We start from the raw sequence: 57,671 nt of genomic DNA on the forward strand, positions 1-57,671 counted from the left end.
TGAAAAGCGTTGCGTAGTGGTATCACTATCAATAATTTGTCCAAATTGATTAACTGTATTTTCAATTAGCAAATAATTTGAACTTCGTTTTCCATAGCTAATTTCGGAGTCAAAAACTGGATATAATCCAGAATATGTGAACCCAGCTTTAAATTTCCCTACGTCTTCTGCTGGATCGTATTCATAACCCAATTGTGTTTCAGCAGTACCTAATTTATTTTGAGAAAATAATGAAACTCCTGGTTTTAGTGCATAATTATCGACATCCATATTAATTGGAGCCCAACTATGAAAATTGAATAAATGACCCAACTTTGAATAGGTTTTCGAAATAAAATGTACTTGTTCCGATCCTAAAAAAGAAAGAACTGTATCTTCTTGCTGTGCAACATGCTCTGCCAACTCAAATTTTGCAGGTGTTATTTGATCAAATTGCGTTCCAAGTCCATCAGCCAATTTCAGCTGAGACAAGCCATATCCATCTGAATCATAATTGCTAAAAAGTAAATTTTCATCCTTTACTAAAGGATAATCCGCTCCAAAACGAACAGATGTAATTTGTGAAATTGTTTGATCCGCTATGTTGAAACAGTATATATTATCAATGCCTGTAAACGATCCAGTGAAGTAAAGTTTTTCGGAAGAATATGATGGGTTTCTAATATCATGGAAAGATGGAGAACTGAGGTTTTCAAAATTTCCATTGGACAAATTAAGTGCGCCAAGTTGCTTTCCTTTATTTGAAAGACTTATATAATAAAGCGTTCGCCCATTGTCATTCCAACAAGGAGTAAAAAAACATTGATTATCGGGGGTGGAATAACTCGCAATTTTTTCTCCACTTTGTAAGTCATAGGTTGATAGAAAATAGTTGTTATTTCGGTCAGCTTCAACTGCTGCAAAACTTTTTTCATCTGGAGATATTACTGGGCTAAAAATCTTGTTATCAAACTTAAAACTTCTCTTTTTCAAGGTTTCTGTATTGACAACAACAACAACAGACTCATCCGCATGAGACCATCTGGGATCAGGTCGCTTTTCGGACCATATTAGTAAATTTCCTACAGCCGAAAAAGATTCTTGAAAAATTATACCGGGAGTATAAATAGTATTCTCTATCCCATCTTTTATTTGCACAATTCTATCAATATCATCCCTACTCTCTTTTACAGCAACTACACTCCCATCTGCTAAAGTTGATGAATATTTATAGTTTGTAAAAAAAAGACTACCATGAGTAATTTTTGTCTGATCTGTTAACATCAAATTATCAACTTCATCTTGCCAATCCTGCCGATACTCTTCAAATACAGACTGATACAGTTGATTTTTATTTTTTCCAGAGTACCGCTTTAAAACCTTATCAAATGGGGTAATTGACAACGGTTTTTGAGCAATCTCACTCAATACATCGGACCAAATTTTTGCACCGTACTTTTCGCGAATTGCTCCTACAAACCAATATCCAAATCGATAGCGATTGGGCACAAAATCACGATACGAGCCATGGTATGCTTTATCATAGGAGTATAGTCCTTTCTCAATCGTCTGTGCTTTATTTTCCATTAAGAAAGATGGTAATCTTCCCCGTCCCGTTTTAGACAGAGCTGTTTCTGTAACCACAGCATCTCCTTCTATAAACCAAAATGGAAGATAGGCAGCCACAACCGCCGCTGCGGCCTGTTCTCCGAATAACACGGGCAACAAATCCGGAAGTTCAGATTGAATTTTGTCCATTTGAACTACATGCCTAAATTCATGTGTTGCCAATTGTTCCAACCAATCCTGAGCATATATACGCTGATGTGGTGTTGTAAAAAGTTCCACTCTTTTTGGAGACCATGCAACTAATCCATTCGATTTCACAGTATGAGTATGTAATATAACGGATATTTTTTGGGGAGGATGATTCAAACTTCGATATCCGTAAGTATACACTTTTTCAAAAACATAGGCTACTTGTTGCGCCTTGCTTTCATAATCTTCCGGATATATTAATTGAAAATGATCGGTATTGATTTGTCGCCATCTTACATTGGCAGGATCTTGACCCGTTGAAAAATACTGAGCATTTGCATGAATCGAGAGTACAAAAACAAACAAGGTAATCGAAAATAGCCACTTCATATCAATTCAAATTCACGCAATTAATAAAGTCGTTACATTTTTTTGAAGATGAAATATAAACAAAAAAACCGGGACAAACTTCCCGGTAATGAATTTTAATATGTTTTAATCTTAGTGCTAAATTACAGCTACTTCTTCCCTATTTAATACTCCTTGGTAAAGAGACGCAAATGAAGAGTGTATCCAGATTAATGCAGGAAATATACCGACAATCAATAAGATAAAACCTGCCACCCCAATGAAAAATGAAATGATTGCCATAAAAAATATGTTCCATCCAATGCCTCTGGTCATTTTCCAACTCTTCTCCAATGCCTGGACCGGATCCATATTTTTATCCATCACCAGGTAGGAAACAAAAGCCAGTCGGCACGCTAGTATGATTCCAGGTACGATGAAAAATAGAAACCCCATTACAATCAAAGTAACTTTTAATAGGTTGGCTAATATCACATTCAAATAATTATTAAAACCTGCCACCAATTTTTTCAGATCTATTTCCTTATCTCTTACAGCATCCAGGTAAATGAGCTTAGAACTATACTGAAAAACGGGTACCAGTAACAATGCATACGCAATCGCAAAAATTACCAGAAATGCAAAACCTATAGACCATTCGAAATCATGGCTATCATACCGATTTTGCATAGAAGGACCAGATACGATTCCAACAACAATTACGACGATCAATAAATAGAGGAAATATTTTTTCATGACTTCCCAACCATTACTGAAACTTCCTCCTATGGTTGGAGATAATGTGGTGTAATTTATTAGTTCCATGACTTATCGTTTTATTGATTACTGAAACAAACTTACGAGGCTCTATATTAATATCCTTCCTACCAAAGTAGTGAATTGAAAAAATACGACTTAGGTAGGAAAGCTTGTAATCAATATCCTACTTTGGTAGTGTGTCGGATTGCACGCTTTTTCTTAATTTGGCTTTTGAAATGAGATTTACCTTGTTTGTTATAACTTTTGCAGTCTCTGTTGGATTGTCAACATTGGGAATTATGAGTGCTTATCGATTGAAAAAACAAAGCAATCCATACGCATCTTCACTATTCTACATGGATACATTTTTAACAGCATTTGGATTTTATGGTATATGGGGTTATCTAATTTTCCGGTTCCTCTTTGAAAATATTGAAATTGCGGAGTATCTTTTCCCAAACTTATTGGGAATTTTTCCAATCCTAGGTATGCCACTACTAATTGTTGCATGGTATTTATTACTTCAATTTTGTCTTGAGCTAATTGGGATGAAAATATCTCCTCGGGCTGCGATTATCTATTTCTTTTTTCTGCTTATAAGCTTTTTTATTTTAGGTATCCATTTTAAAAATCAAATAACCGCTCAAGCAGCAATTGATCTCATTTTAATGTTTCGTTTGATCATCATTTTTAATTTGAGTTTCCTTTTATTGGGAGGAATCTTCTTACTTCTGAAAAGGAGAAAAGCAACAACTGATCAATCACTTTTAGTTATTTGGAACAGTCTTTTTATTCCATGCCTACTCCTGTCAATTTCTTTATTCATGATCTCTTCGCACTGGTTTGTGGTTGTTTTATTTATTCTTTTCTATTTTAGTTCCATTGCGATTCTTCCAACATTTCTCTTATTCAAATCAACAGAAAATTTTATCGTGGTTAGCGATTTTGAAAGCTTTTGTTTGAAATACGAAATCTCAAAAAGAGAGGTTGAAATCATTCAGGAAATACGAAAGGGAAAGACCAATAAAGAAATTGCTGAATCACTCTTTATCACTTTACAAACGGTAAAGGACCATACTCATCGAATTTATACAAAAACCAATGTATCAAACAGGGTGCAACTGACCAACCTAGTAAATGAGTCTGTAAAATCAAGTTCCTAATCTATTCTTTTAAACTTTATAATAATACTCTCTAAGTTCAGTTAAGAATATTAAATTTGAGGTTCAAAATTACTTTACCTTGGAAGTACATTTATACCAAACATATTCGCTGCTGGTTATTTTAGCTGCTGCTATTGTTGCATTATTGGTTACTTACTTAGTTTACCTTCGGAACGACGAAGATATTTTAAGCAAACCTCAAAAGCGATTTCTTGCCGTAATCCGGTTCTTGTCCTTTTTTCTGATTGCGTTATTGATAACCAAACCACTAATCAAGCGGATTAAGAATAAAAAAATCGATTCCATTTTTATTGTTGCCGTCGATAATTCTGAATCCATGATACCAAATAAAGAAAAGGTATCTCAATTATTAAAGGATGTAGAACAGGAAATAGCAGGAACAACACTGAAAATCTGGCAATTTGGAGAGCAAGCCTCCCCTTCTTCCGAATTACAATTTTCAGATAAACAATCAAACTATAGTGACATACTTAAAGAACTAATCAAGGACTATTTAAACAGTCAGATTCGTGGAGTTTTACTTTTGGGTGATGGTATTTTTAATGAGGGTGAAGACCCTTCTTTTGTTAGCAAATCTGTTCCTTTTCCAATCTTTACCGTTGGTATTGGTGACACCACCCTACATGTTGATTTGGCAATAAAAAATGTAATTACCAATAAGCAAGCCTTTTTGAATGATTACTTCCCAGTAGAACTTAACCTCGATTTTTCGATGGCAGCTGGTCAACAAGTTGAATTAACAATAGAAAATGAAACAAAGCAGGTTTATAAAAAAGCTATTTTAATCAGCTCCAATCAGCAATTTTACAGCGATCTTGTAAGTTTAAAGGCTGACAGGGAGGGAATTAATAATTTCCATGTTAAGCTGTCGACTATTGATAGTGAAAAGAATCAGGCTAATAATAACTTCGACTTTTCTGTTCAAGTAATTGCAGAAAAACAAAAGATATTGTTGCTGGGAAGTGGAGCGCATCCAGATATTGCAGCCCTACACCAATCACTACTATCCAACCAAAACTTTGATATCGAAATTATAACAGGAATAAAACCTTCGACAAATTTTGAAGATTTTGATTTAATTGTAGCACACCAACTTCCATCAAAAAACCGTGAATTCATTCCAATAACTGAAAAATTAATTAAAAGTAATCGCCCCGTTTTATTTGTTATTGGCCAGGAAAGTTCTATTCCCTATCTAAATTCTATTCAAAAGAATTTTCAAATTGAAGCAAAGCAAGGTCTGTATGAAAACCCAATCGCTTCAATAAATGAGCGTTTCAATTTATTTACGCTATCAACTGATTATAAGGCTACTTTTGCCAAATTTCCACCGCTTATTTCACCATTTGGAAACGTTACTGTTGGCGAAGATTTCCAAACGCTGGCGTTTCAAAATACACAAGGTATTGAAACTAAGAACCCTCTTATTTCTGTTGGATTGAAAAATGGAGTAAAACAAGGTTTCATCGCCGGTGAGGGAGTATGGCGATGGAGGCTTTATGACTATCTGCAGAACGGGTCTCATCAGTATTTTGATGATATCTTCTTAAAAATAGTGAATTACCTGATTATAAAGCCTGGTGACGATAATTTCAACATTCATTGTCCATCCATTTTTCTTGAGAATGAATCAGTTGTCATGCAAGCAGAATTATTTAATGCAAGCAATGAACTTATTAACGAGCCAGCGGTCAATATTGAATTGAATACTGCTGACAGTATCGATTATCATTTTGTGTTTGACAGGCAAAATCAACAATATCAGTTGAATGCTGGTCGTTTACCAATTGGGGATTATACTTATCAGGCAACTACGGAATTGGCTGGCGAAAAGCTTGTAGATACTGGTTATTTCAGGGTCAGTACTTCCCAACAAGAGCAGATGGAAACCAGGGCTAATTTTCAGATTTTAAATAAAATATCAGCAAATACGGGTGGGCAGTTCATTGATGCAAATAATTCTGAAAAACTTGATGAAGTTTTAAGGGAAATAAATAGTACAAAACATCAAATCGTAAAACAAGAAATATTTCAGGAGCTATTGGATATTAAATGGTTATTTTTGATTGTTTTAGTTTTATTTAGTGTGGAATGGTTTTTGAGAAAGTTTTGGGGTACTTACTAGCGTATTTTAATTTATGAATTCAAAGAATTACTCATATCATATTTTACTACTCTTATCATTGGTAGTAGTTATTCAATCCTGCACATCTTCATTTAAATCAGTGTATATTGAAACCGCCAGACCATCTGAGTCAATGTTACCCAACGACATCGTAAGTTTAACATTGATGAACAGAAGTATAACCAATGAATTTGAAAATTATCCAAAGGATAGCATCCAGAAATTTTTCTACAAACAGAAGTTTCAGCTTAGCTCCATCCTGCTTGACAGCATGGCTGCAGACACAACCCTAAAAGTGTTAGGCGAATTACTTTTTGAGTCTGGGAGGTACGACGTGGTTATTCCAGAAGAAAGAAACATTTACAGAGGACTTCGATTTTATAAGATTGGGCAAGATTTAAATTGGGATTATGTCGAGAATATTTGCGAACTCTACAACACGGATGCGCTTTTAGTTATGGAAAGATATTATAATAAAATATCTACAGAATTTGGCATCTCTGGTTTTTCGTATAATGGAGATGAGGTTCTAGAGGCTTCAATTGATTCGAAATATGATGCTGTTTTCAAAATATATGATCCGAGGAAAAAGGAAATAGTAAAGAAAATGGTCATCTCAGATACTATTTATTGGTACAATGATGGAACCACGCAGGCCGAGGTATTTGGCAATCTTCCCCCTATCAAAGAGGTGTTACTAAATACTGGCATCCAGGTTGCATTAGACATGGATGACAGACTTTCGCCTTCCTGGAGAAGCGAGCATCGTGGATATTTTTCCATTAACAATGAATCGTCTGAAATAATAAACTACATAAACGAAGGAGACTGGGAAAATGCCTATAACTATTGGTTAAACTTTACAGATGATGATAATAAAGGCATTAGAAGCAAAGCCGAATTCAATATGGCACTATCAAGTGAAATGCTTGGTGATATTGATGAAGCAATAGAGTGGGCAAAAAAATCATACTTCACGCAATATCGTAAACAAACAGAAGATTATCTCTCCAAACTATCGAAGAGAAAAGAATATTTACAAAAATTTGAGGAGCTGGAAAACTAACTTTTGTGATAGATAATTGGTGGCTTTTTCAAAGCTCTAACAATCAAGTATATTCCTGCTAAAACAAATGGAATGCTTAGCCATTGTCCCATATTTAGAGCCATTCCTGCTTCAAATGCTTCCTGATCTTCTTTGATAAATTCAATGAAAAATCGGGATGCAAATACCATCACAAAGAAAACTCCCAATATAAATCCCTGACGATTCCTCAATTCAGTTTTCCAATAGGTATAAAGCATTACACCAAATGTGACTAAATATGAAAGTGACTCATATATTTGAGTTGGATGTTTTGGAACAACTTCACCATTACGTTCAAAAATGAATCCCCATGGCAAATCAGTTTGAATTCCATAAATTTCTGAGTTCATCAAATTTCCAAAACGAATCAACGCAGCAACTAACGCAACAGTTACAACAACCCGATCCAATATCCAAACAACAGGTCTTTTTGACACTTTTTTGCTCCAAAAATAAATGGCGACAACAATTCCCATCGCACCACCATGACTAGCTAAGCCGCCATGCCAGACTTTGAGAATTTCACCTGGATGTTGTGAATAATAATCCCATCCATAAAATAGGACATGCCCCAATCGAGCACCGATAATGGTGGCTACAATTAAGTAAATGAACAGGCTTTCCAACCATTTCAAGTCAATATTTTCAAACTTGAACATCCATTCGCCCTGATAATATCCGGCTAAAAAACCAATTGCAAACAGTAAACCATACCATCTAACAGAAAATGGTCCTAGACTAAAAATTTCGGGATTAACATTCCAGTGAATAAAAGCCAATAAATCCATAAGCATATTTTAAACCTCCCCTTTTCCGTGGCAACTCTTGTATTTTTTGCCACTGCCACAAGGACATGGGTCATTACGTCCAACTTTCTTTTCAACTCTTACAGGCTGCAATTTTTGAGGTTCTTTTCGCTCACGTTGTCCTCCACTAACTTCAGGCATGTCCGATTTTTGAGTTGAATATTTACTCATATCGGTCCTTTTAGTCGTTTCAGCTTCACGAACCTGACTTGGATCTGAAATTGGTATATGACCTTTGATCAAGGTAGATACAACATCTTTATTTACTTTCTGAACCATTATTTTAAATAAGTTGAATGATTCAAACTTATAAATCAACAATGGATCTTTCTGCTCATAAGTAGCATTCTGAACGGATTGTTTCAAATCATCCATTTCACGTAATTGCTCTTTCCACGCATCATCAATAGTCATCAGCATGATCTGCTTCTGATATGATTTAACCAGCTCTTTTCCTTTATTATTATAGGCTTTTTCAAGATTGGTTATGATTTGGAAAACACGTTTCCCATCGGAAATCGGAACAACAATATTTTGATACAAATGAGATTTATGCTCAAACACATCTTTAACAACAGGGAAGGCTTGTTTTGAAATCGCTTCAACCTTACGGGTGTATGTTTCAATCATGAACTGATAAATCTGATCAATGATTTCTTCAGGTTTTAGTTTAATGAAATCTTCATAATGGACAGGTGATTCAATTGACATCAAACGCATCAATTCCAGATTGAAATCCTCGAACATATCACTTCCATAATATTCGTTCACCAGGTTTTCAAGTGAATCATACATCATGTTTAAGATGTCTACTTCAAGTCTTTCACCAAATAAGGCATGCTTACGTTTTTTATAGATCACCTCACGTTGTGAGTTCATCACATCATCATATTCCAGCAGTCGCTTCCTAATACCAAAGTTATTCTCTTCTACTTTTCGTTGAGCACGCTCAATCGATTTTGTAATCATAGAATGTTGAATCACTTCTCCTTCTTTCAGCCCCAAACGATCCATTACACCAGTAATACGATCAGAATTAAACAAGCGCATCAAGTCGTCTTCCAGCGAAACAAAGAACTGTGAGCTACCAGGGTCTCCCTGACGTCCTGCACGACCACGCAACTGTCTGTCAACTCGTCGGGAATCGTGACGTTCTGTTCCAATAATTGCTAAACCACCAGCTTTTTTAACTTCTTTGGTAAGCTTGATATCCGTACCGCGACCAGCCATGTTGGTGGCAATAGTAACCATTCCAGCTAAACCGGCATCAGCCACAATATCAGCTTCCCTGGCATGAAGTTTCGCATTCAATACATTGTGCTTAATACCACGAATCTTAAGCATTCGGCTTAACAATTCTGAAATTTCAACAGAAGTAGTACCTACCAATACAGGTCGGCCAGCTTCATGAAGTTCAACAATTTCCAGAATTACAGCATTATATTTTTCGCGTTTCGTTTTATAAACCAAATCATCTCTGTCTGCTCTAACAATTGGACGGTTTGTTGGGATAACAACAACTTCCAATTCATAGATATCCCAGAATTCTCCAGCTTCCGTTTCCGCAGTACCAGTCATACCGGCAAGCTTGTGATACATTCTAAAGTAATTCTGCAAAGTAACAGTTGCAAAAGTTTGCGTAGCAGCTTCCACTTTTACGCGTTCTTTGGCTTCAATAGCCTGATGCAAGCCATCTGAATAGCGACGCCCTTCCATGATGCGGCCGGTTTGTTCATCAACAATCTTTACTTTATTGTCCATCACCACATACTCCACATCTTTTTCAAACATGGCATAGGCTTTCAACAATTGGTTGATTGTATGAACGCGCTCAGACTTTACTGCATAATTTTGCAACAACTCATCTTTCTGTTCAAGGATTTCTTTTTGAGACAGGTTCTCACTATTTTCAATTTCAGCAATCATGGAACCAACATCCGGCAATACAAAGAATTCCGGATCATCCACATCATCAGAAATCAAATCGATACCTTTATCTGTAAGTTCTACTGAGTTTTGTTTCTCTTCGATAATAAAGAACAATGGGTCTGTAACCTTGTGCATGTTCTTATTATTATCCTGCATGTAGTAATTTTCGGTCTTAAGCATGGCTGCTTTAATACCTTCTTCACTCAGGAATTTAATAATTGCTTTGGTTTTTGGCATCCCTTTGTGGGCGCGAAGCAATTGGATAGCTCCTTCCTCTTTTTCTTCTTTAGTTGCATCAGCCTTTGTTAACAGTCTTTTGGCATCACTTAAACACTGAGTAACATAGTTCTTTTGAGCTGCAACTAGTTTTTCAACCTTTGGCTTTAATTCTTCAAACTTCTGGTTGTCCCCTTTCGGAACAGGACCTGAAATAATCAAAGGTGTACGAGCATCGTCAATTAATACCGAGTCAACCTCATCGACAATTGAATAGTGGTGCTTGCGTTGAACTAAATCTTTTGGATTAATAGCCATATTATCACGCAAGTAATCAAAACCAAATTCATTATTTGTACCATAGGTGATATCGGCATTATATGCTTTTCGACGTGAATCTGAGTTTGGCTGGTGTTTGTCGATACAATCAACACTCAATCCATGAAATTCAAAGATTGGTCCCATCCATTCGGAGTCACGTTTCGATAAGTAGTCGTTAACAGTAACCACATGCACACCACGTCCGGCGAGGGCATTTAAGAATACAGGAAGCGTTGCCACCAGCGTTTTACCTTCACCAGTTGCCATCTCGGAAATTTTCCCCTGATGAAGTACAATACCACCAATCAGCTGAACATCGTAGTGAACCATGTCCCAGGTAATTTCATTTCCCCCGGCTATCCACTTATTGTACCAGATGGCTTTATCTCCGTCAATTTCAATACTGGTTCTGCCAGCTGCCAAGTCACGATCAAAATCAGATGCCTGAACAACCACTTTTTCATTGTCAAAAAAGCGTTTTGCTGTCTCCTTAACCAAAGCAAAAGCAGTAGGCAATATTTCATTAAGAACAACTTCGATTTTTTCATTGATCAGCTCTTCTAATTTGTCAATTTCCTGGTAAATCTTCTCACTTTCCTGAATTTCAACTTCTTCAACCTGTTCTTTTAAAGCGATTATTCGATCCTCTTCAGGTTTGATTCGTTCCTTAATTACATCTTTCAATCGTTGAGATTCACTTCTCAACTCATCGTGAGTAAAATTGACAATTCTAGAATATTCTGTTTTGATTGATTCAACAATTGGAGCAATTTCTTTAATATCTCGATCAGACTTATTTCCTAGAAATTTTCCTAAAATCTTATTAACAAATGCCATTATCTGAGTATTTTCTTATTTTATTTAACTCGCACACAAAAGTAACTATATTGTAGAAGTATCTTCAAATGCGTACGTATTTTTTTCAATAATAATCATGCCATCAAGGATAAAACAAAAAATGCAGCCACAATTACAGGTTCAATGACAAATGAGCATGAATATTGCTTAAATTATCTGTTATCTATTAATTTTGGCCCATGAATTTCATGCAATGGAAAAAATAAACTCAACATGTTTTGTTTGTGGAAAAGAAGTTGATCCAAAAACAACATCAAAAAATTTAATGGTAAACTTGCCTATTTGCAAAGAATGCAAAGGTTCCGATAAGGAAAAAGTTAAAGTTGATGAACTATTGGAAGGAATGGCAGATGGATTTGTTTGCGGATGTATTTAAATAATACAAAAAGTAAAAAGTCGTTTCTGGGGGGGAAACGACTTTTTGATGCTGTTTAATTATTAAAATAACCAGTAAACGTTACTAGTTTAACAGGTGCTTGTAACTAGGATTTACCAAGTCTGGCAAATAAGAAGCAATTAAACCTAATGCAAAATCATCATCAACACTATTGGGAGTGATAATTTTTTGCTTTGCCAATTCTTCGGCATTGATTACACTGCTTGTAAATTCGTAAGGAACAGTACTCTGTGAGTAGCTAACATTGCGGGCTCCAAATCCATTTTTCCCTGAAACATATGCGACCTCAAAATGATCAGCTTTCACTAAATAGGTTCTGCCATGTTTTGTTTCGCATAATGTAATTACAATAGGAGATTCATTTGCATCGTATGATAAAACCCACGCTTTATCAGCTTTTACATCTAGATTCTGCACTGCTACCGGACTAATTTCGTATTCATCGAACACACGGTCGTCTGAAACCGCACTTGCTGTAAGAGTTACAACTGCTAATGCAAAAATTGCGATTCCCTGGATAATTCTTTTTTTCATGACTTAAGCTTTAATAGTTTACTTTTTCTGTTTTCTAATTGTTTTCTAAAATGGAGGCTTTAATTTCTTTTATACCATTCTAAATAAAGAACCTTGTTTTACCTAATAGACGATGATAATTACAAGAAATTACACCTCATAAACCCCAATAATGGGACTTATCGATGAACGACGAATTTCTTTGGGTAAACACAATAAATACGTCTACAAATACAAGTAAAAAAAATACAGAAAAGGGATGTCAATTTGTTTATCAGGTAATTAACCAGGAAGATTTAGACTTTTCAAATAATTTTCCAGACGATCCATTCCTTCTTTCAAATTCTCCAACGAGTTTGCGTATGAAAAACGAAGGAATCCCTCACCACCAGGTCCGAAGTCAATTCCGGGGGTCACTCCCACTTTTGCTTTTTTCAAAATATCAAAAGCAAGTTCATACGAATTATTTGAAAGATGTGTGGCATTCACAAATATATAGAACGCTCCTGTTGGTTCCTTACGGATGGTAAAACCAAGTTGTCGAAGTCGTGCAATAAGATATTTTCGTCTATCATTATAAATGCTTCGCATTTTTTCCACATCCTCAGTTGCACTATTAAGCGCGGCAATACCGGCACGCTGAGCCAATGAACTGGCACAAATAAAAAGGTTCTGCTGAAGTTTCTGCATTGGCCTTACATATTGCTTTGGAGCTATTACATACCCAAGACGCAAGCCCGTCATTGCATACAATTTTGAAAAGCCATTCAACACAAAAGCATCTTTATTAAACTCCAGTATAGAATGGGCAGTATCCTCATAAACTAACCCATGATATATTTCATCAGAAATAAGTTGAACAGGAAGTTCAGCAAGTGATTTTAATGTTTCTACAGTCAACAAATTCCCACTGGGATTCATTGGACTATTAATAATCAATGCTTTTGTTTTGTCTGTTATTTTATCAAAAATAGCCTCTGGATGAATCTGGAAACCATCTACTTCAGACACTGGAACTCGCACAATATTTGCACCAATGTAACGGATGAAATTTGGATAACATGCATATCCGGGATCAGAAATGATCACTTCATCACCGGCAGAACAAAGAACAGAAAGTGTGAGCAAAATTGCCGGACTGCTTCCTGAAGTTGCAATAACCTGATCGGGATCGACTTCAACTCCATACTTTGCTTTATACTGCAGACAAATTTGCTCCCGCAATTCAGGATCGCCAAGACTGTGTGTATAATGAGTTCGACCTTCCTTTAGCGCTTCCAAAGTTGCTTCGTGAATGCATTGGGGAACATCAAAATCTGGTTCTCCAACTTCCATATGAATAACATTGAAACCTGCCTTTTCCATTTCAGCAGCTTTTTCAAGCACTTCCATTACAATGAATGGAGAAATATCCTTCAGTCTTGATGAGGTCATTTGATTCTCGGTTTGATGTCGAATTTAATCAAGTTTAACGCATAAAACAAAGCAATATCTCAGTTTATTATTGTCAAAAAATCAAATCAAGTAAAAGAAAAAGTAAGCGAAAATCTAGTATGGGAAAAGTGGATTGTTTTGATTACTGATACTAAAACTTCCTCCTATTTTAACTTTATCGGAAACTTTGTATTGAAGAAACATGGAAGCTCCGCGAATACTCATATCCTTAATATTGGGGTTTAATGGTAAAGGATTAAATATTGAATTTGCAGAAAAACTATTACCACCAAGTATAAGCTTATCATTTAGTTTATAATGAGCTTGATTGGTTAAAGAGAATGAATCGATAAATGGAGAAAAAACGGGCAATGAATTAGTAAGACTTAATGTGGAAAACGATTTGAATTGAGAGAAATCGATCACTAATGGCGTTGTTGGTTTGTAATTTGAAATGCCCGGACTTGCCTCATCAAGCCGCAAAGCTCCAAAGATTGAATTCGGGCTAAAATTAAATAACTCCCTATAAATGAAATCATATTCAGGTTTTACAGTACTTACCTGAACTGAATCATTTTGGGCATAGCCACATAAAACAACCAAGCTTAAAACCAAACCAGTAGTGATCGATTTTATCATCTTACAATAACTTTATTCCCAAACTGACAACAAACATATTATTTTTTGTATCCTGAAAAACTTCGCTACTGTTTTCCATTCTCACATCGAGCGAAAGAAACAAAAAGTCTGCGCCCACACCATACTGCCATCCAAAGAAATTATCCTTAATATCATCTGGATCAATGCTAAAACCACTTCCATCAACATTTTTATCAGTGATAAAGGACATTAGCGGGCCGGCATTTGCACGTAAGTTAAAAGGACCTTTGTCAATCACTTTTACTCCAAGTAATATAGGAACATCAACAGTTTTAAAATCAAAATTTTTAACCACAGTACCACTGGTAACTTCCTTCAAATCTCCACCTTTTGAATTAAAATATGCTTCGGGCTGAATATAGATTTTACCCAGGTTTAAACGAAGAAAAGCACCTGCTAAAAAGTTATTGATACTCCCTTCATTAAATTGATCAGAATCAATGGAAAGTTTGGAACTATTATAACCAGCTTTGATACCTAAATTAATAGGAGACTGTGCACTTACAACTGTAACAGCTGCAGATAAAAACAATAATAATGCAATTTTTTTCATGACTTAGCTCATTTGGTTGGTAATAATAACGAATTCAAATTACAAAAATTATTGGCAATAAAACAATAATAAATTACGTGACGAATATTTAAAGAATCAAATCACAAGCCTCCGGTGGCATCCAATGCTTATCTTTTCCTTCCCATTTTACATTGCACCCAATCGGGTTAGTTACAGGCACAGATATAGTTTTTCCACTTGTCAATTCATCCAATGCCCTGTCCAAATCATTGACTGTTATGCGCGAGGCATCTTTCGGACTATCAACAGCTCTTCCTGTGTACACCAGCTTTCGGTCCTCGTCAAACACATAAAAATGCGGAGTACGCAATGCACCATAATCTTCTGCTGTTTTCTGACTTTCATCTCTTAGGTAAATCCACGGAAAACGATGTTCATTCATTCGATCTACCATATGCTCAAAGTCGTCTTCCTGATAAGTATTTTCGCTATTGGGGTTTATTGCAATAAATTGCACCCCCTTTGATTTAAATTTTGTCGCAGTTTCACGGGTTATTTCATCGCTGCCAATAACATACGGACAATGGTTGCAGGTAAAAAAAATGACCAAATATTTAGAATTATTGAAATCACTCAATTTATAATTTCTTCCATCTGTTGCGGGAAGGTTAAAGTCGATTGCTCTCTCTCCTATCTCAAGTGTAAATGCCATATTATAAAAGTTTTATATTCATTTGGTATAAACAAGAAAGCTTTATACTTGTTTGTTTATTGAAGTATATCAGTAGATCAATAAATAGTGGAATCACCTCATAAAGTGTGCTTTGTATAACTTTTTTTCATAAAAAGCAGTACAAGCATTTGGAAATAATAAAAAAAATGCTCTAGTTTACATCTCTAATTAAATGTCTAATTTTTCGTTATTAAAGTATTGTTTTTTAAGTTTTTAGGAATTATTACAAAATGAAATCAAAGAAAGACTCAAAAAAAGTTTTCAAGCGTTCAGATATAGAGAAAAACGACATCGACAGCCAAAAAGCGAAAAGTGTTAAGAAAGATAAAGGTTCGAAACGAAGATTGTCTATTTATGATGATTTTGAAGATGAATCTTTTGATGACAATTATGATCTTAGTAAGATCGATGATTACGACGAAGATTAGTCTTCCGATTGGAATTGCGACAATTCGCTAATTCACCACATTTATTGGCTTCCCATTCATAAATGCTTTCAAATTTGAAACAGCAATGTTCATCAACCGTTGCCTGGCTTCCAAGGTTGCCCATGCAATGTGTGGTGTAATGTAGCAATTCTTAGCAGTTATCAATGGATTGTCTGGCTTGGGTGGCTCTTGCGAGAGCACATCTAACCCAGCGGCTGCAATTTTGCCACTGTTTAAGGCATCTGCAAGATCTTGTTCATTTATTAATGGGCCGCGACCAGAGTTAATTAGAATAGCTGTGGGCTTCATTATTGATAGGCTCGACCTATTAATAAATTCCTTATTTTCATTGGTTAGCGGGCAGTTTATACTGACAATATCTGCACCTTTAAGCAACACGTCTATGTCAACTTGCTTGTAACCATCGGGTAAGTCTTTCTTTACGGATCTATTCTGAAAAATAATTTTCATACCAAATGCCTTAGCCAACTCAGCTACTCGTTGGCCAATTTTTCCAAACCCAATGATTCCTATAGTTTTGCCTGCTAATTCCATTTGGGTTGTCGACCAATATGAAAAATCAATGCTTTTAGACCATTCTCCTTGTGAAACCTGTTCTGCATGAAAACTTACACGATGTGTAATATTTAAAATATGAGCGAAAACCATTTGAGCTACTGAATCAGTGCTATACGCGGGAATATTGGTCACCACAATGCCCAACTGTCTTGCCAGCTCCAAATCAACTACATTATAACCGGTTGCCAATACACCTATATACTTTAGCTTTGAGCAAGCATCAAGAACATCTTTATCAATAATTACTTTATTTGTGAAAATAATCTCGGCATCCCCAATTCTACTAATCGTATCTTCTGCTTTTGTTCTATCATAAATCGCACAATCGCCAAGATTCTTTAAATCATCCCAATTCAAATCACCTGGATTTAGCGTGTATCCATCTAAAACAACAATCTTCATAACTTTATAATTTGACATGAAATTAAGTAAACAGCAGACATAAAAAAACTGCTCCCAAATCTGAAAGCAGCCAATATAAAGAGTTACAATTTATAATTCTAATAATATCGATTCTAAATTTTTCCCTTCAGTCAATAGCAATGTAGGATTTTCAATCAACTCTTTCACTTTCACCAAAAAGCCAACAGAATCTTTCCCGTCAATAATGCGATGGTCGTATGATAATGCCACATACATCATTGGACGTATTTCAACTCTTCCATTCACGGCCACCGGACGATCAACAATATTATGCATCCCTAAAATAGCAGATTGTGGCGGATTAATTATTGGTGTTGAAAGTAAGGACCCAAAAGTTCCTCCATTCGTAATGGTAAAAGTTCCACCCGTTAACTCCTCTACAGAAATCTTTTTACTGCGAGCTTTCTCTGCTAATTCCTTAATCTCCAATTCTATTGCTGGTACTGATTTACTTTCGGCATTTCTTACAATCGGAACCATCAATCCTTTTGGAGTTTGAACAGCAATGCCAACATCAACAAATTCAGGTTGAATGATTTCTTCACCATCTAACATTGAATTGACTGCAGGATGAAAATTCATAGCAGTCGCCACCGCTTTGGTGAAAAATGACATAAAACCCAATTTGAAACCATGCGTCTCGATGAATTGATTTTGATATTGCTTCCGCATACTCATTACAGGGCTCATATCAATTTCATTAAAAGTAGTAAGCATAGCCGTTTCATTCTTCACCGCGACTAAGCGTTGGCTCAGTTTTCTACGAAGCATGCTCATTTTCTCCCGATTTTCTTCTCGTGAGAATGTAGCTTTTGAAGCTTCTGCAAGCACACCACTTCCTTTTGGAGCTTCCAAAACGGCTTCAACGTCTTTCTTTGAAATCCGCTTGAGCCCATTAATTATATCGTCGACAGAAAGATTATTTTCTTCCATCATTTTCTTCGCAACGGCAGTGGTTTTCACATGCTCATGATCAACACTTGCTTTCTCAGGTTTTACTAAAGGCACTTCCTTTTTAATATCAGAATCAGCTATCGAAGGGCTCTTCGCATTTTCTCTGACAACTTCTTCTTTTTTAGCACCAGTTTCTGCAGGTTGTTTTTCCGTATCAATTGTGCAGGCTACACTTCCAACTTCAACTGTATCACCTTCCTCTAATTTCAATGAAACCTGGCCAGCTTCGTCAGCCACTAAAGTCAAGGTTGCTTTGTCCGATTCTATTTCTGCAATCTCCTGATCTTTTTCCACAATATCCCCGTCTTCAACCAACCATTTACCAAGCTCAACTTCAGTAATTGATTCCCCGGGTGTAGGTACTTTTATTTCGATGATCATATTTGGTTTTTTATTTTTTGTTAAGCTAATACTTTTTCATTAAAGATAGATTGAAGCAATTTTTCTAATCGCAAATTATGCTGTTTCATCAATCCTCCTGCCGGACTGCCACTTTCAGACCGAGCCACAACTTCAAAAGGAATGTCACTCAGTTTTCTGGAAATAAATGGCCATGCCCCCATATTTTCGGGTTCATCTTGTGCCCAGACTATTCTTTCAGCCTTTTTATATTTCTTTAAAATAAATTGGATTTGCTTTTTCGGTAATGGATATAATTGTTCTACCCGCACGATAGCTGTTGAATTATCACCAACATCTACTCTCTTTTTAATCAAGTCATAATAGAGTCGTCCTGATGTAAAAACCAGCTGTTTTACACTAGCAGGAGTCACTCGATTATCATCAATAACTTCCCGAAAATGCTCCTCAGCAAGTTCTTCTAACGTACAACTAACCAATGGGTGTCTCAGCAAACTTTTCGGTGTAAATACAATCAATGGAAGCCGTACTTCCCATTTGAGATGCCTGCGCAATAAATGGAACATATTAGCGGGCGTAGTTGGAACAATGACCTGAATATTGCTATTTGCTGCCAGCGATAGAAAACGTTCGATTCGCGCACTGGAATGCTCTGGCCCCTGCCCTTCATAACCATGAGGAAGAAACAGAACCAGGTTATTCATTAATCCCCACTTCTCATCAGCCGAAGTAATATACTGGTCAATAATCACTTGAGCAACATTATTAAAATCGCCAAACTGAGCTTCCCATACAGTTAGCGCATTTGGTTGCGCCATTGCATAACCATATTCAAATCCCATTACCCCATATTCAGAAAGTAAAGAGTTGTATATATGAAATGGAGCCTGCGATTTCGAAATGTTCTTCAGCGGAAAATATTTCTCTGCAGCATCTTCAACAACAAAAGAGGCATGCCTGTGTGCAAAAGTTCCCCGTTCACTATCTTGACCACTAATTCGCACAGGATGGCCTTCTTCCAATAAGGTGCCATATGCCAATAATTCGGCCATAGCCCAATCCAAACGGTCATCCAGAATCATCATTCGTCTATCAGAAATAATCCTGTTTATTTTATTAAAAAACTTTTGATCTTCCGGGACATAGTTAATTTTAGCTGCAATCTCAATTAACTTTTCTCGAACAACTCCTGTTTTAATCGACTTTGAAAAATCAGTTTTTTGCGCAACTTGAAAGTCTTTATATTCTTCAATTAAGAACTTCTTAATTTTAAGTTTTTCGATCTTTTCAGATTCCTTATACTTAGAGGAAAGAAACTCGTCAAAAGTTTTAATTTCACTTTTTGTATCAACCTTCGAGAAAATTCCTTTTTCAACCAGTTTCTCCGCATAAATATCGCGTGGATTCTTATGTGATGAAATGGATTTATATAGTAAAGGTTGGGTAAAGCGGGGTTCATCCCCTTCATTATGCCCATATTTTCGATAGCAAAGAATATCTATAAAAACATCCGAGTGAAATTTCTGTCTAAACTCCATTGCCAGCTCAATCGTGTATATCATTGCTTCCACGTCATCCCCATTTACATGAAATACGGGAGAACGAGTCACTTTTGCAACATCGGTACAATAAGTACTTGAACGGGCATCCAGGTAATTAGTAGTAAAACCAACTTGATTATTAATCACCAAATGGATAGTTCCACCTGTTTTATAGCCATTTAACTGTGACATTTGAATCACCTCATAAACAACTCCCTGTGCAGCAATAGCAGCATCACCGTGTATAACAATTGGCGCTAACTTCCCATACTCTCCATCATACAACGATTCAATTCGGGAGCGTGACATCCCCTGCACAAGCGTAGAAACAGCCTCTAAATGAGATGGGTTTGGCATCAAACTTAGTTTGATTTTCTTCCCAGTATCTGAAGTCACTTCATTTTCAAATCCCAGGTGATACTTCACATCGCCCAAAGAAATATCTTCTTCATACTCGGTACCATAAAATTCCTTGAATATATATTCGTAAGGCTTTTTCATAATATTTGCCAGGACATTCAATCGTCCACGGTGAGCCATTCCAATCACAAATTCTTCAATTCCCAATTTCGCACCTTGTTCGATCACAGCATCCAATGCGGGAATCAACGTTTCAGCTCCTTCAAGAGAAAAACGTTTTTGCCCAACAAATTTTTTATGAATGAAATTTTCAAATCCAACAGCCAACTTAAGATGATAAAAGATATGCTTCCGGTCTTCAATGGTAAATTCCTGCGAATTTTTAGAGCTTTCCATTTTTTCCTGCAACCAATGAATCACATCAGGGTTACGCATAAAAACGTACTCAACTCCAATTGAATTACAATAAGTTGCTTCTAAGTGAGCAACAATATCTTTCAATTTTGCTGGTCCAATTCCGATATTGTTACCAGCTTGAAAAACAGTTTCAAGATCACTCTTTTGCAATCCGAAGTTTTCAATATCCAAGGTTGGAGAATATTGTCTGCGCGCGCGAACCGGGTTTGTTTTGGTAAACAAATGACCGCGCTGACGATACCCATGTATAAGGTTTAAAATAGCGAATTCTTTATCTATTTTACTTCCGTCAATTGCACTTTCAGTTGATTTAAAATTTGCACGCGCTAATTCAAAACCTTTAAAAAAGGCTCTCCAGCTCTCATCAAGATTTTCGGGATTTTTAAGATATTCCTGATAAAGTGACTCTACAACAGCAATTTCCTGATTGCCTACCTGCGAAAATTTGTCCATAGCATATTGGTCGGTTAATCCATTTTTTATGTTGAAATATCTAACAAATAGTTTATTTGAATGTTTATAAAAGCCTGCTGTTTCATTCAGTTTTATTGAATTATACTGGTTTTTTCAATTCTTCTTTAATTTTCTATTATATGGCAAGAACAAACCAGTTTATTTTATTTCATTTGACTGTGTATCTTTAGGCTCATTTTAAGTGCTTAATTTATTACATTATTGAATAAAATTATACGCAGTGAAAAAGTTATATAGCATACCATTAATCCTTCTACTAATAATTATTGTGTTTTACTTGTCTGGGCCAAAGCCTGACACACCACTAATGTCAAACGAACTTCCTTTGGTGGAGCTTTCAACAAACCAACTTGATTCGTTTTTGATAGAAAAAGAGATCAGCTTTCCAGTGAAGCCAGAAAATGAATCGGTTATTTTATGGAACAATGACAGTATACATCAACAAATGGAATATTGTGTCCTTTATTTGCACGGTTTTTCAGCATCTGGCTACGAAGGATTTCCAACCCACCATAATTTTGCAAATGAGTTTTCTGCGAATCTGTATGTTCCACGATTGGCTTCGCATGGATTGGCAGTGCCGGAACCATTATTGGACATGACTCCCGACCGACTTTATGAATCAGCAAAAGAAGCATTGGTAATTGCTCAGATTCTAGGGCAGAAAGTAATTATCGTGGGAACTTCTACCGGCGGAACACTTGCCTTAAAACTCGCTGCCGAGTTTCCAGTAAAAGTACATTCGTTAATCCTGCTTTCCCCAAATATTGAAATCAACAATCCTGCAGCCTTTTTATTATCAAAACCATGGGGATTGCAGATTGCCCGTAAAGTTACCGGAGGTAAATACCGATTCACCAATGATGATCTAAATGCTGATGAATGTAAATACTGGAATTGTTTCTATCGTTTAGAAGCAACTGTTTACCTGCAACAACTAATCGAGAGCACCATGTCGCCTGATATATTTGAGCGAGTAAAACAACCGCTATTTCTTGGTTATTATTATCAAGATGAAGAGCATCAGGATGATGTGGTAGTTGTTGATGCCATGCTAAAAATGTTTGATCAACTTGGAACTCCAGACGAGTTAAAAGAAAAACATGCTTTTAATGCAGGAACTCACGTAATTGGTTGTCAGATGTTTTCAAAAGTACAACCAGAGGTTGAACAGGCATGTATTGATTTTGCAAAGAACACTCTAAAAATGAAGTAATAATTCGGATTCTTAAATAATTAAATTTATAGTATTTACAATTCAACCTATTTCCTCGTACATTTGTTAGAAATACTGAACCACTAAAATCATTTACCATGAGCTCAATCAATTTTGATCGTAGGAAATTTTTAGCTGCATTATCATTAGGAACTGCTCATTTGCTATTTGGAAACGTTGTGTTGGCATCATGCAGTCGGGCTCGATCGATCGACCCACTTCAATTAGTTACACTCGGAAATTCGGGGATTAAAACGACATTGCTTGGGATAGGAACTGGAGTTCATGGCGGCAACAGATCTTCATTTTTAACACGGCAAGATCACAAAAAAAGCATTGCAACTATTAGACATGCCTATGAAAGAGGCATTCGATTCTTTGACTGTGCGGATACTTATGGAACCCACCCTTTGGTAAAGGAAGCTTTATCCGGAATGGATAGAGATAAAATAACACTTGGCTCAAAAATTTGGGAACGCTCTGGTGGAATTCCGGAAGATGAACGCCCAAATGCAGATATCGTAGTTGATCGTTTCAGGAAGGAACTGGACACGGAATATCTTGATCTGGTGCAGCTTCATTGCATGGTTGATTCAAAATGGACAGACGGTGAAAAGAGACAAATGGATATCATGGAAAATCTCAAAGCCAAAGGCATTATCCGTGCTCATGGTGTTTCAGTGCATTCTCTTGATGCCATGAAAGATGCACTCGAAAGCCCTTGGGTAGACGTAATTCACGTACGGATAAATCCATACGGAATAGCCATGGATAAACCTGATCCACAAGAAGTGGTTGAAGTGATCAACAAACTGCATGAGTCCGGCAAAGGAGTGATTGGAATGAAATTAATTGGCGATGGTAAATACCAGAATGACAGTGAAAAAATTGATAATGCACTTAGATTTGTACTTGGTCTCGGCTCTGTAGATATGATGATTGTTGGGTTCGAAGAAAGAGAGCAAATCGACAACTATATCAGCAGAATGGAGAATGCCTTAAAAGAAGTTTAAATAAAAATAGGTATCAAGAAAATCCCGTTTAAGCGGGATTTTCTTTTTGTAATATTTTGAAATAGCATACTATAAAACCTGACCAATCAAATCAAATTCCGTTGAATCTGAAATTTTAACTGAATAAAACTCTCCCACCTTAATCTGATCTGATTTATCTACCAATACTTCACCATCAACTTCTGGTGAATCAAATTCAGTACGCCCAACAAAAAAATCATTCTCTTCCCGATCAATCAACACTTTCAAAGTCTTACCCACCCTTTGTTGGTTGAGCTTTTCTGAAATACCTTGCTGCAATTCCATTAATTCAGCTGCACGTTCTTGCTTAAGATCCTCGGGGACATCATCATCATACATTTTAAAAGCGTAGGTATCGTCTTCATTTGAATAAGGAAAAACCCCAACTCGATCAAACTGAAATTCTGTAATAAATTCTTTCAATTCATCAAAATCCTCATTGGTCTCACCAGGGTGACCGACCAGAAAAGTCGTTCTCAAACCAATTCCAGGCACTTCTTCCCGAATTTTCCGTACCAGTGAAATTGTTTCTTCCTTGGTGATTTTTCGACGCATACGCCCTAGCATACTGTCTGAGATATGTTGCAGCGGAATATCCAGGTAATTCGCCACATTATCACGCTCTCTGATCACTTTCAGCAAGTCCAGTGGAAACTTCGAAGGATAGGCATAATGCAGCCTAATCCATTCCAATCCCTTGATATCTGCAAGCTTGTCTATCAATTCGGCCAATTTGCTTTCCCCATACATATCAATTCCATAGTATGACAAATCCTGTGCTATAATGAGCAATTCTTTCACACCACTCTCAACCAGTCCCTGTGCTTCTTCCAATAGACTTTCAATACTTCTAGACTTATGAATTCCTGTAAATTGAGGTATGGCACAAAACGAGCAATGGCGATTGCAGCCTTCGCTAATTTTCAAATAGGAAAAATGACTTGGGGTTGTTTTTAACCGATGATACATCTTCTTTTCAAAGAAGTTAGCATTCAAATCCTGAATGATTTGTTTATAATCAAATTTCCCATAGAACTTATCCACCTCAGGAATTTCCTTTTCCAAATCTTCTTTGTAGCGGGCAGACAAGCACCCCATCACCATCAATTTATCAATCTTTCCTTTTTTACGATCATCCACATAGCTTAAAATAGAATTGACTGATTCTTCCTTGGCATCCATTATGAAGCCACAAGTATTTAAAATAACAATGTCGGCATCATCATCCAAACTGTCATGAACAACCTCAAAACCATTTAAATCCAACTGATTTAAAAGCATTTCAGAATCAACCAGATTTTTTGAGCACCCTAATGTTGTTATATTGACTTTCCCTCTTTTCATTAATTGTAATTTTATTTTCACCCACTATAACAAGCAAAGCCGTTTGTGGTTTCTTCTAATTTCAACATCGTGTCGTGCTAAACCTTTTTCAGCACCTTGTATAAAAAACAGATCCCGAATCGTCAATTGACGGACGGGATAATATATTTCTACAATGAATATTGTTGCTTAAGAAAATAAGGAATCGATGAATTCCTTACGACGGAAAATCTGTAAATCTTCCATTCGTTCGCCAATTCCAATATACTTTACCGGAATTTTAAACTGATCAGAAATTCCAAGAACAACTCCACCTTTGGCAGTTCCATCTAACTTGGTAAGAGCCAATGACGTCACTTCCGTTGCTTTTGTAAATTGTTTCGCTTGTTCAAATGCATTTTGCCCTGTTGATCCATCTAAAATCAATAAAACTTCATGAGGAGCACCAGGCACTACTTTATTCATGACATTTTTGATTTTAGTAAGCTCGTTCATTAAGTTGATTTTATTGTGCAACCTACCCGCTGTATCAATAATCGCAACGTCAGCTCCATTAGCTTTGGCAGAGGCCAGGGTGTCATAAGCAACAGATGCAGGATCGGAACCCATGCTTTGTTTAACAATCGGTACATCTACCCGACCTGCCCAAATTTCAAGTTGATCGATCGCAGCAGCACGAAATGTATCTGCGGCACCTAGAACTACTTTTTTACCGGCTTTCTTAAAATTATATGCCAACTTTCCGATAGTCGTTGTTTTGCCAACCCCATTCACTCCTACCACCATTATCACGTATGGTTCGTCACTCTTAGGCAGATCAAAATCAGCAACATCTTCAGTATTATTTTCTTCGAGCATTTCGGCAATCTCATCCCGAAGAATACCATTAAGCTCACTCGTTCCTAAATATTTATCTTTTGAAACCCGAGCTTCAATTCTTTCGATAATTTTTATGGTTGTATCTACACCAACATCTGATGTAATCAGCACTTCCTCCAGGTTATCTAAAACTTCATCATCAACTTTTGTTTTACCAACAACCGCTCTACCAAGTTTTTTAAAAACGCTTTCCTTGGTTTTGCTCAAACCCTGTTCAAGACTATCTTTCTTTGATTTAGTAAATGATCCGAAAAGACCCATAATGTTCAAATTTTAGGACGCGCAATTTACAAAAAATAGACAATAAATAGTGCTATAAAACACTTATTTAGATAAAAAGAGCTGAATGGTTTTTTAGAGTTTTTGAACAGGACTAAAATACCTACCTTTTCAACTGTTTAATCTCATCTTTCACTTCAGCTAAAAGATTTGTAATGCTCCGAAGATCGGCTGTTCCCGGCTCCGGTAATTCAAAACTTAGAATGCCTTTAGCTTTCCATATTTCCACAACAGATGTTGTTGCAATTTCATAGGGAGTATATTCAGAATTATCTGACTTTAACAGAACATTCTTAACTTTTTTGAAAACACGCTTATACACCAAGCCTTCATCTAAGGTAATTAATACATATGTTTGACCATCTATAATATCCTGAGCATGTTCTACAAATTCGCAAAAAATGTAAGCTCCGGAATTAACCGGAAGCATGCTATCACCCTTTATCTGAAAAACCCGGTAGGTCCTTTCTTTCGACAATTCCGGAATTGGTATCGAAAAACGAGGCAGCTTCTCAATAAATTCAGGATCAGCTAAACCATTTAGATAACCAGCAGATGCCTTTACAGGAACAATCGGTATTCGTTCGTTATTATCCTGATCTACAAGAATTGGTAAAATCTGGAGGTCCTTTTTATACGTATTTTGATCTATCCCAGCGGAAAGATCATTTCCAATAATATCATCCACTGAGCGCGAAAAGACTTCAGCTAGCTTCTGCAGTACAAAAAGTTTCGGCGTAGCCCTACCCTCTTCATAGGCTCCAACGAGAGCTCTCTTTACGCCCAATTTATCAGCAAGGTGTTGCTGTGTCCACCCCCTGATCTTCCGTAAATATTTGATATTCTGTGATAAATATATCATTTCAACAAATCTATCTAATAATATTAGCAAATACTAATTTTATTAGTATTTTTAATTGTCAATACGATTTTTCCCAACTAATTGATTCCGAGATAAAGATAGAAAGCTATGAATGAAAAAGTCCAGGAAAAACTAAAAATATTAGCAGGTGCAGCAAAATACGATGTTTCTTGTGCCTCAAGTGGTAATAATCGCAGCAACACATCCGGAGGAATTGGAAATGCCGTTGCCTGTGGAATTTGCCATAGTTTTACCGATGACGGACGCTGTGTCAGCCTCTTTAAAATATTGATGACCAATCAATGCATCTATGATTGTGCTTATTGCATTAATCGCAGAAGCAATGATCGCCCACGGGCAACCTTCACCGTTCAGGAAATTGTTGACTTGACTATTAATTTTTATAGACGAAATTACATTGAAGGGCTTTTTCTTAGCTCGGGTGTCATAAAGAATCCTGACTATACCATGGAACGCTTAATGTTGGTTACCAAGAAACTTAGAACGGAAGAACGATATTATGGATACATTCATCTGAAAGCCATTCCTGGAGCCAGTCAGGAGCTAATCAGAGAAGCTGGCTTGTACGCAGACCGCCTGAGTGTAAATATCGAAATACCGACAGAGCAACAATTAAAAAGATTGGCTCCAGAGAAAGATTATTCAGGAGTTTTACAGCCAATGAACCAGATTGCTGAAGGAATTCAGCTTTACAAAGAGGAACGCAAGAAGTATCGTAAAGCTCAAATCTTCACACCTGCAGGCCAAAGTACACAGCTGATAGTTGGCGCCTCTCCAGAAAGTGACCGGCAAATATTGCAACTGTCTTCCAATTTCTACCATCAGCAACAACTAAAGCGAGTTTATTATTCCGGATATCTCCCAGTAAATGAATACGACAAACGTCTTCCAGCAATTCAATCGCCGCCATTGGTTCGTGAAAACAGGCTATATCAAAGTGATTGGCTGATGCGTTTTTACCACTTTGACGCTGACGAAATTTTAACTCCCAACCAGCCGTTTCTGGATCTCGAAATTGATCCGAAACTTGCTTATGCCATCCGTAATCTGCACCTTTTTCCCATCGACATTAATAAAGCGGATTACGAGATGATTCTACGAGTTCCGGGCATCGGTGTGCAATCTGCAAAAATGATTGTTGATGCCCGGAGGTTTCGTCGCCTGACAAGCTACCATCTAAAAAAGATTGGTGTCGTACTGAAAAGGGCACAATATTTTATCACCTGCAATGAGCTGCCTTCACACTTGAAATATTGGGAACCTGACCGGCTAAGACGCCATATTATTTCAGAAAGCTATTCCAAAAGAAAAAAGGTTGGCGACACACAACTCAGCTTATTCACCTATACACCTGCCCCAAAGAAAGCTTTACCCGAAATGCATTTTCAAAGATAAATTATGCCTATCCTCATATACGATAGCACATTTGAAGGTTTTCTAACAGTTGTTTTTGAATGTTATGCCCGGAAAATAATCCCGATTGATATACGAAAGGATCGTGATTTTCAAAATACACTTTTTGCTGAATGTTTAAACATACAAACTGATCAAAAAAAAGCAGAACGTGTATGGAATGGAGTGCAAAAGAAACTCCATCAGCGAAACAAAGATCTCCCTTTTGTTACTTTTTTATCAGAGGATGATGGCATTGAAATGAAGCTCTTCCGTTTTATAAAACGCGTGTTTGATTCTGAAAGGATGATAGACACTGACTATGGTGATCGTGATGTACTTGAATTAAGAAAGATAAAACGAAAGGTTATGCAGGAATCTATGAGAATGCTTCAGTTTGTGCGATTCCAGAAAACAAAAGATGGCTTGTATTTCTCGCCGATTGAACCGCAATACGACGTTCTCCCCTTTACGATAAAACATTTCAAGGATCGATTTGCCGACCAGCCCTGGCTGATCTATGATTTGAAGCGAGACTATGGAATTCATTACAATTTGAAAACAACCGAAGAAGTTGTTCTAACGGAAAAAACATTTTCAGAATTAAATGGAAAACTTGATGAGTTTCTTTTGCAAGAAGAGGAATTGAGCTATCAGACACTTTGGAAAAACTACTTTGACAGCATCAACATAAAAGAACGTAAAAACCTGAAACTTCAACGCCAACAGATGCCCCAGCGCTATTGGAAGTTTTTACCAGAGAAGGCGATGTTGTGATCCCCATTGATCTATAGTGTCGTCATCCGGAACTGGTTTCAGGATCTTTTTCTGGAATTAAAATGCGTTGATTTTTAGATTCCGAAACTAGTTCGGAATGACTTATCATGAAGAGCAAGTTCAGGGACATAAAAAAAGCAGATAACATAACTGCTATCCGCTTTTTTCTATGCAAAAATATCTTACTTTTTAAAATAGTCTTTAACCATTTCGTTAGGAACTACGCCTTCTTGAAATGTGTAAGCACCGGTTTTATCAGATTTGACCATTTTGATCACTTTTGAATAACCTTTACCGGCTCCTTTTTGTAATGATGCAACTGCTTTCTTAGCCATATCGTATATTATTTAATTTCTCTGTGAACAGTTACTTTTTTCAAAACTGAATTGTATTTTTTCAACTCCAAACGATCAGGAGTATTCTTCCTGTTCTTAGTTGAAATATACCTTGATGTTCCAGGTACACCGCTATCTTTATGCTCGGTGCATTCTAATATAACCTGAACTCTATTACCTTTCTTAGCCATTTTTTACGCTTTTAAATATTCGTTACGAGTCCTTTTTCCTTTGCTTCTTTTAAGGCTACGCTCAATCCTTTTTTATTGATTGTGCGGATGCCAGCAGCAGAAACAGTCAGTGAAATCCAACGATCTTCCTCTGGAAGATAGAATTTCTTCTTGAACAAGTTCGGTAAAAACCGACGCTTAGTCCTTCTTTTTGAGTGAGAAACATTATTTCCCACCATCATTTTTTTTCCGGTAACTTGACAAACTCTTGACATTGTCTTTATTTTTTATTCAGAATCACACGTTTTTCAAACAGATCGCAAAATAAGTACATTATTTTCAAAATATCAAATCATCGAACAAGTTTTTTCTTTAGATTTCAACAACTTAATGTTTATAACCTCGCTCTTTTAAACTTTTCCATCTACGGAATTTTAAAGTTGTACAACTTTTGATAAAATATTCTAGCAATCAAGGCAATATATTTCATTAGTTTCTGTCTTATAAAACAGGATACACATTCCCATATTAATCAAACAAATGTTCTTTATTAAAAATTCTTAAATAGCTTGAATTTTTCATTAAGATCGTGAACATCTGGACGCCTCAATAGTTATAGATGGTGCGAATAATAACAAATAATCTAAATTTTAAATATTTATGGACGAACAAATCAACCAAATGCCGAGAATTGGCGACATGGCTCCGGATTTTGAAGCCAACACAACGTATGGCCCATTAAAATTTTCTGAATACAATAAAGGAAGTTGGGTTATTCTATTTTCACATCCTGCCGATTTCACCCCTGTTTGTACAACAGAAATGAGTGGATTCGCGCTCAGAAGTGATGAATTCAAAGCGTTAAACACCAAATTAATTGGTTTAAGTATCGACAGTATTCATGCGCATGTTGCGTGGGTAAACAATGTTAAAAAGAACTCTGGCGTACTTTTTAATTTTCCTATTATTGCTGACATTGATATGAAAGTTTCCAAATTGTATGGAATGCTTCAGCCAAATGAAAGCCTAACAGCAGCTGTGCGTGCTGTATTTATTATTGATCCAACAGGTAAAGTACGATTGATTATGTACTATCCATTAAATGTGGGTCGTAATATGGACGAAATCGTTCGTACTCTAAAAGCCTTACAGACTTCTGACAAGCACGGAGTTGCCCTACCACTGAACTGGGTTCCTGGTGAAAAGGTTATTGTACCTCCACCAAAAACAGTTGAAGAAATGGAAGAAAGGGAAAAATCTGATTATGAAATGATGGATTTCTACCTGGCTAAGAAAGATTTATAGCAATTAAAATTACCACATAAAAAACAGGAGGCGCAATTCATTTACGTCTCCTGTTTTTTTTAATTAAAAGTCATTATTTTAGGGACAAAATAACCAATATGAACAATCGACAGGAAAAATATTATCCAACCATTCTGGGAGCAGCTCATTTGGTCATCTTGTATATTTTTATTCAAACGATTATTGATTTTCCATTGGCCATTTGGGATTATTACCATGGTACAGAATTTTTATACAACCCATTCAAAAAAATTGCACTGGGAGTTGGTTCTTTTGCTTTCATCTTGTTCTTTGCCTATCGAAAAGCAAAAACAAAGATCAGCACCTTAATTCCTGCTCGCTGGTTCAATCCACTTATTTTTATTCCAGTGATCCTTTTTTTATGGGCCGCACACATTTTCCTTGCAAAAATCAACATTGCCATTAATGAAGTGATTCCTCCGCCGGTGTGGTTTTGGGAACTTTTCAACAGAGTTTTTGAAAGTGATTATGGCATTTACGGCGCATTTTTGAAGATTGTGATTATCGCCCCTATTTTCGAAGAATTTATCTTCAGGGGAATCATTATGCATGGATTTATGCGTAACTACCCGAAAATCATTGCCATTTTTGTTTCTGCCCTATTCTTTGCTTTGTTCCATTTAAATCCGTGGCAGTTTCCGGCAACTTTTCTACTGGGTTTACTTTTGGGATGGGTAATGGTTATCACTCGAAATATTTTTGCCTGCATCATCGGACATTCAATTAACAACTTGATGGTGCTTCTGGAGATTGAATATGCTGATCGTATTAGCGAGTTTTCCATTTACCTGATTGATGAAAAATCCTTGCTATACCTAAGTTACCTCGTAGCTGGATTTAGTGTGGTTTTAATTGGAATATTGGCAACGCTCTCAAAGAGAAAAACTTAATCAAACTATAATGGACTACGTTTTAATTGGACTCGGAATACTATTTATTTTGCTCGGCATTGCTGGTGGTATAATCCCCATTCTTCCTGGTCCGCCCTTAAGTTATGTTGGTTTGTTGTTTCTGCATTTTACTGAAAAATATCAGTTTACCTCCAACTTTCTAATTCTTTGGGGAATAATTACCGTCGTGGTTTACGTATTGGATTACATTATTCCCGCCTGGGGAACCAAGAAATTCGGTGGAAGTCGCAGAGGTGTTTGGGGAAGTATTTTTGGTTTATTGATTGGGATATTCCTGTTTCCACCTCTGGGAATCATCATTGGCCCATTTGCTGGAGCAGTGATTGCTGAACTTTCCGGAGGGAAAGACCGCAAGGAGGCTATAAAAGCGGGCTTTGGTTCTTTCGTTGGATTCTTACTGGGAACCATGCTAAAACTTATTGTTTCCGGTATGATGGCCTGGTATTTCTTTGCTGAGATGGTGTAAAGGAGTTACGGGTTGCGGGTTAAAAATCGTGAGAACGAAGGGCGAACTCAATCAGATACAAGTAAAAAAAGAGAAGAGGAAAACTAGACAATGGATGCTGGACATCCACAATTTTAAACATTGTACATTGATCATTGAAAATTGCCCATTGACCATTTTTCTGTAGTCATTCCCTTTCTTAGTTCTCGTTTACTGGTGCTTACCACAATAATTCCATGGTACGATTTCATATTTGCAATAGCGAACTTATCAGGCAATCCTTTGCTGAATGATTTCCAATTATCAGCAGTAATATCCTTCCGATAAACACCATCCCATTGACCTGCAAAAACAAAATGATCATTTTCAATTACGTTGAAAGTATACAATTCCGAAGGCAAGCCCTTTTGAATATGCTGCCAATTCTGTCCTTTGTCAGTCGACGAAAGCAGCTCATTGTATATCATCGCGTAAATCGCTTGGTCGCCGGAACTAATATTATGCACGGAACAATTATCCAGAGTTTGTGTCCACTCATTTCTGTCTTTGGGAGATGTAAAAACACCTTGATTGGTGCCAATATAAATACTTTCATCAAAGGCAGTAATACCATTTACCTGCAGCGCATTGTTACCGTATTCTAAATTCCACGTTTTATCATTTTCATTATAGGAATATAGTCCGGCATTTGTTCCCGCATACAGGGAATTTTCAATTTCAAACAATCTTCGAATCGTCAAACTGGAAAGGCCGGCAGCTATTTGTGCCCATGACTTTCCTTTGTCATCAGTCGAAAAAACACCTCCCGACCTGGTTCCAACAAAGATCTGATCATGATAAAAGGCCATAGCTCCCAAATCGCTATCGATAATGCGCTTATCGGTGGGGACAGAAACCCAACGATTGTTTTCAAAATCATACAGAAAGACTCCCGCTTCTTTGGTAGCAATCCCCAGCGAGTTGTCTGAAACGGCTATTCCTCCCAATCCAACAGAAACAGTATCCGGTAGTCCGGCACTTTTGTTTTGCCAACTCAAGCCATTATCGTTGGAAAAATAAACAATCCCAGCCTTCTCTTCCAGATTTAAATTTAGAACAGCCTCCCGTTTATTAGTACCTTTCAACGCCGTTTCGGCTTTGTTTTTGGACTGCTCGCTACAAGAATAGGCAGTAACGATTAATAGTATGATGAATAAATTTCGCATTCAAGCTTTTAATTTTCAAACACAAACAGCATGCTCAAGTTTGCTTTAGATGATTTCAATTGATTTCATATATTAATTCTGATCAATCACTTTTACTAACCGTTTTTCCTCATTCAGTTCTACGCCTTATTAATCAGACTATCAAGCTCCAAATATTTATCTTTCATGAGACCCAATGCAAAAGCTCCTGCAGCGGCACTATAAACCGAGTAATCAAAAGCACCTTTAATACCAGTTGAAAAAGTCATTGATAGCGCGAAGATTAGCAACAAAACACCACTTAACTTCGCGAACAGTTCCGTTTTAAAACCAATTATCAGGAAACCAGCAAATATAATTTCTGCGGCAGTTGCTAAAATTCCAACTATTGAAATTAGTGAACTTGGAATCCATGGATTTATCAGTTCTGTGTAGCTTAAGAAATTATCCCAATTACCCCAAACCGATACTTCTTCGCTCCATATTCCAAATCTGTCGGCTACTGCAGATAAAAATCCGGCCGATATCGCCAGTCTTAAAAACAGCTTAATTATTTTATTATTCATATCTATAAATTGATTATTTTATTGATTCGCACATGTAATATAAATTTGAACTCAATCTTTATCTCCATTTTGGTTCTACAGGAATCCGTTCACCATCATCTGTTGTATGCTCTTCCAAAGAATTTTGTTTTGCCTGAATTACCAGGTATGTCATTGTTTCTTTAGACGAATTACGGATACCACGCTTCCCTTGTGGAGCCACTCGTATTACGCTGCCTTCCTTTATATTAAAACAATCGTCATCTACCTGAAAAAAACCAGAACCGCTTAGTATTATATAGGTTTCTTCGTTCTTCCAGTGGATATGAAAATAAGGTTGTTCTGTTTCGGGTGGAAGCGAATTAAACGAAATCTGTGTTCCTGTTGCATTTAAAGCATCTTTCAAAAACACTTTGCCTTCAACCATGCTCTTATTTTTTGGATGAATTAGAGAATAATCTTTCAAATCCTTCAGTTCACCTATGTCTATAGCACTGTAATGCGTATTTTCTGATAGTTTCTTAATTTCTTTCATTACTAATTACGGATTATAGAAATTCTCATATTGTAACAATCTAAAACAGCTTTGTTTTATTCTAAAACGTAAATATATTATCAAATACTGAATTCCGAATATTCTTTAACCTCTCAAGAATCTCTATACCTAATTTGCAAAAATCAATGAACAGGTTATTATTCTAACTAATCCAAATAGAGAAACTGCAAACTCACAAATAGAGCTTGCAGTTTTATTGTTTTGAATTCCTTAGTCTAGCTATTAATTCTCCAGTCAGGATTCCATCCAAAAGTGCTTAACGCTTTTTCAGTTGAGAGTGACTCATGAGCTTCGGCTACATTATAGATGCCGGTTTCTCCTTTTATGACTGCAATTGCTGCCGCCTTTGCTGCTGCTTCCACATGTACAGAAGCCGGAGCGATAGGAGCATCAAAGCCTGATCCAGAACCATATAACAGTCCAAAACGAAGAACAAGGGCTTCAAGACCAGATTCAATCACTTGTTTTTCCAAACCACGAACACCATCAGCAGTACCGCCATAAGGCTCATGAGAAGAGGGTAATAAAGGATCACTCTCTACGTGAGGAAGAGGACCTTCATCATAAATAAAAGAAATACTCTGTGCAATGTAACGTTTCACACCTGCTGCCTTAGCCGCTTCAATCATATTTTTAGTGCCTTCGGTGCGGATGCGCGCCGTGCGAATCAATGCTTCTGCCATTTTATCGGCATCCAAACCATATGGCAGATCCGTAAGCTGATTGATCACTATTTCCGGTTTAATTTCTGCCAGGATTTCCTTTAATCTCTCAGCTTCGTACACATTCATAACAACGGGCTCCACACCCATTTCTTTAAGGATAGGAACTTTAGCCTCGTCCAAAGTTGATCCGTAAACTTTGTAACCTGCGCTTACAAGAATACGTGAAAGTGGCTGACCAATGGCACCTGAGGCCCCTGCTAAAAAAATTGTTTTTGACATCGTTTAACTATTTGAATTTTGAATAATAAATAATGAATTTTCACTTTAAATTTTACTTCTACCAATCACTTAAAGCCCTACTTTGGCTGCCAGTAGCAACGTTTAGGCGAAACAATTGCTTCTTCCTTTTTAAGTTGAGCCATGGCTTTATCAACAACCTTACGATCCAATCCGGTTAGTTCAACTATTTTGCCGGCATTCAACGGAGTACCATCCTTTTTCATCGCTTCTAAAACTTGATCTTTTGCTTCCATACTGTTCTATTTTAATTGGTTATTAATTTACTGTTGCAAATGTATTGATGTCAGAAATCAAAAAAATTAAGCTGGTTTAAGAAATCTCAAAAAGCAGCTATTTGTGCCCAAGAATGCCCAGATACGATACAACCATTATTAAAGGAACCCGCTCAATAAATTCCGGAAACGACTTACAAAAAAGTTGAAGCAACTCTTCCTTAGTCATAGAGTTCATGTATTTATTTTTGGTTTGAGTTGCAGCCAGATTTATCTGCATAATTTGGTTGAAATACGCCAGTAGCTGCGGAATTTCCCGGATCAAAATCTCGTAGTTGTTCTTATCCAATATAATGATCTCAGCCTTCTCAGTTGCTTGAATGTAATAATCCGATGGAAGGTTTTTTATAAAACTGGTGTAGTCGGTGATCCACCATCCTTCAATGGCAAATTGAATGGTCTGCTCCTGACACAAGCCGTCAGTGAAATACATGCGCAAACAGCCTGACTTCACAAAAAAAAGCGAATCGCATGCTTGGCCTTTTTCAAGCAGAAAATCAGATTCATCCAGAAACGCATGTTTACTATGCTTTTGAAGTTTCTGTTCCTCTACTGGATTTAGTCCTACAAATCTCTTTATGTGCTCCGCCAAATGTATACTTTTCATACTGACTGTTTATGGATGTCTGGATTTTACAATCACATCCGTAATGGAATACAAAAGTATGTGCTGGAGAATTCAATAAACTTAAACCAGATTAAGAAAAAACCTGGGGGTTCTTCCCTTCCCAATTTAGAGCAAGGACTTTATTCTATCTAATTGGGGGCAAAAAAAACTGCAAACTCAATGTATGAATTTGCAGTTTTTTGCATAGAAAATCCAGATAACCCGGTACTCTATTTTTGCACTTGAGTTTGTACTTGTACTTTCCTTTTCAGTGATTTTCGCATGGGTGTTTCCATATACTTCATCACCAAATAAGCCATAACAATTAAAAAGGCGGTTGCATTTGGTGTAATAATTTTCATAAGCAGCAACGATGGCTGACAGGCCTCCATATAGCTTAAAAAGAGCCATAAAAATGGATAGTGAATGATATACAATGGATAGGAAATATCACCCAAAAACTTACAACTGTTGTTTAAAGTCGGAGCAAGTTTGGCACCCGCTCCCAACGCTACCAATAAAGGAAACAATGCAATTACAATTGTTGTATCCACAAACCAGTTTACCTGATCGGAGAATGGAATCATAAATACAACTAACAGCAAAGCTGAAAGAGCAACAAAACCTAAGCGTGATTTGATAATCCAATTCGACCGATAAATCAGCATCCCTGCAATAAATGAATAAAATATGCGAGCGCCTCCGCCCCAAAAGTTATCTCCCCCCCAGCCTACGGCGAGGTTTTTAAAGTAAAATGAAGTGAAAACCAAAATAACTGCTGCAACAGCAGCCAGCAGCCACAATCGCTTATTCCTTAATTTGAAAAGCAGCAATACATAGAATACATTGGCAAGATACTCCCAAAACAACGACCAGGTGGGTGGATTTAGATGAAAGATATTGAAATATCGCTCGTACACCACTGGGAAAGGTGCCATAAAGGTTGCACTTAAAAACATAAGAAAAGTACTGCCTCCCCCATACTGAGCAAATAAATTACTAAACGGGTCAAAAACAAAAGTAAGCAAACCCAAAATAGCTCCCCATACAACCATTGGATGTAATCGGATAAGTCTCAATTTTAGAAATGAAATAATTCCAATTTTTTCGACCCGGTGGTCGTATGCGTAGGCAATTACAAAGCCTGACAAACAAAAGAAAAAATCGACTGCGAGATAACCATGCGCAATAAAATTATCCCGATAGTCTGGAAATATGAATTCCATAAAATGAAAAATAACTACTGCGATTGCAGCAATCCCCCTCAATCCGTCAAGGATTTCAAAATGTTGTCTGGTCTTTAAAAGACTAGCATTAGTTGGCATTAATCTAATTTTAGTTGGTTTATAGGTTCTGATACAAGTAAAATCTTTGTTTTACTCATAACGGGCGGCAAAACTATTATTTTACCATGAATCTGCAAATGTATGGATACTCGAAATCAGAAAAGTTAAGCTGGTTGAAGAAATTCACAAAGACACTTAATGTGTAACCTGCACCTAAAACACACTATTCAGACTGACTGTCTTTTATTGTGTGTGTGTGTGCTTGTAATAAGTTATAATAATATTTCTTACTTTATCTTAGCTTTATCATTGGCCTGTTAACGCTTCACGTTCATTTTTATACTCGGATACTTTTCCTTCCATCTTTCCATTAAACTTTTAAACTCCTCATATTGATTCTCCTTGTCAAAGTATAATTGAAGCTTATATCTATTCAGTTTATAATTAAATCGGATATAATTCCCTAAACCATTAACAAGCTTTTTCATATCCATATCTCGTGGGCGTAGATGATCCATGTGTTTATACATTGGCTGGCCATCATAACCTGTAAGTCTTATTTTCAGATTCATTAGGTTCGAAATCTCATATGACGCCTTTCTTCGATATCGTTCAATATCAATACGTTCATCTTCAACAATCAAGTATCCATATTTTTTATGCCTTTTCAGCCGCATAACAGGAATAAGGCGTAATGAGGCAAGCACGATTAACAGTATTATAATGAATGTTTGGTGTGAAATATACTCGTAATTAAAAGTTAGTGATATTAAAACAGCGATTGCTAAAACGTATAATGAATACACGTAAACTTCTGCAAATGTTCTTCTTACAAGTTCAACTTTTATCATTTTTTTGTGGAGATTATCTCGATTAGAGGTTCTTCAATTAATTGCGACGGCAAATTATAAGTTTAGTAGTGGATTAACGGCTCTTTTCCTTTCCGAATACACTATAAACAAGTGCGAGTTAAGGCACTTGGATTAGGAAGAAAAGCCACAATTGAATTTATAAATTGTTGATTGCCGTTTCTATAATTCATCATTACTATAAAATCGTTTAGAATTCCTAATAGCTTTATTGGTTTGAATATTTACAAGTTTTCTTAATTCATCTGTATGTTTCATATAAGGGAAATTGCCAATCCTATCTAAATAAATGTTCTCGATTGAACTTAAATAATCTATAAAGCAATGAATTCGTTCTTTTCTTTTTTCCATTCTTTCAACAATTGAATCAGAGTATTCTATTTCTTGGGATAAAACAGAAATTTGCTCCCATTTGTCATCTGAAAATATATTTGAATCATACAATACAGACTCTAAGTAACTAAAGCGCTTTGATAAAATATTTATATAATATCCTCCTGAAAGAGTTATAAAAATAGTCGAATCTAAATTAAGCTCATCCCCATCTTTATTCCTTATTAATTCATTCTTTATCATTGATTTTAGAACATTAAATATTCCTTCATCAGAAATTCCAATTTCAGAAAATATATTAACAATCGTCGCAACTGAAGTTTCAACTGAACTTTTATCCTGGGAATTGTAAAATAGATACTTAATTATATAAAGTCTAAGCAGTTGCAGATTATAGGAATTCAAATACGAATCATACAAGTTGTAACATTCAGAACGATTTTCTTTATAATATTTCCATTGACCTAACATTGACCCTTTGAAAACTTCATGATAAGGGAATTTAAATTTTGCGTCACCTTGGATGTAATTTTTAATTGCTTTATCTGCCTGAATATGTCCAGATGTTAAAAAGTTACGGACAAGAGAAATACCTTTACGTGGGTTTCGATCACTTAATGATTCTAAAAATTTCCCATTTTTTTCATTTAAGAGACTTGAGCGTACAATATCAAAAAATATACTTAAGTCTGGAACATTTAATTTTGCACCTGAACTTAATGGAATATATGCCTGCTTATTTTCTAGTAGTTCTTTCGAATAGTTAAGTCTCTTTGATAAAATATCTTTGAAAGGTGGTGGGTCAATCCACAGTTTTTTTAACTCGTAAGCATTAAAAATTGAATCAGTTCTGTGTTTAATAAATGTTGAGTCCCTTATTGATACAATTGTATGACATTTTACTTTTTTTGATAATGCTACGCCTTCCGAGAATACTTTTGTTTCTAATTTCATATCCTCATATAAATCAATATTGTCTAAAATAATTACACAAAGCTTTTTTTGAGTCAGATATTTCAACACTTTTTCAACGTATGGCTCAACGTTTCCGAAGTCTTTAGCAATTAAATCATTTACTTTGTCTTTAAACTTTTCTTTGTCACTTTTATAATAACCAGAATAGGGTCCTCTTGCAAGCGCTCTTATCTCTTCATCGTATGCTGGTTCTATTGCATTTTTGTAGTCAGTTGGGTTTTGAGGATGATCAGCTAATAAATATTCTTTTAACTTATTATACAAAAAGGACCTAGGATTGCCGTCAATACCCATTTCTTCAAAGTCGATATAAATCCAATGACATTGACAATTTGCTAAAATGTCTTTTGCTTTTACTAATTCAAAATGTTTTAGGTAAGTTGATTTGCCTGATCCTACGGTTCCTATAATTAACGTTACAGGGGGTGCAATGCTTGGACGAGTCGCCTGAATAAAACTTCCTAATTCATCTATACTTTTGTCTTTTTTTATTCTGCGAGCAGGAGATACAAGTTCTGGTTTTGCATCTTGGAGGTGAATTTGAAGTGTTGAATCAAATTTTGTTCTTGCTTCAGTTGACACAAAACATTTTTCAAGCTTTTCTGAATCAGTATATAGTGTTTCTGCATAGAGAGCATTGTCTAAAGCAAGTGAAATAAAATCAGCAATATTGTTTCTGTCAATTCTTGAATCTTTATCTCTTAAGATGCTAATAACCTTTCTTTCTTGCACATATGGAGTATCGGTAGTAATCTCTAGTAGACTGTTATTCTCAACGTTTTGACAAGCAAATACATTAAAGAGTTGTTCTGCATCTTCTGGATTATCAAAAGGAAATAAAAGATTTGCATATATATCTTCCTTCTTATAAAATCCAGTTATTGGATAAAAAACCCAACATCTTCCATTAGTTGCAACAACTAAATGAGATTTTTCTTTTATAGCATAATTTTCAGCTTGTTGTAAAGCTTTTGATATTTCACCATTGCCTAGTATTTGACCAGTTAATTTTAATTTTTTGTTTCTAGTAGGAGAAGGGAAAGATGCACCTATTTTTTTTGCTTCAATAATTATTTTGAAATCAGCTGCAGTAAGTGTATAATCAATGTAGCCAGTATCTTCTACAAAAGATTCTACATGAATTTGACCATATTTCCATTGAAGTATCTCACGGATAATGCGATCAATAACATCAAATCTGGTTTGAGCTTCAGATTCTTTTGATAAGTCTTTGTTAAATGTTAGATTCTGTATTTCTTCAAAAATAACGGAGACTTCTCCCCAATCTTTAAAATTACTCATGTTTATCTATTTTTTGTAGTAGGCGATTTAAATAGCAGCCGGCGTATATCTAATGACAGTGTGTAATAAATGAGATGTTAACTATTCTATTTATTATTTTATCAATTGGATCAATTACTCTCTGAATTTCCAATTTTGAATCAGAAGTGTAAATTCCATATGGATTGCTTAGGGGCATTTATCGGTTTTAAAATTCAGCACATAAGTTAACAAAATTAATCAGAAAGAATTGAAGTTGTTTTCTGTTTTTTATCAACATTTGTTTACTATCTCCTACTCCAACGCGCTCCGCTCACTAAAAAACAGGCTCTGCGAGCATAGAAACGCAGTCCCTTCAAGCGCAAACTGGTTTTACTTGTAAATCAACTCATTTTATTTGCTCTCCGACTGATTTTTTTTAGGCAAAAACGTGCTCCGCTCACATTCCGACGACGTTTTCATGAGAAAAAAACTAGTTTTTGTGCTCGTAAAACCGATTTTCATCAGAAAAAAATGGGTCGCAGACCACGCTAAACAGTTTATCATATACGCTAAACCGTCCGATATACAAACAATACAGCAGATTGCCCCATCCAGAGTAATTTTAATTAACAAAAAAATGGTCTTTATTATTGACAATTTTATTCTCATGGGTTAAATTGAGTAATCATAATTATTCACCCCCAATCAATAAATTTTAAAAACATGATTACAAAAAAATTCAATTTAAGCTATGGAGAGCTAACACAGCGTTGCGACCGTGTAGCAGATTTAATGACCAGAGATGCGTCTGAATTCGAAGAAATCGGGTATGAAGCCGGATTCATTGACGAGTTTAAAACAAAGACAAGCGCGTTTAAAACACAGGAGTCTGACACCTATTGGCAAGGGCAACAGATGATGAAAACAGAAAGCAAGAACAATGCCCGTCGCTATTTATCGAACCTGATCAGCGAGTTTCGGTTTCGTGCAAAACTGGCACTTGGCGAAGAGTCGGTTGAATACCGGAGCTTCCGTTTCTCCCGTTTGGCCAACCTCGACGAGAATCAACTCATTATTTATGCCAACCACTGTTAGATAAATTGGCGCTGCGTCGGATTGATGAAACCAGCCTTCAGGAAATTAATCAATATGCCGGGGAACTGGATCAAACAATTGACCAACAAAAGGAAGCCATCTCGATAAGGGAACTGAAAGCATTTGAGCGAATTACCAATGCCAACGAATTGTACAAGATAATGTCTGAAATTTGTGAGGTGGGTAAACGTATCTGGGACGGCAACAACCAGGCATACTATGACGACTACCTCATTTACGGTTCTCAAACACCGCTGTTGGAAGAAAACGAAGAAGTACCGGAAGAAGAAAATCCCGGGGCAGTTGCACCTTAACCCTTCAGCAATATAAAAATGAAATAGGTTGCTTAAAAGGTTGAGAGCCCTCCAATCTTTTTAGGCAACCTATTTATATCTACAACAAAGCAAGTGTATTTGCTACCTTCTGTATGAACGTTTGGTACCAGTTCGTTGCTGCTGTTTATTTCGCGAAGCATAGAACTCTTGTTTCCGCTGGTTTTTCTCCTTTTCGAATGCTTTCTTTTCTTTTAGGGTCATTGGCTTCTCCGTTTGTGGAAAAGGGTGTTTCTCCACCTTTTGAATTTTTTGCTTAATCAAACGCTCAATATCCCGTACATATGCGTTTTCTTCGGGCTCACATATCGAGATAGCAATCCCATCTTCTCCTGCTCTACCCGACCGCCCAATGCGGTGAACATAGGTTTCTGCAATATTCGGAATATCGTAATTAATCACGTATTTCAGCTTGTCGATATCAATTCCCCGGGCAGCAATATCGGTCGCCACCATCACCCGTATTTCACGGTTCTTAAACTTGGCCAGTGCTTTCTGACGTTGGTTCTGCTGCTTGTCGCCATGAATAGCCACCGAGCTAATATTCTTCTTTTTGAGGTTACGAACAATTTTATCGGCTCCATGCTTGGTGCGCGAAAACAACAGTACCTGATCCAGCTTCGGATCTTTCAGAATATGAATAATCAAGTCCTTTTTACTGTCTTTATTCGTGTAATACAAATACTGCTGAATCGTTTCGGCGGTAGACGAAACAGGGCTTACTTCCACCTTCTTAGGGTTGCTCAATATCTTATTCGATAGCTCCACGATATTCTTAGGCATGGTTGCCGAAAAGAATAATGATTGCCGTTTAGCCGGCAGTTTGGCAATAATCTTTTTGATTTCATGAACGAAACCCATGTCGAGCATGCGGTCAGCTTCATCCAGCACAAAATATTCAATGTGGTCGAGGGAAATATACCCCTGATCCATCAAGTCGAGCAAACGCCCGGGAGTGGCCACCAGAATATCAATACCACTCTGCAGCGCTTTAACTTGCACACCTTGCTTTACCCCACCAAAAATGACGGTATTCTTCAACCCGGTAAATTTCCCATAGGTTGAAAAACTATCACCAATCTGGATTGCCAGCTCTCGTGTTGGCGTAATAATCAGGGATTTTAACTGTCGCGGGCGCCGCCCCTGTCTTCTATCCAAAAAGAGATGTTGCAAAATGGGAATAGCAAAAGCAGCCGTTTTACCGGTTCCTGTTTGCGCACTTCCTAGAACATCATTGCGCTTTAAAATTAATGGGATCGCTTTTTCTTGTATCGTGGTTGGTTCTGTATACTTCTCTTCTTTCAGAGCCTTCAATATAGGCTCTATTAAATCTAACTCTTCAAACTTCATATATTAATTTTTGTTCCCATCCGGAAATTGGCGAGAAACTTCTCGGGAGGTCAATAAAAGACACAAAGGTAGTATTTAATTTGATAGTGAGTAAATTATGCACGGAAGGAGTGCGATAATTAATAAAATATTAATTGGATATATTCCTGTAAATGACTGGTAGTCTTGAATCAATTTATTTTTTTGGTGAAGAAAAATTAGGAATATTCATGCGGTACATACCAACAATTATTCTTTTAGAAACCCAAGCTGTGCCTGTCCTGGTTCCCACCTAACGAAAAATGTGTCAAGAAAACCCATGAAATAAACGTTAAAAAATCGAACCTGTATGACCCTGAGCATTCGGGGGAGTTTGTTCGATTTTAGTGAATGGAAATGGTTTTTAGTAGTTTTTCATCAAGCGGCGGCTCTTTTTGATTCCTTTTTCCAGCTGTTGGGAAAAAGGAATAACCAGTCTGGTTTAGGACAACCTACCTTTTGGTTCTGAAAGATTGCTCAAGGGTAACCCTGAGTTACAAATCTTTCAAACTACTGGTGTCATTGTTTTTCCGAACGGGATTTCATTTTTTGGCTTGACCCAAAAAACGGAAACAAAAAAGGTCAAGGCTGACGGGCCTTGTGAATGAAAACTACGGATTGAAAATGCCTCGCAATCCAAACTCTCCGTCAGCTGACGGATCAAACAGGATTGCTGACCACTACCGTCCCTGATTTTCGCCCTTGTTTTCTAATCCAAAACCTCCGTAGGCCACTTGTTTCACCTTACGGTGAAATTAAGGACTTGATCACAGAAGGCTTTAGCGGTCCTCGTTTTCGCCTAATGAAAAATGCGTTAAGAAAATCAATGGAATAAACGTTAAAAAATCGAACCTGTATGACGACCAGCGAGAGGAGTTTGTTCGATTTTAGTGAATGGAAATGGTTTTTAGTAGTTTTTCATCAAGCGGCGGCTCTTTTTGATTCCTTTTTCCAGCTGTTGGGAAAAAGGAATAACCGGTCCGGTTTAAGACACCATACCTTTTTGTTTTGAAAGAGTCAAAAATTATTACAGTACAACCCTTATTCAAAAATCTTTCACACAAATGAAGTGATTGTTCTTCCGAACCAGATTTCATTTTTTGGCTTGACCCAAAAAACCGAAACAAAAAAGGTCAAGACTGATGTAACTTTTGAATGAAAACTACGGATTGAAAATGCCACACAATCCAACTCTCCGTCAGATGACGGATCAAACATGAATGCTGACCACTACCGTCCCTGATTTTCGCCCTTGTTTTCTAATCCAAAACCTCCGTAGGCCACTTGTTTCTCCTTACGGTGAAATTAAGGACTTGATCACAGAAGGCTTTAGCGGTCCTCGTTTCCGCCTAATGAAAAATGCGTTAAGAAAACCAATGGAATAAACGTTAAAAAATCGAACCTGTTTGACCCCGAGTGATCGGGGGAGTTTGTTCGATTTTAGTGAATGGAATTGGGTTTTAGTAATTTTTCATCAAGCGGCGGCTCTTTTTGATTCCTTTTTCCAGCTGAAGGGAAAAAGGAATAACCAGTCCGGTTTAGGACAAGCTGCTTTTTACAGCGACCCTCGTAAAATAAGCCTGGTTGGCAGGGTTTCAAATATTTTTTCCTTGGATTGAATAAATTGGGCCACCTTCTCTCCCATCTCACAAAAATCAACAGACAGCGTTGTAATTCCGGAACCGACAATTTCTTTCATTGGACTGTCATTATAAGAAATTAAGCCCACATCTTTACCCAGTTTAAGTCCACTGGATTTGCAGCTTTTAACCACATGCACCAAATCATCTTCCTTAATAACAAAGTACGCCTGCCCTGCTTTTATGGTTTGGTGCTGAATATTGGTAATTACAGAATGACTGATCTGATTTTGCTCACAGAAAGTCGCAAAGGCTTCTACCGTTTCGTGCGGATGTGGCGTAACTTTCGGGTAAACCAGGTGAAATTCATTGTATTTCTTAATCAACTCCAATCCTTCCGTCAGGCAATTAATCACAGCCTCACTAAAGTTTTGAGTGAGATAGGCTATTTCATCGGTATCGGGTTTCCCCATATCTAAAATCAGCAGCTTATTTGGATCAATCTTCTTCAACACCTTCTCCATCCGCTCATTGTTGATATTCATGACCACATACATGCTGTACCGTCCCTGGCTATTCAGAATCAGCTGCTCAAACACATCAGAATTGTAATGGTGAAACAATAAATCAACGGAATAATTCTCAGGCAGGTTATTTCGAAAGCTACTGTATAATTGCTCTTTAAAGGAACTAAAATCGTCCAGCAACATGAAAACCTTAAAAGATTTGCTACTTACAAAATATCCTTTTGTAGGAGTTGATTCAATGATGCTGCGTTGTTTCAGTTGGGTATAAGCCTTAAAAACGGTATCCCTGGACACTCCACTTTGCCGACTTAGCGTGTTTACTGAAGGAAGAAAATCACCTTCCTGCAATACATCATTACTAATAGCTTCAGTTACTGCATGGATTATTTGCTGAAGTTTAGTTTGTGTTGATGTATTATCCAATTCAAATTTAAAGGCCATATTTCATTTTCTACGGTAAAAGCCTGGATTATTAATAAAATCCAGGCTTACACATCAATTTACTATCTGATTATTACAGAAAATATCTTTGTATTTAAACGTATTCTCTCTGTATTTTTCCGTTTCAAATTTAACAAAATTGCTTATAAATGCCATTGCTAAAGTCATTCGATTTCGGTTATTAATGACGATCCTTACTGCGAAAGATGTAGTTTAACAGTTCTGTAAGCATATATCCCAATAACAATAAATGATACGAATGTGATTATAAACGATACATTCTCTGCTGGCATTGACCAAACGGTTCCCAAATCGATAATTGATGCCTGCGCCTTAGGCAAAAATGTACCACCAACAATGGCCATTATCAGCCCGGCAGCACCAAACTTGGCATCTTCACCCATTCCATGTAAGGCAATTCCATAAATCGTTGGGAACATTAACGACATACAGGCCGATACGCCCACCAAACAGTATAGTCCCCAAATGTCTTGAAACAGAATAGTTCCCGCCGTTAAAACGCCGCCGCCAATAGCGAGAATCAATAACAATGATCCGGGTTTAATATATTTCAACAGGAAGGTGAAAATAAATCGGGAAACCAGGAAAATACTCATGGCAATAATGTTATAAAACTGTGCTTTCTGCGCGGCTTCTCCCGCACTCATACCAAAATCTTCCATGAATATTCGCTGACCATATTGCACAATAAATGTCCAGCACATAATTTGTGCGCCCACATAAAACAACTGAGCAATGACTCCTTCGCGATAACGTGTCACTCCCAACAAGTGCTTTACTGCGCCAAAGAAGTTTAGTCGGTGATCTGAATCTTCATTTTTAGGCATTTTCACCAGGTAAATAATAACCAACATCACCAATATAACAACTCCGATAGCAATGTATGGAGAACTTAGAACCTCCAGATCGCTGTTTTTAACTGCTTCAAATTCCTGTGGTGATAACAAAGCACGTTCATCCGCACCACGCGTATCCAGTCGGGCTTGAATCAGGTTTTTTGCAACCAACATCCCTGTTAGAGACCCCATTGGATTAAAAGACTGTGCAAAGTTTAAACGACGGGTGGCTGTGCTATCAGGCCCCATAAATAAGATGTAGGGATTTGCACTCGTTTCAAGAAACGACAAACCACAGGTCATTACAAAATAAGCAATCAAAAAGGGGTAATACATACCGATCGCGCTGGCCGGAATAAAAAGTAAAGCACCGGAGGCATACAAGCCCAGACCTAAAAGAATCCCAGCTTTATAGGTATATCTTCGAATAAAAAATGCCGCAGGAAATGCCATTGCACCATATCCACCATAGAACACCACCTGTACCCAGGTTCCCCCACCAACTCCCATATTAAAGATACGGGAAAAAGCCTCCACCATTGGGTTTGTAATATCATTGGCAAAGCCCCATAATGCAAAACAACTGGTAATTAAAATAAACGGCACCAGGTACTCCGTTGGTATTACTCTGTCTTTTGATTTCACGTTTTAAGTTTTAGTTAGATTATCGTCTGTCTAAGTTAAAGCATTTGTTAGTTGATCAATAGAAACGCCCAGTAACTTTTCAGCAATTGGGCTCAAAGCCTCTTCGCTTCCTTCAAAATGAAAGGTGCGCTGAATATGAGTTTTAATTTCTCCCATTTTCAATTCCGCCGCTGATGAAGAAGATTCCAATTCGTAAAATGGTCCAAGTTGCCCTCCGTTCTCAAGGGGGCCATCATTGTAAGCATTGATTGCATCACCCTTAAATGGTGCTTCCTGAACTTCCTCCCATGACGAATTTACATACTTGTTCGACGCCATATCCAATAAGCAAATCAGAATCGTTAATGCCTTGTTGACCGGGTCATAACTTCCAAGCACGGGAATTGCCCGTTCTGGTGAAACTCCTATTTTACTTCGCAGCTTTCCATCAGCCTTAAAGTAGATAAATCCATCTTCAGATTTTATTCGTTCGGCAGGCACCTTACCGAAATAATCATCAGTAACCACGGGGCCTTCGCTATCTTTTTTATAGGGAACAACTATGGTTACTTCCGGCGATGGCTGATACATGGATAACATCCAAATGGAAGGCATTCCAGTCTGTTCATTCCAGTCAGTCGAGCCTGAATTCTTCAATTGATTGAGTGATTCGTAGGCAACCGCTTTGATTGATTTATCCAATTCGATGGGTAAAAAATCACTTATCTCAATCGGATCAATAATGGTGACTCTGCGTGTAACTTCCATCTGGAAATTGGTTCCTGAATAGTTATCCAAATTGAACGCTTTCTGAAAAGTCGCCGTCTCCTGATTTGCTTCAATTACCTCCCAAGGCATGGTGTCAATCGCTGCCGGAACCCTCCAGTTTTCCATTTGCATCGGCTTTCCATAATCAAAATAATAGGAAAACTGTCCACCTTCCGGACCAATCCAAAAGCGTTCCTCCCCGCCAAACGGATTAAACTGCTTCGATAATTTTTGAGATTGAAAGATTTCGTGATTAACCCAACCAAAGGAAAATCCATCACTTCCATTCGTTGTACTGGTCATCACCCGTCCCTGTAGTTCGGGGATCATCACAATACGTGATGCCCCCGCTACTAGTTCAATTGTTGAATAATGTTTTTGAAGTATCTCTAAGTCATAGCCATACTGGCCTTTTTCAAAATCCATGTTTATGTATTTTTCCTGTTTCGAATGAAGCAATAGATGATAAACATTCCAATAAATGAAAATCAACCTAATTGCAATTCTGAAACATCTAATTGAAATAAAGTAAGTTTAGAACAAAATAATTCAATTATTCCAATTAGCCATACATTGGTCCATAGTTTTCACATGCTTTATAATCTGAAGCCTCTTTATCCATTCCGAATGAAGCCCAGGCGCTTGGACGGAAAATATCTTTCTCATCCACATTATGCATACAAACAGGGATTCTTAAGATAGATGCTAAAGTGATTAAATCGGCTCCAATATGTCCGTAAGAAATTGCACCGTGATTGGCTCCCCAGTTTGCCATCACGCTGTAAACGTCTTTAAAGGCATCATTATCTGCCAATCGTGGTACGAACCAGGTTGTTGGCCATGTTGGATCAGTGCGCTGATCCAGTGCTTTATGAACATCATCAGGAAGTTCAACAGTCCAGCCTTCAGCAATCTGCAATACAGGCCCCTGTCCTTTCACTAAATTTACGCGTGACATGGTCACCGGCATCTGTCCAGCCGTTTTAAATTGTGATGAAAAGCCGCCACCACGGAAATAACCTAAATTAGCAGGGCACCAGCGGGTATTATCCAAACAGGCTTGCGCTTCGCCTTCCGTAATGTCCCAGTAAGGTTTCATAATTGGATTTCCATCTGCATCTTTCTGCTGTGCAGTAGCATCCAAGGTTGTTGAACCTGAATTAATTAAGTGGATGATACCATCTTTAGCCAAGCCGGTCAATTCTTTTCCAGTCACACGCTTAACAGCCTCAGGGCTCCAGAATGTACGTACATCTGAAAATATCTGTGCTGTATTGGTTAACAAGTGCCCAAATAACATTGGTACAGCATTTAAACTATCATTTTCTGTCGCAAACACAAACGCTTCGCGCAACCCATTCCAGTCAAAGGATGAGTTCAATATAGCTTCTGGAAAGTCAGCATTCGGATAGTAATCGGTCCACTGACGTTGTCCCTGAAAACCCCCGGTTATCGCATTGTGACCTTTCGCTTCTTCGCCATACCCCATTTCAGCCAGCTTTGGGTTGCCGATCATCAAATCACGACAGATCAGGGTCATTTTAACCACGGTCTCCCATTCCCAAACTTTTCGCTCACGACTCGACTGCTTTTCATTCTCATTGGGATCAATGCCTTCCTCGCAGTTGTCTTTAACCCAGTTCAAAGCTTTGTTATATTCTTCTTTGTCGTAAATACCCTCTTCCATTCTGCGTATGAGCTCAACAGACTCTACAAATTCGGTACGCATTCCCAAATAATCCTGGAAGAAATTAGCATCCACCATTGAACCCGCAATCCCCATGGAAGTATAACCAATTGACAAATAGGACTTACCTTTCATTTGAGCAGAAGCTAGTGCAGCTTTCACAAAACGAAGTACTTTTTCTTTCACATCATCTGGAATGCTGGTGTCTCCAGCATCCTGCACATCGCGCCCATAGATACCAAATGCAGGAAGTCCCTTCTGCGTGTAACCAGCCAATGCAGCAGCCAAATAAACAGCTCCCGGACGCTCAGTACCATTAAATCCCCACACTGCTTTTGGCAATAGCGGGTCGCTATCCATTACTTCCGTACCATAACACCAACAAGGAGTAACCGTTAATGAAACACCTACTCCTTCTTTATTAAATTTATCGGCACATTTAGCCGCATCAGCAACTCCACCAATTGTTGTATCAGCAATTACACACTCCACTTTCTCACCTGATGGAAAGCGTAAGTTTTCTTCAATTAATTGAGCTGCAGCTTTCGCCATGTTCATGGTTTGTACTTCCAATGATTCACGCACACCACGCTCGCGACCGTCTATAACTGGCCTGATTCCTACTTTAGGTAATCTTCCGATTAATCGATTTTTCATTCGTAAAAGTTTTAATTATTTAGTTTGATGTCTTTTAAAAATATGTGACAGAATAGCTTATTTGATGTATTGTCCTGTACTGTGCTGCTAATATAAAACTTTAAATCTTTATTTCTGCCAATTGATAAACTTTTTTTTTAAAGTTACATTTGCGTATAATCAAATCCCAATCAATGCAATTACTGAAAATAAAACTCCACTGGCAAATCCTGATCGCTTTGATTTTTTCCGTTTTATTCGGCTATTACTTCCAGGAACAGGTACATTGGGTTTCGTGGATGGGTGACATCTTTTTAAGAGCACTAAAGATGATAATCATCCCACTTATTCTGAGTTCAATTATCAGTGGAGTGACCAGCATGGGCAGCAGCAAGAATTTGGGGAGACTTGGACTTAAAACTATCTCCTACTATATAACCACTTCCCTTCTGGCCATTGTTACCGGTTTAATCCTGGTAAATCTCGTAAAGCCGGGCATTGGTGTTGATTTGGGTTTTGCCTCTGAAGTGGATGGTCTGGTGGAGCAAACCGGATCTGTGAAAGATATTTTTGTACGAATGATCCCTGAAAACATTATCCAGGCAATGGTTGAAGGAAATATCCTTTCGATCATTTTCTTTTCCATCTTGTTCGGATACTTTATAACACGGGTAAAAACGTCATACAAGGAAAAGCTAACCAATTTCTTTGATGCAATTTTTGAGGTCATGATGAAACTGACGATGTTCATTATACGCTTTACACCGCTTGGTATATTTGGAATCGTATCAAAAGAAGTGGCAAAAAACTCAGATCAGTTATTAAGCATTGCCGGAAGTATGGGCTTGTATATGTTAACAGTGATTTTAGCTTTGAGCATCCATGCATTCATCACTTTACCAACACTGGTTAAAACGGTTGGAAAAGCAAAACCATTTATGCACTTGAAAAATATGGTTTCCCCTTTGCTAACCGCGTTTTCAACCTCTTCGTCAAGCGCAACTTTACCATTAACTATTGATGCCGTTGAAAACAACAGTGGTGTATCCAATAAAATAACAAGTTTTACCCTCCCGCTCGGAGCAACCATCAATATGGATGGAACCGCCCTTTACGAGTGTGTTGCAGCCATGTTTATTGCACAGGTATATGGAGTTGATTTAAGTATTACAGAGCAGGCATTGGTTGTAATTACAGCCTTGTTGGCGTCCATTGGTGCTGCTGGAATACCAATGGCTGGTTTAGTGATGATAACAGTGATTTTATCCGCTGTTCATTTACCATTGGAAGGAGTAGGATTAATACTGGCTGTAGACCGGATATTAGACATGTACCGCACCTCCGTAAACGTTTGGAGTGACAGTTGCGGGGCTGTCATTATCGCTAAAAGTGAAGGAGAAAAATTAAGTGTTTAGCTGTTTGTTTCGTCTGAATAAAATTCGTTCAACGAAATAAAATCATCAGAGCTGCAAACCGGACATTTCTCTTCGCCACCTTTCAAAATATTGAACTTTGCTTTACATGAGTTACAGCAAAACCAGTTTTCATCAAATTGAAAGTTTCCACCTCGAATTAACAAATCACGACCTTCGACCATCGCTTTTGCCACCTTATTACGTGCGGCTTCATAAATACGGGTTAGTGTCGGACGGGAAACATCCATGTAAACTGCTGCCTCTTCCTGGGTAAGGTTGTCATAATCGAGCAGCTTAATAACTTCATATTCCTCAAAATGCAGGATTACCTCTTCCACCCTCTTCTTCGGGCCAAACACCGAAAATCCTTTTATAGATGGGGGTGCTAATAACCGTCTTTGTCTTTTTCTCCTGGGCATTTTAACGCTGATTTGTTTTATTTAACAGATAATGATCAGCAATTACCATTGCGGCCATTGCTTCAACAATTGGAACAGCTCTTGGCAATACACAAGGATCGTGTCGACCTTTTGGATTGATGGTTGTTTGCTCTTCCTGTTTATTAACCGTCTGTTGCTCTTTTAAAAGCGTTGCAATCGGTTTAAAAGCTACATTGAAGTAGATGTCTTCACCATTGGAAATACCGCCTTGAATACCACCTGAATGATTGGTTTTGGTACGAATGCCATTTTCTGTTTTTACAAAAACATCATTGTGCTCCGAACCTGAAAGCCTTGTTCCCTGAAATCCAGAACCATATTCAAAGCCTTTAACAGCATTAATTCCCAACATAGCATGACCTAAATCAGCATGCAACTTATTGAAAACTGGTTCTCCCAATCCTACAGGTACTCCTTGAATAACGCATTGAATAACTCCACCAACAGTATCACGGTCTCTTCCAGCTTCTTCAATTCGCGCAATCATTTTCTCAGCAATATCTGCGTCCGGACATCGTACGATATTGGTATCAGTTTTGCTTAAATCCAGTTCCTGATAACTTTTATTCAAAGCAATATCACCGACCCGATAAACAAATGCATTAATATTAACTCCTATTTCTTTCAGCAGCAATTTGGCAATTGCACCAGCAACAACACGGGCTATCGTTTCTCTGGCTGATGAACGTCCACCTCCCCGGTGATCACGGCTACCATATTTTTGTTGGTAGGTGTAGTCAGCATGCGAAGGACGATAAACATCTTTTAGGGTGTCGTAATCTTTCGAGTGTTGATCTTTATTCCATATTACAAATGCAATTGGTGTTCCCTGAGTCTTTCCTTCAAAAACTCCAGACATAAACTCAACGGAGTCTGATTCTTTACGCTGTGTTGTAATTTTTGACTGACCAGGTTTGCGTCTGTCTAATTCATTTTGAATAAAATCAGTGTCAATAGTAATACCGGCAGGACATCCATCAATAATGCCACCAATACCTTTACCATGAGACTCACCAAAAGAAGTTAACCTAAAAAGTTGTCCGAAGGTATTCATAAGTTATAGTATATGATGCTGCCAGGGAAATTCCCCAGCAACATTAAAGAGTTTGTATTATTTAGCAACCACAGCCGCAGCCCTGGCCTTCTGTACTACATTTTTCGTCACTGCAACCTTCATCATCACAGTCACAGCTTCCACCGCAACCGCAGCTACCTTGAACTGTTGCAGCAATTTCTTCATCTGTAGCATCACGAACTTCCAATACATCTCCTTGAAAGAATAAATCTTCACCAGCTAACGGATGGTTAAAGTCCATTTTTACATGCTCATCATTAATTTCAAGCACCAATCCGTTCATACGCTGACCGCTTGTGCTCATCATTGGCACGCTATTACCAACTTTAACAATATCATCATCAAACTTACCATCAATCAGGAATAGATGTTTAGGTAGATCAATAATAGCATTTTCGTCTACTTCACCATAAGCATCCTGGCTGCTGAGATTTATTTCGAATGACTTTCCTTGTTCTAATCCTTCTATAAGTGACTCAAACTTTGGAAGCATAATTCCTGCGCCATAAACAAACTTCAACGGTTTCTCAGCTGTAGCCTGTTCTATCAATTCTCCTTCTTTTCCATCGATTCTTAAATCGTAAGTCAAAGAAACCATTTTGTTTTTAGTAATTGCCATAGCAAATTATTTAGATTGATTTTTAATAATTAATCTGCAAAGAAATAAAAAACACCCGTATTTTAAAACTTTGCTATATACTAGAAATATTATTTAAGGATAACATCACAATTGTTAATTGGTTTAATGGTTTGATAAACAATCAAACATTAAACTCATCCCCAACGATATCACGCAAAAATAAATTTTACGAAATCAATTAAAATTCGTGTTGGATGCCTTTGAAAGTGCAAGTTTTATTGAAATGCCAAGGATTTCTACATGCTTAGCGATACACACAAGCGGATGGTACCAATATCAAGCATCTCACCAATTTAAAATCCAATTTAGCTGATTAATTATTATCGAACCAACTACGCTGTTTATTAACCTTCAAATCTTTCAACATCGCTGATGAAGCATTGATCGTGAAGCTGTAACTTTTACGTTGACCAAAAGGAACAAAATTAAACGCCATGCTCCAACAATGAAGTGTTCGGTTTACATTGAAAGTGGTAAATGAGAATTTTTTTGCCTGTACATCAAAGTTCGTGGTAAGCTGCATATTCCACTGTTGTGTCAACTTCAAACTTCCACTAAAATTCAAACTTTGATTGATTCGAGCTTTTTGAAATGGATTGGACTTATTATATGAGAAGCTATAATCAAACCTGAAATCCCAAGGGATATCAAATTCAGCGTATTGAACGAAACCTGTTCCCGGGATGATCGGTTCATCTACAACTTCGGTTTCTTCGTCTTCTGCTCCTTTTTCCTTGACTTCATCTCTCTTTGATTTAAAAGACATGCCAAAAGATAAATTTGCATTGGTCAAACGTCCCAATTTCGCAAGGCCTGTTTTATGATTCCAAACGTATTCATTAATCTTTCTTGAACCAGTATTATCTGTCATGTAAGGATCGAGAGTACCTCCAAAATTTATGCTTATTCCTTTTACTGAAGTTCTGCCGCGAATACTAATATTACTCAAATTTAAAGAGTCAGCAACCAGATTATAAGAAGCATTCATACTCAGATTATCCAGTATTTTAATCTTTTCAAACTTCTCTTCTTTTGAGGTGGTATCATTTTTCGCTGCGATCTTCGCCTCTAAATTATTTGCCAAAGAGAAATTTATAGAACCACTTTCCCCTCTCCCTGTGGAACCAAAAATTCCACTTGCGAACCGGTTATAATACACTTCCCGACCTTCTTCATCAATATACCTGTCCCAAAATCCATATCTTGGATCACCAAAATCAGGTCGATAGCTAAAGCTAACAGACGGAGTCATTTTATGGCGAATTGCTTTCAAACGTGAATTTGGATTCTTCATCTGAAACATTCCATAAATATTGGTTGAAGAACTTACACTGAATGAATATTCATAATTTCGCTTAAAACCATAAAGCGTATCTAAACGCATGTGCGGCTCACCAGTGATGTCATTATAGGTTTTATCAAAATCATAGGTGCGTTGAAGGTAATTGGTATACCAACGTTCTGAATAACTAAAAGAAGGGCTAAAATTGATGTATTTAAGCAAGTTGAAATTCGGCAATGAAATTGGAATACTATGCTTCCAACCATTTTTCCAATCTTTAATTAGTGATTGATCCAGTAATTCATCTTCTCGGGATTTAATCGAGTTTTTAATATTACCGGTATAACTAAATCCAATTTTTTCATACCATTTTGGAGAACCTGCTCTTCCCTTTTTTCTAAAAGGATAAATTTTCGCCATCGAGAATGTCAACTCAGGAAAACTTAGGGTTATGGTTGAATCCGTTGAGTTTTGCGAATGCCTGAAGTTAGCAGACATGTTGAAGGGCGTGTTTTCCCATTTTTTTGAATATGATATACTTGATGATTTTGTCGTACTCAAATAACTATTTAAATCTCGGGAATTCCTCAAATAGGTATTTTGCTTGTCATAACTACTTGAACTCAGATTTACACTGGCAGAAAAGGTTTGAAATGGATTGGCTTTTGAATCCTGCGAATGAGACCATGTTAGTGAGAACCCAGGAGATCGACTATAATCAGGTAACCCTACATCACTATACTTGTTCACATTGTATCTAAAATTGAAATTACCTGAAAATTTATACCGCTTTCTATAATTCGTTTGTACACTTGATCCCCATGAACCTTTTGAATAAATATCTCCCTTTAATGTCAAATCAAAGTACTGACTTGCTGCCCAGTAATAACCACCTTCTCGTAAAAAGAATCCACGGTTTTGTTCTTCCCCATAAGTTGGAATAATAATACCCGAAGAATACGTGGGTGAATTTGGAAAGAATCCGAATGGAATCATCGGAAAATAAATCGGAAAATCTTCCAAAACAAGGTAAGCTGGACCAGTAATAATCTTTTTATTTGAAATTACCTTTGCCTTCGTCATCCGAAGATAAAAGTGCGGATGATCAGCATCACAGGTAGTATATTTCCCCTTTTTCAATATAAAAGCGTCTTTACTAATTTTCTTTGTTCGCTCACTATGCACGTATCCGTCTCCCTGCTGAGTTTTCACATTCTCGATAATACCTTTCTGAGTTTCGAAACTATACCGAAGTGTCTGACATTCGAACTCTTCCTGCCCATCTTTAAAAATCGGTTCACCTTGCATTACATCTGCAGTATCCGGTAGCCCTTCGGCATAAACTTCATTTGTTTCCAAATTAAGCTCAATGTAATCAGCTTTCAATTCTATCGACTGATAATTTACCACACCGGATTTATAAAGGAATACTTTTTGCCCATCCAAGGAAATTACAATGGAATCTTTTGCATTATAGGTAATTGGAGCCTCCAACATAGTGGTTTGCACAGTATCCTGCCCATTTAAAGTATCGATGGCATTAATCGCTTCCTTTTCAAGTGCAATAACAGTATCCTGATTTAATTCAATAGATGGGACAACAGCCCTATCTTCAAGCGGAATATCCTGAGCAAGGCTGAAAAAGCCAATAAACAAGAAAATGTATGTTAGTATAGTTCGAATCAACGCAGATTTTTATTTGCATTCATAGCTCTTGGACTGCAAAAATATAAATTCAAGACAGACAAAAACGTGAACAAGTGCAAAATAATTCTAATATTTCTATTTTTGTTCAATCTAAGAAATTTGAATATGAACATCTCCTATAAATTGAATATCGTTGTTGTTATTCTTATTTTTCTGTATTCCTGTGCGTTACATGCAAATAATATTCCAAAAGAATCATTTATTGTTGTAATCGA

52 protein-coding genes (2 of these 52 running past the window's edge) are annotated in these 57,671 nt (G+C 37.1%); 16 read left to right on the forward strand and 36 right to left on the reverse strand.

Annotation, left to right across the window (positions count from 1 at the left end):
• Positions 1–2,127, reverse strand: the 5' portion of a protein-coding gene (locus ACUNWD_RS02420; protein WP_445586167.1) for a TolB family protein. Its footprint begins 765 nt before the window's first position; only the first 2,127 of its 2,892 coding nucleotides appear in the window; the start codon lies at positions 2,125–2,127; the stop codon falls past the left edge of the window.
• Positions 2,128–2,244: 117 nt separating this feature from the next.
• On the reverse strand, positions 2,245–2,910 hold the full coding sequence (locus tag ACUNWD_RS02425; protein WP_445586168.1) for a hypothetical protein: 666 nt from the start codon (positions 2,908–2,910) through the stop codon (positions 2,245–2,247).
• A gap of 170 nt (positions 2,911–3,080) precedes the next feature.
• On the opposite strand from ACUNWD_RS02425, the gene ACUNWD_RS02430 reads away from it, so the two are divergent.
• The 3 genes from ACUNWD_RS02430 (at position 3,081) to ACUNWD_RS02440 (ending at position 7,219) form a co-directional block, all read left to right on the forward strand.
• The gene (locus ACUNWD_RS02430; RefSeq protein WP_445586169.1) at positions 3,081–4,007 is read left to right on the forward strand and encodes a LuxR C-terminal-related transcriptional regulator; all 927 of its coding nucleotides are present in this window, start codon (positions 3,081–3,083) and stop codon (positions 4,005–4,007) included.
• Positions 4,008–4,086: 79 nt separating this feature from the next.
• On the forward strand, positions 4,087–6,153 hold the full coding sequence (locus ACUNWD_RS02435) for a hypothetical protein (protein WP_445586170.1): 2,067 nt from the start codon (positions 4,087–4,089) through the stop codon (positions 6,151–6,153).
• Positions 6,154–6,166: 13 nt separating this feature from the next.
• The gene (locus ACUNWD_RS02440) at positions 6,167–7,219 is read left to right on the forward strand and encodes a DUF6340 family protein (RefSeq protein WP_445586171.1); all 1,053 of its coding nucleotides are present in this window, start codon (positions 6,167–6,169) and stop codon (positions 7,217–7,219) included.
• Here the strand turns inward: ACUNWD_RS02440 and lgt are convergent.
• A complete protein-coding gene (gene lgt, locus ACUNWD_RS02445) occupies positions 7,216–8,028 on the reverse strand; it encodes a prolipoprotein diacylglyceryl transferase (protein ID WP_445586172.1) in 813 nt (270 codons plus the stop codon). The two genes, ACUNWD_RS02440 and lgt, sit on opposite strands and share 4 nt — an antisense overlap.
• A gap of 9 nt (positions 8,029–8,037) precedes the next feature.
• Positions 8,038–11,349 carry a preprotein translocase subunit SecA gene (secA, locus tag ACUNWD_RS02450; RefSeq protein WP_445586173.1) on the reverse strand — a complete coding sequence of 1,104 codons (3,312 nt, stop codon included), beginning with the start codon at positions 11,347–11,349 and terminating at the stop codon, positions 8,038–8,040.
• 214 nt (positions 11,350–11,563) lie between these two features.
• Here secA and ACUNWD_RS02455 point away from each other — a divergent pair, with 214 nt between their 5' ends.
• Positions 11,564–11,746 carry a hypothetical protein gene (locus tag ACUNWD_RS02455; protein ID WP_445586174.1) on the forward strand — a complete coding sequence of 61 codons (183 nt, stop codon included), beginning with the start codon at positions 11,564–11,566 and terminating at the stop codon, positions 11,744–11,746.
• Between the two features lie 84 nt (positions 11,747–11,830).
• On the opposite strand, the gene ACUNWD_RS02460 is transcribed toward ACUNWD_RS02455, so the two are convergent.
• The 5 genes from ACUNWD_RS02460 to ACUNWD_RS02480 all read right to left on the reverse strand — a co-directional run bounded on the left by ACUNWD_RS02460 (position 11,831) and on the right by ACUNWD_RS02480 (position 15,600).
• Positions 11,831–12,301 (reverse strand): hypothetical protein, encoded by a 471-nt coding sequence (locus ACUNWD_RS02460; protein ID WP_445586175.1) that lies wholly within the window; start codon positions 12,299–12,301, stop codon positions 11,831–11,833.
• Between the two features lie 261 nt (positions 12,302–12,562).
• Complete coding sequence (locus ACUNWD_RS02465) at positions 12,563–13,714, reverse strand: pyridoxal phosphate-dependent aminotransferase (protein WP_445586176.1); 1,152 nt, start codon at positions 13,712–13,714, stop codon at positions 12,563–12,565.
• A gap of 114 nt (positions 13,715–13,828) precedes the next feature.
• Positions 13,829–14,353, reverse strand: coding sequence for a hypothetical protein (locus ACUNWD_RS02470; protein WP_445586177.1), 525 nt, complete (start codon positions 14,351–14,353; stop codon positions 13,829–13,831).
• A 1-nt stretch (position 14,354) separates the two neighbouring features.
• Positions 14,355–14,927, reverse strand: a complete 573-nt coding sequence (locus tag ACUNWD_RS02475) for a porin family protein (protein ID WP_445586178.1) — start codon at positions 14,925–14,927, stop codon at positions 14,355–14,357.
• 88 nt (positions 14,928–15,015) lie between these two features.
• The gene (locus ACUNWD_RS02480) at positions 15,016–15,600 is read right to left on the reverse strand and encodes a thioredoxin family protein (RefSeq protein ID WP_445586179.1); all 585 of its coding nucleotides are present in this window, start codon (positions 15,598–15,600) and stop codon (positions 15,016–15,018) included.
• A gap of 251 nt (positions 15,601–15,851) precedes the next feature.
• Here ACUNWD_RS02480 and ACUNWD_RS02485 point away from each other — a divergent pair, with 251 nt between their 5' ends.
• On the forward strand, positions 15,852–16,049 hold the full coding sequence (locus ACUNWD_RS02485; protein ID WP_445586180.1) for a hypothetical protein: 198 nt from the start codon (positions 15,852–15,854) through the stop codon (positions 16,047–16,049).
• A gap of 27 nt (positions 16,050–16,076) precedes the next feature.
• Here ACUNWD_RS02485 and ACUNWD_RS02490 read toward each other — a convergent pair whose 3' ends face one another.
• From ACUNWD_RS02490 to ACUNWD_RS02500, 3 genes are all read right to left on the reverse strand, one after another.
• The gene (locus tag ACUNWD_RS02490; protein ID WP_445586181.1) at positions 16,077–17,030 is read right to left on the reverse strand and encodes a D-2-hydroxyacid dehydrogenase; all 954 of its coding nucleotides are present in this window, start codon (positions 17,028–17,030) and stop codon (positions 16,077–16,079) included.
• A 90-nt stretch (positions 17,031–17,120) separates the two neighbouring features.
• Entirely contained in the window at positions 17,121–18,386 is a 1,266-nt protein-coding gene (gene odhB / locus ACUNWD_RS02495; protein ID WP_445586182.1) for a 2-oxoglutarate dehydrogenase complex dihydrolipoyllysine-residue succinyltransferase, read from the reverse strand.
• 20 nt (positions 18,387–18,406) lie between these two features.
• A complete protein-coding gene (locus ACUNWD_RS02500) occupies positions 18,407–21,136 on the reverse strand; it encodes a 2-oxoglutarate dehydrogenase E1 component (RefSeq protein ID WP_445586183.1) in 2,730 nt (909 codons plus the stop codon).
• A gap of 241 nt (positions 21,137–21,377) precedes the next feature.
• Here ACUNWD_RS02500 and ACUNWD_RS02505 point away from each other — a divergent pair, with 241 nt between their 5' ends.
• A complete protein-coding gene (locus tag ACUNWD_RS02505) occupies positions 21,378–22,373 on the forward strand; it encodes an alpha/beta hydrolase (protein WP_445586184.1) in 996 nt (331 codons plus the stop codon).
• 98 nt (positions 22,374–22,471) lie between these two features.
• Positions 22,472–23,386, forward strand: coding sequence for an aldo/keto reductase (locus ACUNWD_RS02510; protein ID WP_445586185.1), 915 nt, complete (start codon positions 22,472–22,474; stop codon positions 23,384–23,386).
• Positions 23,387–23,455: 69 nt separating this feature from the next.
• On the opposite strand, the gene rimO is transcribed toward ACUNWD_RS02510, so the two are convergent.
• From rimO to ACUNWD_RS02525, 3 genes are all read right to left on the reverse strand, one after another.
• On the reverse strand, positions 23,456–24,751 hold the full coding sequence (gene rimO / locus ACUNWD_RS02515) for a 30S ribosomal protein S12 methylthiotransferase RimO (RefSeq protein ID WP_445586186.1): 1,296 nt from the start codon (positions 24,749–24,751) through the stop codon (positions 23,456–23,458).
• A 168-nt stretch (positions 24,752–24,919) separates the two neighbouring features.
• Positions 24,920–25,870 (reverse strand): signal recognition particle-docking protein FtsY, encoded by a 951-nt coding sequence (gene ftsY, locus ACUNWD_RS02520; RefSeq protein ID WP_445586187.1) that lies wholly within the window; start codon positions 25,868–25,870, stop codon positions 24,920–24,922.
• Positions 25,871–25,991: 121 nt separating this feature from the next.
• Positions 25,992–26,750 (reverse strand): helix-turn-helix domain-containing protein, encoded by a 759-nt coding sequence (locus tag ACUNWD_RS02525; protein ID WP_445586188.1) that lies wholly within the window; start codon positions 26,748–26,750, stop codon positions 25,992–25,994.
• 108 nt (positions 26,751–26,858) lie between these two features.
• On the opposite strand from ACUNWD_RS02525, the gene ACUNWD_RS02530 reads away from it, so the two are divergent.
• Entirely contained in the window at positions 26,859–28,166 is a 1,308-nt protein-coding gene (locus ACUNWD_RS02530) for a putative DNA modification/repair radical SAM protein (RefSeq protein ID WP_445586189.1), read from the forward strand.
• Between the two features lie 3 nt (positions 28,167–28,169).
• Complete coding sequence (locus tag ACUNWD_RS02535; protein ID WP_445586190.1) at positions 28,170–28,940, forward strand: TIGR03915 family putative DNA repair protein; 771 nt, start codon at positions 28,170–28,172, stop codon at positions 28,938–28,940.
• A 182-nt stretch (positions 28,941–29,122) separates the two neighbouring features.
• On the opposite strand, the gene ACUNWD_RS02540 is transcribed toward ACUNWD_RS02535, so the two are convergent.
• The 3 genes from ACUNWD_RS02540 to rpmB are packed head-to-tail and all read right to left on the reverse strand — an operon-like array spanning position 29,123 to position 29,720.
• Entirely contained in the window at positions 29,123–29,275 is a 153-nt protein-coding gene (locus tag ACUNWD_RS02540; protein ID WP_445586191.1) for a DUF4295 domain-containing protein, read from the reverse strand.
• 8 nt (positions 29,276–29,283) lie between these two features.
• Positions 29,284–29,466 carry a 50S ribosomal protein L33 gene (gene rpmG, locus ACUNWD_RS02545; RefSeq protein ID WP_445586192.1) on the reverse strand — a complete coding sequence of 61 codons (183 nt, stop codon included), beginning with the start codon at positions 29,464–29,466 and terminating at the stop codon, positions 29,284–29,286.
• An 11-nt stretch (positions 29,467–29,477) separates the two neighbouring features.
• On the reverse strand, positions 29,478–29,720 hold the full coding sequence (rpmB, locus tag ACUNWD_RS02550) for a 50S ribosomal protein L28 (RefSeq protein ID WP_445586193.1): 243 nt from the start codon (positions 29,718–29,720) through the stop codon (positions 29,478–29,480).
• A 385-nt stretch (positions 29,721–30,105) separates the two neighbouring features.
• On the opposite strand from rpmB, the gene ACUNWD_RS02555 reads away from it, so the two are divergent.
• The 3 genes from ACUNWD_RS02555 to ACUNWD_RS02565 all read left to right on the forward strand — a co-directional run bounded on the left by ACUNWD_RS02555 (position 30,106) and on the right by ACUNWD_RS02565 (position 32,148).
• Positions 30,106–30,750 (forward strand): peroxiredoxin, encoded by a 645-nt coding sequence (locus ACUNWD_RS02555; protein WP_445586194.1) that lies wholly within the window; start codon positions 30,106–30,108, stop codon positions 30,748–30,750.
• Positions 30,751–30,848: 98 nt separating this feature from the next.
• Positions 30,849–31,661, forward strand: coding sequence for a lysostaphin resistance A-like protein (locus ACUNWD_RS02560; protein WP_445586195.1), 813 nt, complete (start codon positions 30,849–30,851; stop codon positions 31,659–31,661).
• Positions 31,662–31,671: 10 nt separating this feature from the next.
• The gene (locus ACUNWD_RS02565) at positions 31,672–32,148 is read left to right on the forward strand and encodes a DUF456 domain-containing protein (protein ID WP_445586196.1); all 477 of its coding nucleotides are present in this window, start codon (positions 31,672–31,674) and stop codon (positions 32,146–32,148) included.
• A gap of 131 nt (positions 32,149–32,279) precedes the next feature.
• Here the strand turns inward: ACUNWD_RS02565 and ACUNWD_RS02570 are convergent, their stop codons facing one another.
• The 9 genes from ACUNWD_RS02570 to ACUNWD_RS02610 form a co-directional block, all read right to left on the reverse strand.
• On the reverse strand, positions 32,280–33,332 hold the full coding sequence (locus ACUNWD_RS02570; RefSeq protein ID WP_445586197.1) for a WD40/YVTN/BNR-like repeat-containing protein: 1,053 nt from the start codon (positions 33,330–33,332) through the stop codon (positions 32,280–32,282).
• 119 nt (positions 33,333–33,451) lie between these two features.
• The gene (locus tag ACUNWD_RS02575) at positions 33,452–33,877 is read right to left on the reverse strand and encodes a hypothetical protein (RefSeq protein ID WP_445586198.1); all 426 of its coding nucleotides are present in this window, start codon (positions 33,875–33,877) and stop codon (positions 33,452–33,454) included.
• A gap of 58 nt (positions 33,878–33,935) precedes the next feature.
• Complete coding sequence (locus ACUNWD_RS02580; RefSeq protein ID WP_445586199.1) at positions 33,936–34,391, reverse strand: cupin domain-containing protein; 456 nt, start codon at positions 34,389–34,391, stop codon at positions 33,936–33,938.
• Positions 34,392–34,627: 236 nt separating this feature from the next.
• On the reverse strand, positions 34,628–35,356 hold the full coding sequence (locus ACUNWD_RS02585; RefSeq protein WP_445586200.1) for an NAD-dependent epimerase/dehydratase family protein: 729 nt from the start codon (positions 35,354–35,356) through the stop codon (positions 34,628–34,630).
• A 77-nt stretch (positions 35,357–35,433) separates the two neighbouring features.
• Positions 35,434–35,610 carry a hypothetical protein gene (locus ACUNWD_RS02590; RefSeq protein WP_445586201.1) on the reverse strand — a complete coding sequence of 59 codons (177 nt, stop codon included), beginning with the start codon at positions 35,608–35,610 and terminating at the stop codon, positions 35,434–35,436.
• A 97-nt stretch (positions 35,611–35,707) separates the two neighbouring features.
• Positions 35,708–36,256: a Crp/Fnr family transcriptional regulator gene (locus tag ACUNWD_RS02595; RefSeq protein WP_445586202.1), complete on the reverse strand. Its 549-nt coding sequence runs from the start codon at positions 36,254–36,256 to the stop codon at positions 35,708–35,710.
• A 230-nt stretch (positions 36,257–36,486) separates the two neighbouring features.
• Entirely contained in the window at positions 36,487–37,581 is a 1,095-nt protein-coding gene (locus ACUNWD_RS02600) for an acyltransferase family protein (protein WP_445586203.1), read from the reverse strand.
• A gap of 278 nt (positions 37,582–37,859) precedes the next feature.
• On the reverse strand, positions 37,860–38,393 hold the full coding sequence (locus tag ACUNWD_RS02605) for a hypothetical protein (protein WP_445586204.1): 534 nt from the start codon (positions 38,391–38,393) through the stop codon (positions 37,860–37,862).
• Positions 38,394–38,573: 180 nt separating this feature from the next.
• On the reverse strand, positions 38,574–41,021 hold the full coding sequence (locus tag ACUNWD_RS02610) for a hypothetical protein (RefSeq protein ID WP_445586205.1): 2,448 nt from the start codon (positions 41,019–41,021) through the stop codon (positions 38,574–38,576).
• A 684-nt stretch (positions 41,022–41,705) separates the two neighbouring features.
• Here ACUNWD_RS02610 and ACUNWD_RS02615 point away from each other — a divergent pair.
• Entirely contained in the window at positions 41,706–42,077 is a 372-nt protein-coding gene (locus tag ACUNWD_RS02615) for a hypothetical protein (RefSeq protein WP_445586206.1), read from the forward strand.
• A gap of 5 nt (positions 42,078–42,082) precedes the next feature.
• Positions 42,083–42,391 carry a hypothetical protein gene (locus ACUNWD_RS02620; RefSeq protein WP_445586207.1) on the forward strand — a complete coding sequence of 103 codons (309 nt, stop codon included), beginning with the start codon at positions 42,083–42,085 and terminating at the stop codon, positions 42,389–42,391.
• A 102-nt stretch (positions 42,392–42,493) separates the two neighbouring features.
• Here ACUNWD_RS02620 and ACUNWD_RS02625 read toward each other — a convergent pair whose 3' ends face one another.
• The 5 genes from ACUNWD_RS02625 to ACUNWD_RS02645 all read right to left on the reverse strand — a co-directional run bounded on the left by ACUNWD_RS02625 (position 42,494) and on the right by ACUNWD_RS02645 (position 50,918).
• Complete coding sequence (locus tag ACUNWD_RS02625) at positions 42,494–43,723, reverse strand: DEAD/DEAH box helicase (RefSeq protein ID WP_445586208.1); 1,230 nt, start codon at positions 43,721–43,723, stop codon at positions 42,494–42,496.
• 1,609 nt (positions 43,724–45,332) lie between these two features.
• Positions 45,333–46,325: a GntR family transcriptional regulator gene (locus ACUNWD_RS02630; protein WP_445586209.1), complete on the reverse strand. Its 993-nt coding sequence runs from the start codon at positions 46,323–46,325 to the stop codon at positions 45,333–45,335.
• Positions 46,326–46,519: 194 nt separating this feature from the next.
• Positions 46,520–47,827 carry an L-fucose:H+ symporter permease gene (gene fucP / locus ACUNWD_RS02635; RefSeq protein WP_445586210.1) on the reverse strand — a complete coding sequence of 436 codons (1,308 nt, stop codon included), beginning with the start codon at positions 47,825–47,827 and terminating at the stop codon, positions 46,520–46,522.
• A 30-nt stretch (positions 47,828–47,857) separates the two neighbouring features.
• Positions 47,858–49,000, reverse strand: coding sequence for a DUF6786 family protein (locus ACUNWD_RS02640; RefSeq protein WP_445586211.1), 1,143 nt, complete (start codon positions 48,998–49,000; stop codon positions 47,858–47,860).
• 136 nt (positions 49,001–49,136) lie between these two features.
• On the reverse strand, positions 49,137–50,918 hold the full coding sequence (locus tag ACUNWD_RS02645) for an L-fucose isomerase (RefSeq protein WP_445586212.1): 1,782 nt from the start codon (positions 50,916–50,918) through the stop codon (positions 49,137–49,139).
• A 173-nt stretch (positions 50,919–51,091) separates the two neighbouring features.
• Here ACUNWD_RS02645 and ACUNWD_RS02650 point away from each other — a divergent pair, with 173 nt between their 5' ends.
• Complete coding sequence (locus tag ACUNWD_RS02650) at positions 51,092–52,312, forward strand: dicarboxylate/amino acid:cation symporter (RefSeq protein WP_445586213.1); 1,221 nt, start codon at positions 51,092–51,094, stop codon at positions 52,310–52,312.
• On the opposite strand, the gene ACUNWD_RS02655 is transcribed toward ACUNWD_RS02650, so the two are convergent.
• From ACUNWD_RS02655 to ACUNWD_RS02670, 4 genes are all read right to left on the reverse strand, one after another.
• The gene (locus tag ACUNWD_RS02655) at positions 52,309–52,731 is read right to left on the reverse strand and encodes a DUF134 domain-containing protein (RefSeq protein ID WP_445586214.1); all 423 of its coding nucleotides are present in this window, start codon (positions 52,729–52,731) and stop codon (positions 52,309–52,311) included. The two genes, ACUNWD_RS02650 and ACUNWD_RS02655, sit on opposite strands and share 4 nt — an antisense overlap.
• A 1-nt stretch (position 52,732) precedes the next feature.
• The gene (aroC, locus tag ACUNWD_RS02660; RefSeq protein WP_445586215.1) at positions 52,733–53,806 is read right to left on the reverse strand and encodes a chorismate synthase; all 1,074 of its coding nucleotides are present in this window, start codon (positions 53,804–53,806) and stop codon (positions 52,733–52,735) included.
• A 61-nt stretch (positions 53,807–53,867) separates the two neighbouring features.
• Positions 53,868–54,446 carry an FKBP-type peptidyl-prolyl cis-trans isomerase gene (locus ACUNWD_RS02665; protein ID WP_445586216.1) on the reverse strand — a complete coding sequence of 193 codons (579 nt, stop codon included), beginning with the start codon at positions 54,444–54,446 and terminating at the stop codon, positions 53,868–53,870.
• A gap of 334 nt (positions 54,447–54,780) precedes the next feature.
• Positions 54,781–57,435, reverse strand: coding sequence for a putative LPS assembly protein LptD (locus tag ACUNWD_RS02670; RefSeq protein ID WP_445586217.1), 2,655 nt, complete (start codon positions 57,433–57,435; stop codon positions 54,781–54,783).
• A 126-nt stretch (positions 57,436–57,561) separates the two neighbouring features.
• Here ACUNWD_RS02670 and ACUNWD_RS02675 point away from each other — a divergent pair, with 126 nt between their 5' ends.
• Positions 57,562–57,671, forward strand: the start of a protein-coding gene (locus tag ACUNWD_RS02675; RefSeq protein WP_445586218.1) for an N-acetylmuramoyl-L-alanine amidase family protein. Its footprint extends 1,027 nt past the window's final position; only the first 110 of its 1,137 coding nucleotides appear in the window; the start codon lies at positions 57,562–57,564; the stop codon falls past the right edge of the window.

The sequence above is a fragment of the Sunxiuqinia sp. A32 genome (assembly GCF_052690465.1).

What these genes read in the sequence shown, in the direction of transcription:
- ACUNWD_RS02425 (WP_445586168.1), bottom strand. Translation starts at nt 2,910, where the DNA reads ATGGAACTAATAAATTACACCACATTATCTCCAACCATAGGAGGAAGT.
- ACUNWD_RS02430 (WP_445586169.1), top strand. Translation starts at nt 3,081, where the DNA reads ATGAGATTTACCTTGTTTGTTATAACTTTTGCAGTCTCTGTTGGATTG.
- ACUNWD_RS02440 (WP_445586171.1), top strand. Translation starts at nt 6,167, where the DNA reads ATGAATTCAAAGAATTACTCATATCATATTTTACTACTCTTATCATTG.
- lgt (WP_445586172.1), bottom strand. Translation starts at nt 8,028, where the DNA reads ATGGATTTATTGGCTTTTATTCACTGGAATGTTAATCCCGAAATTTTT.
- secA (WP_445586173.1), bottom strand. Translation starts at nt 11,349, where the DNA reads ATGGCATTTGTTAATAAGATTTTAGGAAAATTTCTAGGAAATAAGTCT.
- ACUNWD_RS02455 (WP_445586174.1), top strand. Translation starts at nt 11,564, where the DNA reads ATGGAAAAAATAAACTCAACATGTTTTGTTTGTGGAAAAGAAGTTGAT.
- ACUNWD_RS02460 (WP_445586175.1), bottom strand. Translation starts at nt 12,301, where the DNA reads ATGAAAAAAAGAATTATCCAGGGAATCGCAATTTTTGCATTAGCAGTT.
- ACUNWD_RS02465 (WP_445586176.1), bottom strand. Translation starts at nt 13,714, where the DNA reads ATGACCTCATCAAGACTGAAGGATATTTCTCCATTCATTGTAATGGAA.
- ACUNWD_RS02470 (WP_445586177.1), bottom strand. Translation starts at nt 14,353, where the DNA reads ATGATAAAATCGATCACTACTGGTTTGGTTTTAAGCTTGGTTGTTTTA.
- ACUNWD_RS02475 (WP_445586178.1), bottom strand. Translation starts at nt 14,927, where the DNA reads ATGAAAAAAATTGCATTATTATTGTTTTTATCTGCAGCTGTTACAGTT.
- ACUNWD_RS02480 (WP_445586179.1), bottom strand. Translation starts at nt 15,600, where the DNA reads ATGGCATTTACACTTGAGATAGGAGAGAGAGCAATCGACTTTAACCTT.
- ACUNWD_RS02485 (WP_445586180.1), top strand. Translation starts at nt 15,852, where the DNA reads ATGAAATCAAAGAAAGACTCAAAAAAAGTTTTCAAGCGTTCAGATATA.
- ACUNWD_RS02490 (WP_445586181.1), bottom strand. Translation starts at nt 17,030, where the DNA reads ATGAAGATTGTTGTTTTAGATGGATACACGCTAAATCCAGGTGATTTG.
- odhB (WP_445586182.1), bottom strand. Translation starts at nt 18,386, where the DNA reads ATGATCATCGAAATAAAAGTACCTACACCCGGGGAATCAATTACTGAA.
- ACUNWD_RS02500 (WP_445586183.1), bottom strand. Translation starts at nt 21,136, where the DNA reads ATGGACAAATTTTCGCAGGTAGGCAATCAGGAAATTGCTGTTGTAGAG.
- ACUNWD_RS02510 (WP_445586185.1), top strand. Translation starts at nt 22,472, where the DNA reads ATGAGCTCAATCAATTTTGATCGTAGGAAATTTTTAGCTGCATTATCA.
- rimO (WP_445586186.1), bottom strand. Translation starts at nt 24,751, where the DNA reads ATGAAAAGAGGGAAAGTCAATATAACAACATTAGGGTGCTCAAAAAAT.
- ftsY (WP_445586187.1), bottom strand. Translation starts at nt 25,870, where the DNA reads ATGGGTCTTTTCGGATCATTTACTAAATCAAAGAAAGATAGTCTTGAA.
- ACUNWD_RS02525 (WP_445586188.1), bottom strand. Translation starts at nt 26,750, where the DNA reads ATGATATATTTATCACAGAATATCAAATATTTACGGAAGATCAGGGGG.
- ACUNWD_RS02530 (WP_445586189.1), top strand. Translation starts at nt 26,859, where the DNA reads ATGAATGAAAAAGTCCAGGAAAAACTAAAAATATTAGCAGGTGCAGCA.
- ACUNWD_RS02535 (WP_445586190.1), top strand. Translation starts at nt 28,170, where the DNA reads ATGCCTATCCTCATATACGATAGCACATTTGAAGGTTTTCTAACAGTT.
- ACUNWD_RS02540 (WP_445586191.1), bottom strand. Translation starts at nt 29,275, where the DNA reads ATGGCTAAGAAAGCAGTTGCATCATTACAAAAAGGAGCCGGTAAAGGT.
- rpmG (WP_445586192.1), bottom strand. Translation starts at nt 29,466, where the DNA reads ATGGCTAAGAAAGGTAATAGAGTTCAGGTTATATTAGAATGCACCGAG.
- rpmB (WP_445586193.1), bottom strand. Translation starts at nt 29,720, where the DNA reads ATGTCAAGAGTTTGTCAAGTTACCGGAAAAAAAATGATGGTGGGAAAT.
- ACUNWD_RS02555 (WP_445586194.1), top strand. Translation starts at nt 30,106, where the DNA reads ATGGACGAACAAATCAACCAAATGCCGAGAATTGGCGACATGGCTCCG.
- ACUNWD_RS02560 (WP_445586195.1), top strand. Translation starts at nt 30,849, where the DNA reads ATGAACAATCGACAGGAAAAATATTATCCAACCATTCTGGGAGCAGCT.
- ACUNWD_RS02565 (WP_445586196.1), top strand. Translation starts at nt 31,672, where the DNA reads ATGGACTACGTTTTAATTGGACTCGGAATACTATTTATTTTGCTCGGC.
- ACUNWD_RS02570 (WP_445586197.1), bottom strand. Translation starts at nt 33,332, where the DNA reads ATGCGAAATTTATTCATCATACTATTAATCGTTACTGCCTATTCTTGT.
- ACUNWD_RS02575 (WP_445586198.1), bottom strand. Translation starts at nt 33,877, where the DNA reads ATGAATAATAAAATAATTAAGCTGTTTTTAAGACTGGCGATATCGGCC.
- ACUNWD_RS02580 (WP_445586199.1), bottom strand. Translation starts at nt 34,391, where the DNA reads ATGAAAGAAATTAAGAAACTATCAGAAAATACGCATTACAGTGCTATA.
- ACUNWD_RS02585 (WP_445586200.1), bottom strand. Translation starts at nt 35,356, where the DNA reads ATGTCAAAAACAATTTTTTTAGCAGGGGCCTCAGGTGCCATTGGTCAG.
- ACUNWD_RS02590 (WP_445586201.1), bottom strand. Translation starts at nt 35,610, where the DNA reads ATGGAAGCAAAAGATCAAGTTTTAGAAGCGATGAAAAAGGATGGTACT.
- ACUNWD_RS02595 (WP_445586202.1), bottom strand. Translation starts at nt 36,256, where the DNA reads ATGAAAAGTATACATTTGGCGGAGCACATAAAGAGATTTGTAGGACTA.
- ACUNWD_RS02600 (WP_445586203.1), bottom strand. Translation starts at nt 37,581, where the DNA reads ATGCCAACTAATGCTAGTCTTTTAAAGACCAGACAACATTTTGAAATC.
- ACUNWD_RS02605 (WP_445586204.1), bottom strand. Translation starts at nt 38,393, where the DNA reads ATGATAAAAGTTGAACTTGTAAGAAGAACATTTGCAGAAGTTTACGTG.
- ACUNWD_RS02610 (WP_445586205.1), bottom strand. Translation starts at nt 41,021, where the DNA reads ATGAGTAATTTTAAAGATTGGGGAGAAGTCTCCGTTATTTTTGAAGAA.
- ACUNWD_RS02615 (WP_445586206.1), top strand. Translation starts at nt 41,706, where the DNA reads ATGATTACAAAAAAATTCAATTTAAGCTATGGAGAGCTAACACAGCGT.
- ACUNWD_RS02630 (WP_445586209.1), bottom strand. Translation starts at nt 46,325, where the DNA reads ATGGCCTTTAAATTTGAATTGGATAATACATCAACACAAACTAAACTT.
- ACUNWD_RS02640 (WP_445586211.1), bottom strand. Translation starts at nt 49,000, where the DNA reads ATGGATTTTGAAAAAGGCCAGTATGGCTATGACTTAGAGATACTTCAA.
- ACUNWD_RS02645 (WP_445586212.1), bottom strand. Translation starts at nt 50,918, where the DNA reads ATGAAAAATCGATTAATCGGAAGATTACCTAAAGTAGGAATCAGGCCA.
- ACUNWD_RS02650 (WP_445586213.1), top strand. Translation starts at nt 51,092, where the DNA reads ATGCAATTACTGAAAATAAAACTCCACTGGCAAATCCTGATCGCTTTG.
- ACUNWD_RS02655 (WP_445586214.1), bottom strand. Translation starts at nt 52,731, where the DNA reads ATGCCCAGGAGAAAAAGACAAAGACGGTTATTAGCACCCCCATCTATA.
- aroC (WP_445586215.1), bottom strand. Translation starts at nt 53,806, where the DNA reads ATGAATACCTTCGGACAACTTTTTAGGTTAACTTCTTTTGGTGAGTCT.
- ACUNWD_RS02665 (WP_445586216.1), bottom strand. Translation starts at nt 54,446, where the DNA reads ATGGCAATTACTAAAAACAAAATGGTTTCTTTGACTTACGATTTAAGA.